Origin of the sequence: Candidatus Accumulibacter similis, assembly GCA_013347225.1 — a bacterium.
GTDB classification, from domain to species: Bacteria; Pseudomonadota; Gammaproteobacteria; order Burkholderiales; family Rhodocyclaceae; genus Accumulibacter; species Accumulibacter similis.
The window spans coordinates 3514165-3570189 of sequence record CP054595.1 but is presented as its reverse complement, the minus strand read 5'-3'; the positions used below and the strand labels follow the sequence as shown (position 1 = coordinate 3570189).

Below are 56025 nucleotides of genomic sequence, written 5' to 3'. Positions count from 1 at the left end.
CTGGTACGTGCTGCCGTTGCGCTACTGCTGCCTTTCGTTTCGCAGGCGTGGCAGGTCTATGTCCTGATCTTCGTACTGCAAGCGGCGTCGGCGGCCTTCACGCCCACCTTCCAGGCGACGATCCCCGACGTACTGCCCGATGAGAAGGAATACACCCAGGCGCTCTCGCTTTCGCGCTTGGCCTACGACCTGGAAAGCCTCGTGAGCCCGATGCTGGCGGCGGCGCTTCTAACGGTCGTCAGCTTTCACAACTTGTTCGCCGGCACAGTCGTCGGCTTTCTTGCGTCCGCCGCGCTTGTGGTTTCAGTCGTGCTGCCGAGCCCCAAGGCGAGCGAGCATCGCGGCATCTACGACCGCACGACGCGCGGCCTGCGCATCTACCTCGCGACTCCCCGGTTGCGGGGACTATGGGCCGTGCAGGCCGGCGTAGCAGCGGCCGGTGCCATGGTCTTCGTGAACACCGTGGTGCTGGTGCAGTCCGCTTGGAGCTTGAGCCAAACCCAGGTCGCATTGGCCTTGGCGACATTCGGTGCAGGGTCCATGGTGGCAGCGCTGGCCTTGCCCCGGGCACTGGAGCGCTTACCCGATCGGCCAGTGATGCTCGCAGGTTTAGCCGTGCTGGTGCTGGGCCTGGCCCTTGGGTCGATCGTTCAGGGAATGAATGGCCTGCTGCCGTTGTGGTTCGTGCTCGGCCTTGGATACTCCGCTGCTCAGACGCCTTCGGGTCGGTTGCTGCGCCGCTCTGCGCATCCAGAAGATAGACCGTCGGTGTACGCGGCGCAGTTCGCGCTATCACATGCCTGCTGGCTGGTGTTCTATCCATTGGCCGGGTGGCTTGGGGCAAGAGCGGGGCTTCCCTGGGCCTTCGCAGTGCACTGTGCGGCAGCGATCGTCGCGCTTGTACTGACCCTCAAGCTATGGCCGGCCGATGACCCGGAAGTGCTTGAGCATGAGCACCATGACCTACCGCCAGGTCACGCGCACGCGGATGGCACCGAGCCAAGGACCGCAGGACTGCGCCATACCCACCCCTATGTGGTGGACGACTTGCACCCACGCTGGCCGGGCTTAGAACGATGAACCACCTAGCTGATACATCTAAGAGTAGCGTCCTCGGGCTCATGACGCGGGAGCGCTGGATCGAGGTCGGGCGCATCGTGTTGACGGGAGCCGTCGCACTGCTCTATTGGCGGCAGCTTGTCCCGCTCTACGTCCTGTGGGCAGCGGTCGGCATCGGCCTTTACCCGCTAGTCAAGACCGGGCTGATTGATCTGTTCACCGAACGAAAAATCGGTACCGAAATCTTCGTCACGATTGCAACGCTCGTCGCGGTGTTCGGCGGCGAAACGGTTGCCGGCGCTGTGTTGATGGTCATCATCCTCATTGCCGAGTTCATCGCCGAGTTGAACACTGATCGCGCGCGGGCATCCATCAAGGAACTGATCGGCGCTGTGCCGCAGACGGCACTGGTCCGCGAGGATGGCACGGAGCGCACAGTGCCCATCACCGCGGTCAAGGCCGGGCAAGTCGTTCTCGTGCGTACCGGCGAGAAGATTCCGGTTGACGGCGTGGTGGTCGGCGGCAGCGCTGCAGTGAATCAGGCGCCGATCACTGGCGAAAGCGTGCCCCAGGACAAAACCGAGGGCACGCAAGTCTTCGCCGGAACAATCGTCGAATCCGGTGCGATCGACGTGCGCACGGATAGGGTCGGCGGCGACACGATCTTTTCCCGCATCATTGCCTTGGTCGAGAGCGCCGAGTCCGAAAGAGCACCAGTACAGAAGCTGGCGGACAAGGTGGCGAGCTGGCTGATCCCGGTCGTTCTGATCTTTCTGGTCGGCGTATTCCTCGTCACGCGCGATGTCTCGAAGGTGGTGACGCTGTTGATCTTCACATCGCCGGCAGAGCTTGGCTTGGCGACACCGCTCGTCATGATTGCCGCAATCGCCCGCGCCGCGCGGAGCGGCATTCTGATCAAGGGCGGCCTCTATCTGGAGCTGCTGGCGAAGGCCGACGCGGTGGTCTTTGATAAGACCGGCACGCTGACCGCGAATAAGCCGGAGGTCGTACAGGTTCAGTCCTTTGACCCGACCCTCAATGAGGACGATCTTCTGCGCCTTGCGGCTGCGGCAGACCGACGCTCTGCGCATCCGCTGGCCAAAGCTGTTTTCGAGGGTGCGACGCGCCGAAGCATTCAGGTACCGGAGCCACAGACTTTTGAACAGTTGCAGGCACGCGGCGTCAAGGCGACCGTCGACGGCAAGATCGTACTGGTGGGCAATCCGGCGCTGCTGCTTGAAGCCGGGGTGACGATCGACCAACCTGTCGCAGAGTCCGGCCGCACCCCGGTGCATGTGGCGGTAGACGGCAAGCTTGTCGGTGTCATCTTCATTGCGGACACGTTGAGGCAGGGAGCGCGTGCGGCGATTGCCTCGCTCAAGGAAAGCGGCGTCAAGCGTGTCGTCATGTTGACAGGAGACAACGCCGCAACGGCCAACGCGATCGCGGGCGAACTCGGAGTAGATGACGTTAAAGCCGACCTGATGCCGGAGGGCAAGGTCGTCGCGATCTCAGAACTTCAGAAGCAAGGGCTCAAGGTCGCCATGGTCGGCGATGGCGTCAACGACGCGCCCGCACTGGCGAGCGCAGATGTCGGCATCGCCATGGGCGGCGGCGGTGCCCAAGCAGCCCTTGAGGCCGCAGACATCGCGTTGATGACCGACGACCTGAGCAAGATCGTGGCTGCACGCAGCATTGCACGCCGCTCCTACCGCACCATCCAGGAGAACCTGTGGGTTGGTGTCGGTGTCGTGCATGTGCTGGGAATCACCGCCGCGTTGCTGGGATGGATCGGACCGATTCAGGCCGCCTTCATCCACCTCGGCCCTGACGTCCTGGTGTTCCTGAATTCCGTGAAGCTGTTGCGGGTGAAGATCGCTGGTACGTGACGATGACAATCCAGCAGCCTCCATCCCCGACAGCCACGGTGCACGCTACGCCAGCGAACGCTGTCGTGCGCACATTCGCATGGATGGCGCGACTGGTCCTGGTGTTGCTGCTGGTGGTCGATCAGGTAGGAGCACCGTTGCATGCGCATCACCATGACTTCGGTGTCGATGGTCTGGCCCTCGCCGACGTGCATGCGCACAACGCCGAGGTGCATGACGGGCACACCGTAGACGCTCGGCATATCGAGGATTGTTCGGGAATCGGCGGCGGCCATTCGGTCCTCGCACTTCGCGTTGAGGGCAGGACGTTCGTCGCTTCGTCCGAGAAGTCCGATGGCGACCAGCAGCATGCAGCCTTCGTTGCGCTGCTCATGGCAGTGGCAGCACCGTCGGTCGATATTCGCCGGCAGCCTGACGATTGGCCCCGCCAGGCGGCACCCCTGTACTCCACAGGCGTAGTCCGTCCACAGGTAAGAGCGCCCCCACTCCGCGCTTGACGTCAGTTCCCCATTGACCAGTCAAGGGCCTGCTCGCCGGTTGCGGCGGCGGGCTGGCATTTCCGCGGAGTATTTATGTCTTACCAATCTTCACTTTGGACGCGCACGCTCTGCGCTTCCGCAATCGCGTTCTCTCTCTCGTCGACGGCCTTGGCTGCCGACGAGTTCGCCGTTTCCACCGCGCAGATGCAGGCCCTGGGCGTACAGCTACAGCGCCTGGACAAGCCTGCATCCATTCCGGGCATGACCTATCCAGCCCGCGTCGTGCTGCCTCCCTCGCAGGAATACGTCGTCAGCGCGCCGCTGGCCGGCGTGGTCGATCAATTGCTGATCGGTCAGAACGAAGCCGTCAAGCCGGGGCAGGCCTTGCTCCGCTTGGCCAGCCCGGAATTGGGCGAGCAGCAGCTCAAGCTGATGGAAGCGGCCTCACGCAACCGCTTGGCGCAACGAACCCTGCAACGAGAGAAGCAACTGGCATCCGAAGGTATCGTGCCCGAGCGCCGGGCGCAGGACGCACAGAACGCCGCCGCCGAGGAGCAAGCCCGCGTGCGACAGGCTGAGGCCGCCTTGCGGCTGGCCGGATTGGATGCCGCATCCATACGCCGCGTTGCTGAAGGCAGCGCCATGCAGGATGCGCTAGTCATCCGGGCACGCGCCGGGGGCATCGTGACCGAGCTGAGCATCAAGCCCGGCCAGCGCGTAGCACCCTCCGATCCCTTGGTGCGGGTTGCCGACACCGGCAAGCTGTGGCTCGACATTCAATTGCCGGTGGAGCGTCAGTCGCAGGTGACGGCACGCGGCGGTCAAGTGGGCATCGTAGGTCGGGATGCGAGCGCCGTCACCGCAAGCCTGGGCAGCACGGTCAGCGACAACCAGACCATCGTGCTGCGCGCGCAGGTCACGCGCGGGGCGGCGTTGCTGCGGCCGGGCGAGTTCGTGCAGGCCCAAGTGGCCTTTGCCGGTGGCGGCGAAGGCTGGCCGGTGCCGGTCGCCGCCGTGGCGCGACAGGACGGCAAAGCCTATGTCTTTGTGCGCACCGACAAGGGCTTCGTGGCCACGCCGGTGGAGGTACTGGACAGCGCCGGCCAGGCCCTGCGCATAAAGGGCGCGCTGCGCCCCGGCCAGGAGATCGCCATCACGTCCGTGATCGGCCTGAAAGCAGCCTGGCTCGGCAAGGGCGGCGGCGAGAAGGGTGAATGACATGCTGACCCGTCTCGTTCAATTCGCGCTCGCGCAGCGCTTGTTCGTCCTGCTGGCCGGCGCCTTGTTGGCCGGTGCGGGCTGGTATGCCTTCCGCAACCTGCCGATCGATGCGTTTCCCGACGTAGCGAGCACGCAGGTCAAGATCATCATGAAGGCCCCGGGCATGACGCCCGAGGAGATCGAAACTCGCATCGCCGTACCGATCGAAGTCGAGATGCTGGGCATTCCCAACCAGCGCATCCTGCGCTCGATGTCCAAGTACGGCATCGTCGACATCACGGTCGATTTTGAGGACGCCACCGACATCTATTGGGCACGTCAGCAAGTGGCTGAACGGCTGTCCAACATCAGTGCCGATCTGCCTAGCGGCATCAGCGGTGGCATGGCGCCGATCACGACGCCGCTCGGCGAAATGTTCATGTTCACCGTCGAGTCCAAAGAGATGTCGCTGGAGGAGCGACGTAGCTTGCTCGACTGGGTGATCCGGCCCGCCCTGCGTTCGGTGCCGGGCGTGGCGGATGTCAATGCGCTGGGCGGCAAGGTGCGCACGTTCGAGATCGTTCCCGACCCAGTGAAGCTCGCCGCGGTGGGCCTGTCCACCACGCAGTTGCGGAAAGCCATCGAGGAAAACAACCGCAATGACGGCGCTGGCCGTCTGCGTGAAGGCGATGAAGTGCTGCTGGTGCGCAGCGAAGGCAGCATCAGGACCATGGAGGATCTGCGCGCCATCGTCGTCAAGGCCGAGGGCGGCGCGAGCGTGCGCGTTGCCGACGTTGCCCAGGTGCGCGAGGGCTATCTCACGCGCTACGGCGTGGTGACGCAAAGCGGTAAGGGCGAGGCCGTGGAAGGCCTGGTGCTCGGGTTGGCCGGCGCCAATGCACAGAAAGTTGTGCAAGGCGTGACGCAGAAGCTGGAAGAACTCAAGCCCACCTTGCCCAAGGGCGTCGAGATCAAGGTCTTCTACAACCGCGCCAATCTCGTGGAGACGGCCGTGGGCACCGTGTCTAAGGCGCTGCTGGAGGCGACCGTGCTGGTGCTGGTGCTGCTGGGGGCCTTCCTGGGCAACCTGCGGGCCGCGGTGACGGTGGCTGCGGTGCTGCCACTGTCAGCGCTGGCCACCTTCATCCTGATGCGCTGGTATGGCATGTCGGCCAACCTGATGAGCCTGGGTGGTCTGGCTATCGCGCTGGGCATGCTGGTGGACGGTGCGGTGGTGGTGGTCGAAAACATCGTCCAGCACCTGGCCCATGACGGCAAGGACAAGCTACCGCGCCAGCACGTGGTGTTCCGGGCGGTGCGCGAGGTGGCTGCCCCCGTGGCTGCCGGCATTCTGATCATCGCCGTCGTGTTCCTTCCCTTGATGACGCTGCAAGGTCTGGAAGGCAAGTTCTTCGTGCCCGTGGCGATGACGATCGTGTTCGCGCTCGCCAGTTCGCTCATCCTGTCGCTGACCGTCATTCCCGTGCTGTCGTCCTTCCTGTTCAAGAAGGTGCAGCACGACGATCCCTGGCTGCCGCGCCAGGCACTGCGGCTGTATTCGCCGATCCTGGACTTTGCCCTGCGCCGGCAGACGCTGGTCTTCATCGTGGCTGGCGTCATGCTGGCGCTCGCGGTGGGTGTCTACACCCTGGTGGGCAAGACCTTCATGCCGACCATGGACGAAGGCGACATCATCGTCGGCATCGAGAAGCTGCCCTCGGTGAGCCTGGAGCAGACGGCGGAACTCGACCTCAAGATTCATCAGGCGTTGATGAAGGGCGTGCCCGAGATCACCGGCGTCGTCGCGCGAGCCGGCGCCGACGAGATCGGCCTGGACCCCATGAGCCTGAACCAGACCGACACCTTCCTCGTGCTCAAGCCACGCAGCGAATGGCCCGCAGGCGGCAAGCCGGCGCTGGAAGACAAGATTCGCGGCGTGCTCGACCAGTTGCCGGGCGTGGTCTACAGCTTCACGCAGCCGATCGACATGCGCGTGTCCGAGATGATCATCGGCGTGCGCGGCGACGTGGCGATCAAGATCTTCGGGCCGGACTTGAAAACGCTCAATGACCTCGCCGCCCAGGTCGAAAAGCTGGTCAAGGAAGTGCCCGGCAACCAGGACGTCTACACCGTCGAGAACGATGGCGTGCAGTACCTGCGTGTGGTGGTCGATCGGCTGGCCGCAGGACGCTACGGTCTGTCGGTTGAGGAGGTGCAGGACGCCCTGCGTGTGCAGATCGAGGGTATGCGCGCCGGCACGGTGATCGACGGCAACCGGCGCATCCCGATCGTGGTACGCGGGCCGGACGGCGTGAAGGTGTCACCGGCAGAATTCGCGGCGCTCCACATCACCACGCCTGGCGGACAGAGCGTGGCGCTGGATCAGCTTGCCAGGCTGGAGCGCGAAAGCGGCCCAGTGAAGATCGACCGCGAGATGGGCAGCCGCTATGGCGTGGTGATCGCCAACGTCACCGGGCGCGATCTGGTGGGCTTCGTCGAAGAGGCCAAGGCCAAGATCGCGCAGTCGGTGCAGCTACCCACCGGCTACCGCATTGCCTGGGGTGGGCAGTTCGAGAACCAGCAGCGCGCGGCCGCGCGCTTGGCACTGGTGGTGCCGTTGTCGCTGGGCTTCATCTTCGTGATCCTGTTCTCCACCTTTGGCTCGGTGCGCCAAGCCCTGCTGGTGCTGAGCAATGTTCCCTTCGCGCTGGTGGGCGGCATCATGGGGCTGTGGTTGACGGGCGAGTACCTGTCCGTGCCGGCCTCGGTGGGTTTCATTGCCCTGCTGGGCATCGCCGTGCTCAACGGCGTGGTGCTGGTGAGTTACTTCAATCAGTTGCATGCCGAAGGCCTGCCGCTCGTCGAGTGCGTCACCCAGGGCGCGAGAAGGCGCTTGCGGCCGGTGCTGATGACCGCATCGATCACCGCTTTCGGGTTGATACCACTGTTGTTCGCCACCGGCCCAGGCTCGGAAATCCAGCGCCCGTTGGCCATCGTTGTCATCGGCGGACTGATCACGGCCACCGCCCTGACGCTGATCCTACTGCCCATCCTTTACCTGAGATTCGCACACGCCAAGCCGTCGGCGGCCCCGGAGGTGAGTCATGCCTAAGTCCTGCTTGACCTTGATTCTTGATCCGCAGATTGAGGAGAAGCTGCTCGACCTGCTGCTCGAAGTCGCAGGTGATGAACTCTTCGTCAGCACGCCGGCGTTCAGCCACGGCACAACCCACGGGCGGCTGTCGGAAGAGGAAAAAGTGATGGGGCGCAGCCACGCGGTCCGGGTGCAGATCCTGGTCACCGAGGAACGGCAGGAGCAACTCCTGCAACTGCTGCGAGAACGTTTTGCCGGCACCGGATTGCGTTACTGGGCAACACCGTTGTCGATCGATGGAGAGATTGCATGAAGTCTTGGATCATGATGACCTTGGGGTGGGCGCTGGTGCTGCCGCTGCAGGTGGTTGCGCAGCCCGCCACTCCGTCCGACCTACCTCCTGCCGAACTTGCACGTGCGGCCATCGAGCAGGAGCCTTCCGTGGTGAAAGCCCGGTATGCGCTGGAAGCAGCAGGCCATGCGGGGCGCAGGATCGCTGCATCACCCTACGAGTGGTCTGTAGGAGTCGACGGCCAGAGACGCCGCTACGACACAGGTGGCAATTCCAACGAATGGACCGCCAGGATCGAGCGGCCGATCCGAATTGGCGGCAAAGCCGAACTCGACCAAGGCCTGGGCGACGCTACCGAGCGGATAGCTCGTGTCGAGTTGGCGCAAGCGCGGCATGAAGCGGCGCGTGCATTGGCTGACTTGTGGATCGACTGGCTGGCAACTATCCAAGCGCGAGAACTGGCCAAAGAGCAACTCGGCTTCGCCGAATCGAGCGCGTCAGCAGTCGCCGGGCGCCGCAAGGCCGGCGATGCGTCGCTTCTGGATCTCAACGCTGCGCAAGCGGACGCAGCCGAAGCGCGCCGACAGTTCGATGCCGTGCAGGCACAGGAGGCCAAGGCGATCCTTCGCCTGCGCGCACGTTTTCCGTCCCTGGTGATGGAGCCGCGGTCCTTAAGCGAGCCCGTGGAACTAGACATGGAGGAGGTGCAGTGGCGCGAACGGGTCCTGGCCGAGAGCGAAACGCTGCGGATCATGCAGGAATCGCTGAAGCGGGCCGAACTGACGGCCGATCGGGCACGGGCCGATCGGATTCCTGATCCCACGGTTGGCATTTACACGGCCTCGGAGGCTCGTCGCAGTGAACGCATCGTCGGTGTCAGCGTGAGCATCCCGCTCGGAGGGACCTATCGCAGGGAGACCATGCAAGAGGCGCTCAAGCAGGTAGACGTGACGCGGGCTGAACTGGAGCGCCAGCGCAAGGAAGTCGACCTGGCGATTGCGGAAACCATCAACGATGCCCGCACTGCACTGCGGCGATGGAGGTTGGCCGAGCAGTCCGCACAGATGGCCCGCGAGAACGCCAGGCTCGGCCAGCGTGGCTATGCCCTCGGCGAGGGGGATCTGCAATCGCTGCTGCTGCTACGTCGGCAATCCGTTGATGCTGTCGGCGCATCGCTTTCATCCCGCATCGAAGCGTTGAAGGCGCGCAATCGACTGCTGGTCGATGCCCATTTGATTTGGGGGTTAGCCGATGAGTAAGGCTGCGCCGCTGCGCCGCGTGCCATCTTGAACGATCAAGCTGCTTTAAGTGGCTTGAAGTGGACCTGCCGGGAATTCAATCCCGGCCCTGAAACCGGAAGCGTGAAATGCAAGGTGGAACCGTAAGACCGTTCAGGAGCGCATTCATGTTGGTCCTTCGTGCTGCAAGCAGCGGCCTCATGACGGAGAGAACATGGACCTGCGTCACATCCGGGCCTTCATTGCAGTGGCCGAGGAGTTGCACTTCGGCCGCGCGGCGAAGCGCCTGCATATCGAGCAATCACCCCTATCCCGCACGATCCGCAAGCTGGAGGCCGACTTGGGAGTGACCCTGCTCCAGCGCACGCCGCGCGGTGCCAGCCTAACCTGGGCCGGGCGCGCCTTTCTGCAGGATGCCCGCCGCGTCATACTGGCCGTCGAGCACGCCGAAGCCAGAGCACGCGCGGCGGCCGAGGGGTATCAGGACACGCTGCGCATTGCGCTGGCGGGCGACATCGGACGGGTTCGACTGTCGACGTTGCTCGCACTGTGCCGACAGGAAGCTCCGCAAGTGAACATCCGGCTGTCAGAGGTGCCACTCGCTCAATTGGTGCATGGACTGAGCACGGACCTGTTCGATGCCGGCCTTGCGATGATCGATGACGTGGACGCTGGGATTGTTGCGGCACCGTTGTGGGAAGACCCGTTGGTGGTCGCTCTTCCTGCGCGACATCCGCTACTGGTCTTCAAGGAGGTGCCCCTGGAAGAAGTGGTGAGCTATCCGCTGGTGCTGTGCGATCCACAGGTTTGCGAAGGCTGCAGCCGACAGCGCGAACGGCTGTTCCGATCAGTCGAGGCTCGGCCGATAGTGGCTGAATATGTCACTACTCATGGCCTGATGTTGGCGCTGGTGGCCGCGGGCTACGGAATCGGCTTTTCGAGCGCTGCACACGTTGCTGATTGCCAGCATGCCGACGTGGTGGCTCGACCGCTGGCCGATCGGGTGGCATCTCTGACCACCTATCTGCTGCGGCTAGAAGGAGAGATGAGGGACGCACTGAGGCAATTCATCGACCGTGCTCAGCGTGCGGCGCCACCGTCAGGCGCCTGATAGACGGTCGGTTTAATGACCGCCTATCGGAGGGCGTGATTCTTTTTCGGTCTTACGTCTGACCCAAATTGCATCGCGGCAAGCGGCTGCGCACCTGCTCTTTGTGAACAGCCAAATATGCCAATCTGTTGCTGATGCGTGACTCACCATTCGCTGCCAGAAAAATCAGTGAGGTGACACGGAAGGCATGTGCACCTGCCGGCTGCAAATCGGCTCGGAGCAGTGACACATTGGCTCTTTACCCCTCGATGACTTCGGGCAAAAACTTTGTCGAAGGTTTCCGGGTAGAGCGCAGGCCACTCGTGCTCTGTTGATGCATGGAGGCGCACGACCTTTCAGGCTGTTTCTCCAGGTAACGGAGTATTTCCACGGGGCATTATGGCGGAGGACTACGGCGCGTCGCAAGGTGTGATCGACCAATTTTGATCGGCTGTATCACCGACGGGCAACATCCTCTCCAACGATGAAGGCCCCGCGCTTCATCCGGATTTCTTGGGCGATCGCCGCACCCATGGGGGCGCGCGTCTGCCGGAGTTCAATCCGACGATGGGAAGCGCGCGATATGCCGAAATCGAGCTGCCTTGCATTTGGCACCAAGACGTATTACCGACCGATCGAGGTGGCGATCCGTTGGGCGGGCCTCTTGCGTTTTGAGTTGCGGATCCTGGAAGCGCTAGGCTCGCGCGCTATTCCCGATATGAGCGACTTCCCGCGCTGGCCGATGCTGCGGCTGTTCGCGGAGCGCATCTTCGATGCGCTGGCGCACGATGAACTGCCCTTCGGCAAGGCTGGCATCGCACATGAATCGCAGCGACTGGCACTCGATGACCCTGACTTGATCGTGCGTCACGTCGATCTGAGGGCATGGATGTCGTACTACTACCCCGGCGAGCGGCCGCAGTTCCTGTTCGACGAGATCGAGCGCGAGCTGCATCCGGCGGTGAACCTGGCAACGCTGAACGTGCTGCTGGCCGATCGCGAAGCGTCCAAAGTGCAGCTCGCAGAACTCGTACAACTGCATGCGGCATTGCGGGCTCAGTATGAAGCGTTGGCGAAGGAGCACGCCGTCCGCATAGCCGAGAGCGGCGGCGAACGTGAGCTTGGACTGCGCAGCGAATCAACATATCTGAACATCATCGGCGGTCTGCTGACTTTGCTGTTAGGCAAGTCACCCGCGGGCAAGTCCTATTCATCCTTCCAGAACATGGACGCCGTGGTCAGTGCGTTGTTGGCCCACCATGAAGGACGGCCCGGCATCAGCGAGCGCACGCTGTGGAGCAAGCTCGCCCAGGCTCGCCGCCACTTGGAGGCATCGCGCTAACCCCACAGCGCACTTACTGCAATTGCAGTGGCGAGTTCTGCTGTTGCAGTGAATTCCGCGGCTGCGGCGTATGGAATGCAAGGCATTTTCTGAACAGCGCCATCGAGCGTCTAGGAGTGCCTACCATGTCTTCGCAGACCACCGCGCCGGCCTTGGCGCCTGAACACCGCATCATGCGCCGCGCCGAAGTCGAGGCCAAGACCGGATTCAAGCGCGCCCACATCTACAGCCTGATGAAGGAAGGCAAATTCCCCAAGGCCATGCGCCTGGGTGTGCGCGCGGTCGGCTGGGATTCTGTGGAAATCGAACAGTGGATCGCTGACCGCCGCAACGATCGCGCCTGACGCGGCTTCTCCCCTCATGCCATTGAACAAGGAGAAGCCCATGCAGGTGGTTTCGATCATTTCGACCAAGGGTGGCGTGGGCAAGACCACGACGGCCGCCAATCTAGGCGGCTTCGCCGCCGACGCCGGGCTGCGCGTGCTGCTGCTAGACCTAGACGTGCAGCCCACACTGTCGAGCTACTTCACACTGGCCGTTCGTGCACCCGCCGGCATCTACGAGATGCTGACGGTCAACGAGCACCGCGCCGAGCAACTGGTGTCCCATACCGCCATTGCGCGCCTGCATCTGGTGCTCTCCAATGACGACCGCGGCGAGCTGAACACGCTGCTGCTGCATGCGCCCGATGGCCGCTTGCGATTGCGCCATCTGCTGCCTGCGCTGGCGCCGAGCTACGACCTGGTGCTGATCGACACGCAGGGCGCGCGCAGTGTGCTCCTGGAGATGGCAGTGCTGGCCTCGGATATGGCGCTGTCGCCGGTCACGCCGGAAATCCTCGCAGCGCGCGAACTGCGCCGCGGCACCTTGCAGCTCATCGAGGACATCGCGCCGTACCGGCACCTCGGTATCGAGCCACCGCCATTGAATCTGCTCATCAACCGCGTGCATCCGGTGTCGTCGAACGCGCGGCTGATTCAACAGGCGCTGCGGCAGGTGTTCCAGGGCCAGGCCGGCGTGCGCGTCCTCGACACCGACGTGCCGGCGATTGAAGCCTATCCACGCGCCGCGACCAGAGGCTTGCCGGTGCATCGAGTGGAGTACCGACAGCCCACGGGCCGTAACGCCCCTGCGGCGCTGGCCACTATGCGCGCGCTGGCCGGCGAACTGTTCCCGCAGTGGCAGGACCGCTTCGCCCAAGTCAGCGGTCGCGCCGACGCGGCAGGCACAGCAGGGAGCGCGGGCGATGGCGAACGCGCATGAACTGGCGAGAGGCCGCAAACGCCTGCGCGCCCTCATCGAGTTCGCGCTAGGTGAAGGCTGGCACGTGGTGCGCACGCCCGGCGGACACCTCAAGTTCACGAAGTCGGGCTGCGCTTCGATCTACACCAGGTCAACCGCGAGCGATCACCGAGCCGGCCTCAACGCGCGCGCGCAGCTTCGACGCGCCGACCGGCAAGCTCGGGACGGCATTGCCGACGAGCCGATGCCTGGGGAGGACGGCCGTGGCTGACCTGACCCAGCAAGACATGGCCGCCAAACTGCTGGCCTCCGGCTTCGAGCGCACCAGCCCAACGGCTGCGGCCCTGACCGATCCCATCGCCGACACGCCGATGGTCGTGACGCTGGACCAGTTGCGCCCGTATGACCACGACCCGCGCGTGACGCGCAACCCAGCCTACGAGGACATCAAAGCTTCGATCCGCGAGCGCGGATTGGACGCACCGCCCGCGATCACACGCCGGCCCGGTGAGCCGCACTACATCATCCGCAACGGCGGTAATACCCGCCTGGCGATCCTGCGTGAGCTGTGGAGCGAAACCAAGGACGAACGCTTCTTCCGCATCCCCTGCCTGTTCCGCCCGTGGCCGCAGCGCGGCGAGGTGGTGATGCTCACCGGCCACCTGGCCGAGAACGAGCTGCGCGGCGGGCTGAGCTTCATCGAGCGGGCCTTGGGCGTGGAGAAGGCGCGCGAGTTCTACGAGCAGGAGAACGGCCAGGCGCTGTCGCAGAGCGAGCTGGCGCGACGCCTCACGGCCGATGGGTTTCCGCTGCCGCAGTCGCACATCAGCCGCATGCAGGACGCCGTGCACTACCTGCTGCCGGCGATCCCGAACCTGCTGTACGGCGGGCTCGGCCGCCACCAGGTCGAACGGCTCGCGGTGCTGCGCAAGGCCTGCGAGCGCACCTGGGAGCGGCGTGCGCTGAGCCGCAACCTGTCGGTGGACTTCGCCACGCTGTTCCAGGACGTGCTCGCGCAGTTCGACACGCAGCCCGACAACTTCTCGCCGCAGCGGGTGCAGGACGAGCTGGTCGGCCAGATGGCCGAGCTGCTGGAAGCGGACTACGACACGCTGGCTCTGGAGATCGACGACACGGAGAGCCGACAGCGTGCGCTGACCAGCGACCCGGCACCGCCAGCGGCGAGACCTGCACCATCAGCCGCATCGGCCGCACCTGCGCCCGAGCCGCAGCGGTCTTCGTCGCCGCCATCGTCGCCGGCTACCCCTTCGGTGCAGGCGTCGGAGTCCGGTTCGTCCGCGCCGACGGGCGCAGGCGCGACTGCATCGAGGGTTGACGCCGAAGGCGATCAGCGGGACGGCTGCCAGCGCGGTGAACGCCTACAGGGCCACATCGTGTCGCCGGCGCCGACCACCGAGCGCCTGCAATCCATCCAGCGCATGGTCGCCGACCAGATGGGCGACAAGCTGCCCGACTTCGAGGCCGACGCGCTGCGCGCCATTCCCGTGCAGGCGGGCGGGCTCTACCCCATCTCGGATGTCTGGTACATCGAGCCCGGCCTGGACGTACCGGATCGGCTGCGCGTACACATCGCGCAGTTCGCGCGCGAGGTCGCCGAGGAAGCCGGCGTGGCCGATCAGGTCGAGCCTAGCGACGGCGGCATCGGCTTCGCCTGCGTCGCGCCGCCGGCCGCGCGCGCCATGCCGCCATTCGCTCGCGCGGTGCTGACGCTGCTGCAGGCGCTGTGCGCCGCGCGTGCCGCAGCCGGGCTCGATCGCGCCCGGCTAGCCGATGACCTGGCGCCCTTGCTGTATGGCGGCGGTGCCTACCCGCGCCTGAGCGATGCCGGGCTGGTCAAACTGTTCCGGCTGCTGCGCCTGGCGCGTCGGCTTCTGGATCTGGAGACCGGCGCGGCCTCCAGCGACCCCGGCCGCGGCGCCTGAGCGGAGACCACGCATGTCCGCACCGCACCCGCTCAACCAGGCCGTGATCGCGCAGGCGCTGCACGACCTGCGCAACGGGCAACTGCGACGCTGCAAGGCCATGGGCTTCGGCGAGGAAGAACTGGATGCGCTCAAGCATCCCGAACTCGTGAGCATGCTGGTCAATGCCACCGTCTCGTGGTGCTCGGTGTCGGTCAACCGCGAGGTGCTCAAGCGATTGCTGAGCCAGGTGCACGACGTGGAGCGCGAGATCGCCACGGTCGACCGCATGCTGCGCCTGGGTGCCAGCACGGAGATGGTCAGCCGCTTCTACGGCCTGACGCACCAGGAGGTCGCCCTTCGCCGCGACATCCTCGGCCTGCCCAAGCGCAAGGGACGGCATCCGGTGCTGGACGAGGCGCAGGACACGGCCCTATGGAAGCGATGGAAGGCCGGCGTCACGGAGCGCAGCATCGCGCTGGACGACGAGATGGCGATGCTGGCGCTGACCATGGACCTGGCCGAGACCTTGACCTTGCCGATGTCGGTGATCTGGTCGGCGATACGCAACTGGATCGACCAGGGGCTGGTGTAGGCCATGGCGACCGGCGGCGCACCCCGGCGCGATGGCCCCGTGGCGCTGTCGGCGCTGTTCGACGAAGCGCTGCGGGAGCTGGTGCCACCGGCACCACCACCCCCACGCGGCACTGCCCCTACGTCGCCGGCCGCGCCGATCAGTGATGGCTTCCTCTACAGCGGCAACCGGCACGAGAGCGTGCCGCGCGCGCTGTTCCTCGACCGGCGCCTGACGCCGCTGGAGCGCAATGCCTGGCAGGTGTTCCGCCTGCAGCTTCAAAGCGATGGCGTGACGGCGTTCCCCACCTACGACCAGCTCCGGCCCTACCTTGCCTCGATGCCCTGCGCGGCGCAGGCCTCGCATGAGACCGTGGCGCGCGCCTTGACGCTGCTGCGGTTGACACGCTGGCTGAGCCTGGTGCGACGGCGCCGCGACCCGAAGACCGGGCGCATCCTCGGCAACCTCTACGTGCTGCACGACGAACCGCTGACGCCCTTCGAGGCGATGCAGCTCGACCCCGACTACCTGGGCCTGGTCAGCCAGGCGCTGACCCATGCCGCGAAGGCAGTGCAGATCGTCGGCATGAACACCCTGCGCGAGATCGCCGAAGACCCGATGCTCAATGGCCGCACGCTGCCCACACGCCTACAGGTGCTGACACAGCGCATGGCCCGCAACGAATGGGCCGATACGAGTTATCCACAAGAGCCTGTGGATCACGAATCCGAAGAAGGCCAGGCCGTCCTACTTCGGAATCTAAATGGCCCCTCTTCGGAATCCGAAGCAGGGCTGAAACCCGCGCTAGACGGCTCACTTCGGAATCCGAAGGAGGACCGTACTGTACGTATGGATCGTATAAATCAAGTAGGTACAGTACCGCGCGCGAAGGCGCTGCAGCACGTGCGCCTACCCGAGCGCCTGCTGCGCTTGAAGGACGAGCAGCAGAGCGGCGCGCTGGTGGCCTTGCAGCAGGTGGACGAGTTACTGCGGCAGGCGGTGCTGGACGAATGGGATGCCCGCTGCCGCAACAGCGCAGTGCGCAACCCGGCTGGCTACCTGTTCGGCATCATCCAGAAGGCAATCCGCGGCGAGTTCAAGGCCTGGGCCGGCGAAGGCGGCTCGCCAGGGTCGCCGCCTTTGCCGTCGTCGCCGCCGCCACGTCCAGCCGCACCCGCACCCTCTGCACCTCCACAGCCTGCTCCAAACGGCCCTGGCCGCGAGGCGGCGCGAGCCTACCTGGCGAAGCTGCGTTCGGCGCTCGGCGATTCCTGAGCAGCTATCCCCAGGGGATGGCTGGGACATCAAGCCTTCCGGCGGACGGCCGCTGGTTTGTCGCGCATCACGTCGTCGCGACCAGGTGCAGACCTATCCCCAGGGGATAGATGGAACACGCGGCCTTCCCAAGACGACAACCGGGGACGCACCGGCTGCGGTTTGTTGACTGACGCCCTTCCGGGCGATGCAGATGCTGGCGGCTCGTTCCCTTACAGCGAGTCGTCACCATGGCCAACGAATCCCAGCAGCCCCTGCAGTTGAATCTCGGATCGCTGCGCAGCGCGATGTCGCTGACGCTGCACACCCACCACGCTTCACGCATCTGGCATGGGCGAGCGCCCGCCGAGGGGCGCCCCGGGATCATCGGCCTCAACGGCTACATCAGCGTGATGAACAAGATGAAGCGCGGCGCCGAGCAGGACGATCCCTACTCGGATTTATGGATGCTGCGCGTCGAGGACAAGCTGACGCAGACCAAGGCGAGCTTGCAGGCGTTGCGCGAGCAGGTGGATCAGGCGCTGGCCGACGTGCCGCCCGCGCTGTCGCTCGGTGAAAACATGAACGTGCAGCCGGTGAAGCTGCCGCTGTTCGTCAATGCGCAGCTCGGCTTCATGGCGGTGTACCTGCTGGCCGACTACGACGACCTGGCGCGCAAGCTGATCCTCGCCCACCACACCGCGCTGATCGACCGCAGCACGTTGGAACGCTGGCTCAACGACGGCGCGCATGCGCTGCGCAGCCTGTTCTCGCTGGCACAGCAGTACCGCTACTCCGGCGCGACGCGCGACGACTTCGCCTCGAAGAACGCGGTGGCGCGGGCGGCGTTAGAGAAGTTCGGCGAGCTGCCGCAGGACGTGCTCGAAGGCACACGCCGTTCGCGCTTTGCGCCACCGATCGCGCGGCGGGCGGGCAAGCCTGGTGCAGCCGCTGATGCCGCCCCCGTGGCTGGCGCAGTCGACGTGACGGACAACGACCAGGACGGTGAAGGCACGAAGGCATGACCGCATCGTCTTCCACCGGCCAACCGGCGCGCTTCCTGCCGCTGGAGCAGGCAGACTTCCAGCGCCTGGAACACGCGGGCTACCTAAAAGGCCTTTTACAGCCTTTTAAAGGTAAGGGAAGTCTGGAGGCCTGGGCCAACCAGTGCACGGCGCTGCGCGACGGCTTGATCGGCCTGGCGCATCGGCGCGTGCTGCAACAGGCGCGGGCCTATCCCTTCTCGCTGCTCGACGTGCAACTGGCCCAGCAGACCACTGGCGCAGGCACGACCTTCCTGCGCTGGCGCAACCACGACCGTTCCTCGATGGGCGTGGCGCTGTGGGAATCGCTGCTCGACCGCCCGGCGACGCCGGCCTCGCTGATCGACGACCTGTACGCGATGGAGCTGCAGCGCATCGCGCTGAATATGCAGATCAGCCTCCTTCACACGCTGGGCCGTCAGGCCCAGGAGTGCGCCAGCAAGGCCGCGCAGGCCGAAGCGGCTTACCTGCGGCGTGTCCACGGGCATGCCGCGTCCGTTCCATCCACCAACCCCAAGGAGTCACCATGAGCACGCACTTCGTCGGCGAGGGCAACATCGGTTCTGCGCCGGACTACCGCGAATTCCCCAACGGCAACGACGAGCCGCGCCGGCTGCTGCGCCTGAACGTCTATTTCGACAACCCGATCCCGAAGAAGGACGGCGAGTACGAGGACCGCGGCGGCTTCTGGGCGCCGGTGGAACTGTGGCACCGCGACGCCGACCACTGGAAAGACCTGTACCAGAAAGGCATGCGCGTGCTGGTGGAAGGCCGCACGGTGAAGGACGAGTGGGAAGACGCTGACGACAACGAGCGCACGACGTTCAAGATCGAGGCCCGGCGCGTGGGCATCCTGCCGTACCGCATCGAGGCCGTGACGCTCAGCGCCAAGCCGGCCGGCGGGCAGTAGCTCGCCCATTGCCCGGCACCGCGCCGCCCGAGGGCGGCTGTAGCAACCGTCACACGCCCGCCATGCACCAGCTATCCCCAGGGGATAGCTCCATGGTGTTCCACCGAGTTCCAGCCGCCCTCCCGAAACGACGCTCCCGCTGCGCCAGCCGTTGCGGTCAACTCGTACTGCTGCGGCAACGCATCGCCCGCCGATCACAAAGCGGTGTCTGCGCCAATCGGCTTCCTTGCTGCCGTCGTCCGCTGGCCCGGCCAAGCTGGGGCCATCCGATCAACCGCACTTTTCGAGGAGGCTTCATGCGCGTGTACTTGTGCGAGAAGCCGTCCCAGGGCAAGGACATCGCCCGTGTGCTGGGCGCCGGCCAACGGGGCAAGGGCTACTACAGCGGTGCGGGTGTCATCGTGACCTGGTGCATCGGTCATCTTGTCGAGGCGGTTCCGCCCGAAGGCTACGGCGAGCAGTACAAGCGCTGGGCCATCGAGCAACTGCCCATTCTTCCCCAGCGCTGGCGTGTTGAGCCCAAGGCGGCGACCGCGGCGCAGTTCAAGGTCGTACAACAGCTCGTCGCCAAGGCTGGCGAGCTGGTGATCGCCACCGACGCCGACCGCGAGGGCGAAATGATCGCCCGCGAAATCATCGAGCTTTGCAGCTATCGCGGCCCGATCCAGCGGCTGTGGCTGTCGGCGCTCAACGATGCGTCCATTCGCAAGGCGCTGGGCGCGCTCAAGCCATCCGCCGAGACGCTGCCGCTGTACTTCTCCGCGCTCGCCCGATCGCGTGCCGACTGGCTGATCGGGATGAACCTTAGCCGCCTGTTCACGCTGCTCGGGCGCCAGGCCGGCTACAACGGCGTGCTGTCGGTCGGCCGCGTGCAGACGCCGACGCTCAAGCTGGTCGTGGACCGTGATCGCGAGATCGCACGGTTCGTCTCGGTGCCGTTCTGGGCCATCGAGGTAGCGCTCTCGCATGCGGGCCAGTCCTTCGTCGCAAGCTGGACGCCGCCGCAGGGCAGCACCGACGACGCCGGCCGCTGCCTACAGCAGCCCGCGGCGCAGCAGGCCGCCGAGCGCCTGCGCGCGACCGGCGCCGCCAAGGTGCTGTCGGTGGAGACCGAGCGCGTGCGCGAAGGCCCGCCGCTGCCGTTCGACCTCGGCACCTTGCAGGAAGTGTGTTCCAAGCAATTGGGCCTCGACGTGCAGGAAACGCTGGACATTGCCCAGGCGCTGTACGAGACGCACAAGGCGACGACGTATCCGCGCTCGGATTCCGGCTACCTGCCCGAGAGCATGCTGGCCGAGGTGCCGGCCGTCCTCGACAGCCTGGTCAAGACCGATCCCAGCCTGCGGCCGCTGATCGACCGCCTGGATCGCCAGCAGCGTTCGCGGGCCTGGAACGACGGCAAGGTCACGGCGCACCACGGCATCATTCCGACGCTGGAACCGGCCAACCTCTCGGCGATGAGCGAGAAGGAGCTGGCCGTCTACCGGCTGATCCGCGCCCACTACGTCGCGCAGTTCCTGCCGCACCACGAGTTCGACCGGACAGTGGCGCAGCTCACATGCGGCGGACAGTCGCTGCTCGCAGTCGGCAAGCAGATCGCGGTGGCCGGATGGCGCCAGGTACTGGCGGCGCCGGAGCCCGAGGACGGTGACGGCGAAGACGCGCAGCGCGGGCAGGTGCTGCCGGCGTTGTGTGCCGGAGCTTCTTGTCAGGTCGGCCAGGTCGAACTGAAGGCGTTGAAGACGCTGCCGCCCAAGCCCTACACCCAGGGCGAGCTGGTCAAAGCCATGAAGGGCGTCGCCAAGCTCGTGACCGACCCGCGCCTGAAACAGAAGCTCAAGGACACCACGGGCATCGGCACCGAGGCCACGCGCGCCAACATCATCAGCGGGCTGCTGGCCCGCGGCTATCTCCTGAAGAAGGGCCGTGCCATCCGCGCGTCGGATGCGGCTTTCACGCTGATCGACGCGGTGCCGGAGGCCATCGCCGATCCGGGCACGACGGCGGTGTGGGAGCAGGCGCTGGATATGATCGAGGCCGGCCAGATGACGCTGGACACCTTCATCGTCAAGCAATCGAGCTGGGTCACCCAGCTCGTGCAGCAGTACCGCGGCGCCTCGCTCGACCTCAAGCTGCCGCCCGCGCCGAGCTGCCCGCAGTGCGGCGCACCGATGCGCCAGCGCAGCGGCAAGAGCGGCGCGTTCTGGTCTTGCAGCCGCTACCCGGACTGCAAGGCCACGCAGCCGATCGAAGAAGCTGCGGCAAGCAAGCGCGGCGCATCCAGCCCGCGGCGCCGGCGCCCCAAGGCGAGCTGACGCCCACGTCTCCCTCTGCCACGCCGGCTGCTGCCGACGGCGGGGCAAACCTCCCGCACCCCGCGGGACTCCCCAGCGCGCGTCCCCTTCTGCAACGGTGTGCGCGTCCTGCACGAGCCGATCACGGCTTGCAGGACGAGAAGGTCATTGCTCCATCGAATCGCGTCTGTCGCGGTTCCGTTGATCGAGGTGCTTCCGTCCATCCGCGAGCGGTCTCCTGACGCCTTAGCCCGCAAGGCTGCGAGGTGCCAGGAGACCGCTTGCGGTCCACGGTATTCGGTGCCGGTGCCCGCCGGCGGAACAACGGGCTCCCTTTGTGTGTGGATACACGCCAGAGGATGCCGGCCCCAGCCACGAAACGGGTCGGGTGAGATTGCTGACGCAGCGAATGGCTTTGACGACGGCCTGGCCTGCTTGCAGCCCACAGGTGGATTGATTCCTCTCCAGCCGAAGTCCTTTGGGGCTTCGGCGCCTTTGTCGTGGGCAGACGGACGTGCATCGGCTCTTGCATCAGAGCTCGGGCCAAACCGGACGGCGTTCGGTTCCGTTTGATCGGCGACGGCGCGCTGCCGCGCTTCCATCCTTCCCGCATGTGTCGCTGACGGTCGTCAGCACCATGCCCTGGCAGCCCCGGTCTTCAAGGCTGCAACGCGGTTCGCCGCGTTGACCGATCCAGTCCGCTTCGCACCGACCACCGCGGACGCGCGTCGTCACGACGCCGGTGCTTTTGATGTTCAACCCTTCGGGAGGTATCCGCTCCCGACAGGGCGTGGTGCTCCCGGTCTTCAACCACCAGGAGAAACCCATGTCCCTTGCGTTCGCATCGGCGCCGCTGAGCGTCGAACAGGCCCGCGCCGAGTCCATCGGCTACCAGGCCCTGGCCTACGTCGGCAAGCGCCTGCCCCTGCAGGTGCTGTGCAGCGCGGCCGGCCACTACATCGGCACCGCCGATGCGGACGGCCCGGTCTCGCGCGAGTCGGTCAGCTACTTCCGCTCGCACCACGCCGCCGAGCACGCCCTGCAAACGGGCCGCTGGCAGCAGCGCCTCAACCCGTGATGTCCAACCACCAGGAGCCCATGTCATGAACCGTGCCCTGCCTCAAGAGGTACTTGATCAGATCGAGCTGGAACACCAGCACTTCACCGCCGCGCCCCAAGCCTTCTTCGAGGCGTGGAAACGCGGCGTCCATATCGCCGGGGCCGAATGGTTCGGCGACGGCACCCGCGAAGGCCTGCAGCGTGCCACCACCAAGTGGGATCTGCGGCCGAAGCTGCTGATGCTCAATGACGCCCTCGGTGTCCTGAGCAGCGGCCAGCGGATGTTCCTGTCCGCGATGGTGAGCTTCTACAACGCCCGCGAGGGCGGCGCGATGCTCAAGCGTTGCGGCTTCGAGGGTCTGTCCGATTTGGGCGGCCTCGACCTGGAGCGGCGCAAGGTCATTGCCGACCTGACGCTGAACTACAACGGCTGGTGAGCCGCACTGCGGTCTGCCGACGTTCCTCTTTTCTTCCTACCCCACGAGGGACATGCGTCCCTGCATGGGGGCATGTCCCTCCTTTTCTTGAAAGGAGCGATTCATGTCCCCTGGCATTTCCATCGATCTGCTCGTGACCGACGACGACATCGATGCGGTCATCCTTGAAGGCTGGCCGGCAGACATGCGCAAGCCGCGCACGGTGGTGTTCGACTACGCCGGCCACGGTGTCCCCGACGAGAACGTGCTGCGCATCGGCACCGGAGCGCCGAACGCCGGATTGACCGGCCGAGAGGTGTTCCCGGTCGAGTACGGACGCGACTGCCGCTACCCGTCGCCGGCCGAGATTCTTTCGGCACTCGATGCACGCAGGCCGGCCGAGAAACCCTCTGCGCTGAGCATCGCCCGCGACGTGCGCCAGAGCATCCTCGACCTGGATGCGCGGCTTGACCGCCTGGAGCAAGCACCGACCGGCGATGACTACAACCGCCTGTACCAGCTTGCGAATGGCGGCCTGACCGACCTGTTGAAGGCGCTGGGCGACCCGTCCTCGGCTGCCGCCGGCTGACCGGCTGCCACTTCATCCACCCGCTGGGGTTCAATCCCCAGCAGGGGATTGCCTCGGCCATCCTCTGCTGGAGAAATCCCATGTCCTACTCAAACAACAATCCCTTTGTCCGCGGTTACGACGGCCTGTCCGTCCAGCGGCTGCTCGCCGTCTCCTACGACGACGACTGCCCGCTGACATACTTGCCGCTGCACCCCTCGCAGTCGCATTTGCCGGACAGCCAGGTCGAGCGGCGTGCCTGCGTCTTCTCGGACGACTTCATGCTGATCACCGAGGACCAGGCGGTCCCCGACGAACTGCAGGCGATCTGCCCCAGCCACGGACTGGTCCGCAACGTCGTTTATGCCGTATTGGCCCAGGAAGAAGGCAAGCCGCTGCACGTGGGTGACACCTACTCCGAGGAAGCGGCCCGCGAAGTCGTGCGGCGCCTGCGCTATGAAACCGGCTTCTACAGCCGGTGCTGGGAGATCAGCAGCGCGCATCTCGACGCCGACGCGCATCGCTTCCTCGCCGAGCTGGCGGACATCGCCACGCCGACGCTGTTCCTGTTCGTCGCCTTCCGCATCCCGTACAGCCCGGCCATCGGGTTGAAGCTGATCGCCACGCCCTGGACCGACGAGAACCTGCGCGCGGTCGAAGGCATCACGGTCAAGCGGCTGATGCAGGAGCACCGCAAGAAGGGCATGCCTGAATCCCTGTTGCACGTGCTGCACCTGGCCGCGCTCGCCGACGTGCGCATGCTGGTATTCGATGCCGATGCGCCGGTGCTGGACGGACTGCCGATCTACGACGAGTAACGCCACCTTTCGAGCCCCCGCGCGGGGCTCGTTTCATTTGCGGACGAAGCCGGTGGCGGCGCAATGCCGATTTCCGCGCGACGCTGGCCTTGAGCGTGATGCACGCTGCTCGCATGTTCGCTGGCGTTGCCGGCAAGCATGCCCAGGCAGTTGAGACCTTCGAGGCTGCGGCGCGGTTCGCCGTGCTGGTTGTTTTTCCTTCCCGGGCGCATGTCGCGTCCATTCACCTCACCTCCAAGGGACATGCCTCCCTTGTGGGCGGAAGTTTCTTGGATTGCCACAAGGAGCTTCCCAATGGATACCCAAGCCATCCGCGCACAGATGCCGACGCTGGTTCGCGGCCACGTGCCCTCCAACGTCCGCAGCTTCAAGTTCAACATCTTCGATGGTCAGCCCAAGGTTTCGACGCTGGGCTTCCACATCGATCCCAAGCCCTTCGAGGGCAAGGTCATCGCCACCACCGACGAGGCCATCGTCGTCAAGACGGGGTGGGCCGAGTTCGCGGTGCTCGACAAGGCGCTCGTCACCAACGTGCCCGATGAAGGCGCCAAGGTGCAGGTCGAACCATATGCGCGACGCCGCTTCGACGGCCTGCGCGCGGACACGCCCGAGGAGAGCACCGAGTTCACCGCCGACGGCCAGCCCTACACGGTGAAGCGACTGATCCTGGGTTCGGCGCCGGCCAAGCTGCCGATCGCCGAGCCGCAGTGCCCCGAGTTGCAGGAGCTGGTCCACCAACTGGAGCAGTTGCCCGCGCCCGATGGTTTCCGGCGCATCACGCACCTGCTGGTGGATGCCGGCGCGCGGGACTTCACGGTGGTCGATCCGAGCCCCAGCAACATCATCGCCACGCCGCCGGCCATCGGCTTCACCGTCGCCTCGGCGAAGTTCCAGGGGCGCGTCACCGTGCTCTACGAACGCGGCTTAGACACCTACGCGGTGGAACTTCACCACGACGGCGAGTTGGTGGAGCGGGTCGATGAAGTGTTCTTCGACACCTTGGGCCAGGTGCTGGAGCGGCTGATCGACGACGGGAGCTGGCGCCTCATCCGCGTGCAGCGCCTGTCCGGTCGCAAGCCCGTCCAGCACTGAGCCCCTGCGTCCCCAAGCGGCTTCCCGTCCTCGCGGCGGGAAGCCTTCTTCCTTACCTCCGTTGGAGATCACTTCCATGACTGTTCGATTCAAAGGCACCCAGCTTCGGCCCGTGCTCGCCGAGGCAGCGGCCAACCAGTGCCGCGTCATCCTGGTCAAGGACCAGGGCGTGTATTTCATGGCCGAGCGTGGCGAGAGCCGGCCCGATGGGCGGCGCAAGACCATGGCCTACGCCGTGGGCTGCAACCCCGACGTCGATGCGTTCGACGACTGGTGGGAACTGGCGCGCGCCGAGTTCGGCGGCGACGACTTCGGCGAGTTCTTCGACCTTGCAGGAACGGGTGTTCGCCCACATCCTGCACAGCGAGGACGACCTCGAAGTGTCGGCCACGGCCACGCATCTGTCGATGCAGCCCATGCCCGCTGCGCCGGCCGGTCACTGATCGTCCTGCTTCCCAGCCCCCTCACAGGGGCTTCTCTTTATTTGGTGGCGCGGCTCAGGGCCGCATCTCACGCGCTCGTCTCCAGCCCGACTCGGGCCGCTCACGCCGGCACGGTACCAAGCCGGCGCATCATCGGCGTGGTGATCGTGGGCTGCCCGGTGGCGCGGAACCTCGATGACGGCTGGACGCTCGAAGTTACCCGGCTGTGCACCGATGGCACGGCCAACGCCTGCAGCAAGCTCTACGCGGGCCGCCTGCCGCGCGGCACGCGCGTTGGGCTACACGCGCCTCATCACCTACACGCTGCCGGCCGCGGGCGGCGCCAGCCTGCGGGTGGCCGGCTGGCGCCTGGTCGGACGGTGGCAACTGGAACCGAGCGCGCCGGCCGCGCCAGGACACCCCCGAGGCGCTGCGCGTGCCCAAGCTGGTGTGGGAGGCGCCGTAGCGGCGAGGCCTGGCGCTTGCTGCCAATGCGGACAGCCGCCGGTGCCGATTGCCGCTCGCGCGCGTGCCGGCGTAGCGCCACGCTTGGCCCATGTTCCGCTGACTTCGGTCAGCAGCATGCCCGGGCAGTCTCGATCTTCAAGACTGCGACGCGGTTCCGACCGCGTTGATCAACCAGTTCGCTCCGGCATCCCTGCGCGAACGGCCATCGGTTCTCCCGATGGTGATGCCACCCAAGCTGTTCCTTCAACCCATGCGGGGGTTCCACACCTTCCCCGCCTTGGGTCGGGTGTGTCTCCGCCTCTTTGTTCTCAGGAGATTCACCATGACCACTTCCACCGACAAGTCCTACTTCGACCTGCACATCACCGGACTCGGGTATCTCAATCGCATCCGCGAAGTGAAGCCCAAGAAAGGCGATGCGTTCCTGGCCTGCGACATCGCGGCGCTCAACGGCCCCAGCGATGACGTTGCCTACGTGCGTTTCGACACGCGCGTCTCGGGCTCCGAAGCGCAACACCTGGTGCGCCGCTGCATCCAAGCGGTCGATGCCGAAAAGAAAGTGATGATCGGCTTCCGCCTGGGCGACCTGTGGACCGACACCTTCACCTACTCCAAGGGCAAGCGTGCCGGCGAGCAGGGGGTGAGCCTCAAGGCCCGCCTGCTGTTCGTCAGTTGGATCAAGGTCGACGGCAAGCTCGTCTACAAGGCCGAGCCCAAGCCGACCGACGCCGACGACCGCGACACGCGCAACACGGATGTCCCCGCGACTTCCGCCGAGCCGCAAGCCGCTGCGTCCGAGCCTGCCAGGCACGCCGCCGAAGCTGCCGATGAAGCCACTGCCGATGCCCCCGCATTGGAAGTTGCCGAGTCGTTCTGATCCGCAAGGCCCCGCTCCCTGGGGCCTTGTCTTCTTCCCACTCGCGTGCGCATGCGCGCCGTCGCCATGACGGCCGTGTGCGTGATCGCAGCTTCGTCCGCAGGAGTTCTTCATGATCAACATTCCCGGCCAACTGGCCATCAAGACCATCCACGGCCGCAACGGCGACTTCAACGTCGGCCGCCTCGCGACCTCCATCGGCGAGTTCGTCGTGAAGAACGCCGAACTCGACCAGTACGCCGAAGGCAAGTACGAGGGCGATTTCGCCATCGCGGAGATTCGCCCGTCCACGTACACCGCCAACGGCCGCATGGTCATCGAGATCCGCGCCCTCTTGGGCGGGATGACCTTGTCCAACATCGATGCCCTGAGCCGCGACGACGCCCGCCGGCTGAGTCCGCAGGAAGTCGATCCAATCGACGAGGAAGCGCAGACCGCCACGCCGACGCCGACGACCGCCCCCAAGGCGGCCGGCCGGAAGAAGGCACGCAGTTCGCGCGACCCGCTGGTCGATACCACGCCGTTCGGCAGCGAACCGGCTGCTGCGTCTGCCGAAGCTTCGGCCCATGCCGAAGACGACGGCGACGCGGTGCTGTTCGGTGCGCTCTGGCCGCTGGGCGATGTCGTCAAGCTCGATGCCACCGTGGATCGGCGCGTGCTGCGTCAGCAGCGCGACCGCCTCGGCGACCTGGGCTACGAGTTCGCTCCGCTGTCCCAGGACTGGCATCTCGCCAGGGTCTGATCCGACCGCCGTACCTCGCCGCGTTCTGCGGCTTTCACCACCCGCCGGGGTTCCTTCCCCGGCGGGAGGACTCCGGCCCTTTCTCACAGGAGTCATTCCATGGGCTGGACATTCGTTCGTTTGACGCGCGATCAGTTGATCCGCGAGCTGACCGCAACAGAGGAAACCGAGCGGTCGCGCAATGAGGTCATCGACCACACGCTGGTCGGCAACGTGCTGTGGACGGTGGTGCGTGTCACCGCCAAGCAGGCCGGCGTCCTGGGTCTCGCACCCGGAGAGTCGGCCACCTTGATCGGCTGCCATCTGCTGGAAAGCGAAGGCCGCGAGTGGGGCTACAAGTCCCTGGTCGAGGCCGAGCACCCGTACTACTACTCGTGCCCGCTGCGCTATCTCGACATGGCGCCGCAGCGGTGCGCCACCTGGCGCGCACTGGTGCATGCCTTCCACCAGCAGCGACCGACCAGCGCGGGCGGCGATGCAGCCACCGAGTGAGGCGCACATGGACACCATCCTGTCGTCCTTGCCGCCCGAGCTGCTTCGCTTCGTCGAAGACCAGTTGGCCAACAACGAGGCTTCCGACGACGAGCTGCACGAGCACTTCATCGCCAACGGCCTGGGCGAAGATCAGGCGTGGCAGGCACTGACCTACCGCGCGCTGTACCTGCGCCACGTCTTCCTCGAAGGCTTCACGCCGATCCTCAAAGGTCACGAGGCGCTGTGCTTCGACCCGCACAGCCGCGGCTGGGAGCCGGTTCCGCCCCCATAGGCCGGCCCTTCCACGGCCCGCTTCTTCATTCCTTTCACCAGGCCCTGTTCAGCAGGGCTTTTCTTCGTCCCACGCAATCGCGCGCATCCGGCCTCGGCCGCTGGATGCCGATTGCTCCATTCCGCAAGGAGATCGTCATGCAACTCGCATCCCGCTTTGCCTCTCGTTCCCCGGTGCTGCGCGCCGACCATCCGCTGTCGGACGATCAGATTCGCACCGTGGCCCCGTCCATCTTCGCGGACACCCCGCACGAAAGCCGCTCCGAACGGTACAGCTACATCCCCACGGCGGCTGTGCTGACCGAACTGCGCAAGGAAGGCTTCCAGCCGTTCATGGTGTGCCAGACTCGCGTGCGACACGAGGATCGCCGCGACTACACCAAGCACATGCTGCGCCTTCGCCACGCCAGCCAGATCAACGGCGCCGAGGCGAACGAGATCATCCTGCTCAACTCGCACGACGGCAGCAGCAGCTACCAGATGCTCGCGGGCATGTTCAGATTCGCCTGCCACAACGGCCTGGTCTGCGGCGACACCTTTGCCGACGTGCGCGTGCCCCACAAGGGCAGCGTCACCGATCACGTGATCGAAGGCGCCTACGAGGTGCTGCACGGCTTCGAGCGCGTGCAGGATTCGCGCGACGCCATGCGGGTCATCACGCTGGACGACGGCGAGGCCGAGGTCTTCGCCAGATCGGCGCTGACCTTGAAGTACGACGATTCGGGCAAGGCCCTGCCCATCACGGAGACCCAGATCCTGCGGCCCCGTCGTCACGACGACAACCGCGCCGATCTGTGGTCGGTCTTCAACCGGGTCCAGGAGAACCTGGTCAAGGGCGGCCTGACCGGCCGTGCCGCCAGCGGGCGGCAGCAACGCACGCGACCCGTCCAGGGCATCGACCAGAACGTCCGGCTCAACCGGGCGCTGTGGCTGCTCGCGGATGGCCTGCGTCAGCTCAAAGCCTGACCCACAAGCGGATCGTGCCCATCGCGGCATGGTCCGCTTTTCTCTTGCTGGCGCTGTGCTGCCAGCGCACCACGTTCAATTTGGTTCGGTGCACCCCTAGTGCGGCAATTCGCTGCCGCCGCGAAAATTGAGGTCCGACTGCATACCTCCCTGGCTTTTCCTCACTGAGCCAAGCAGTCGTCTTTGCCGCCTCGGTGTTCCCGAGGCGGCTTTCTTTTGTGGCGGTCCTTCCGCCTTCCGCCATTGCAGGCGATGCGCCAAGGCAAACAGGGTTGCGCGCCGGGTCGGTTTTCCGCTCCTGCTGTCTGCGCAATTTGGCGCAGGCTATGGCCCATGTCCGTCGGCGCTGCCGACAACATGCCCAGGTAGCCCAGACCTTCAAGGCTACGGTGCGTTGCGACGCACGGTCTGATTCTTCGCCACGACGCTCACCGCGTTTTCTTCCATCCCCCTGGGGCAGTGACTGCCCTCGCGGGCGGTGCTGTCTCCGCTCACTTCGAGGGCATCACCATGCCTGCACCTTCTTCCTCCAAGACGCTCTATCGCATCGACGAATGCCCCGACCTGATGGCCGATGGCTGCGTCGGTGACGAGAACGGCAACCTGGTCTTCATCTCTGTCTGGGCGCGCGACACCGCCGTCCAGGAATTTCTGGCCCGCATCACCCTGGGCCGGGACGAACAGGGACTGGATCAGTTCCACGTCATCACCGAGCAGGGCGCGAGCATCCCGGTCTTCGTCGGCAACGCCGAGAACCTGGAAAAGCGCAGCGCGCGCGCCTATCGGCGCACGCTGTTCGGCTCGCTGACCAACATCTGGCTGTTCGATCGGCGCTGCGTCAAGCCCGACAAGGCCAACGCCAGCGCGCTGGCGCTCCTGCCTCGCGATTCCTCTCACCGGCTCGAACGGCTGTGGAAGCTGGTGCGGGATACCTGCCCGCTGCCGCTTCTCGATCCCTGGCGCGATGTCGTGCTGGACCTGCTGCAGGCGAAGTCGATGCTGACGCGCCTGCCGCTTGCCCTCGGGCCTCTGGAAGGCCATCGGCTCGCCATCGACGTGCCCGTGCTGACCCAGGTGCTGGGCGGCCTGATCCGCAGCGGGGCGCTCGTCGCCGACACGCCCGCCAGCCGCATCCTCTCGGCACGACCGCTCGAAGCGGTGGCTTGAGGTTCTCTCACCGGACATGCACGCCCCGCGTGTCCGCCCCCTTCAATTCATCTACTGCCAGGAGATTCCCATGGCCCTCATGTTCCCGCGGCTCGCCCGCAACTTCGTCAAGAACGGGTACTTCCCCACGGATGAACCCACGCTCGAAAGAGCACTCGCCGCACTGGCGCCCGCCGAATCATCGAACGGGCCGATGTGCATCCTCGATCCCTGCGCCGGCGAAGGCGTGGCGATCGCCGAAGCCGCACACGCCCTCGGGCGTGAGCAAGTCCAGGCCTTCGCCGTCGAGTACGACGCCGAGCGTGCACGCCATGCCCGGCAACTGGTCGATCGCTGCATCCACGGCGACCTGATGGACACGCTGATCAGCCGGCAGAGCTTCGGCCTGCTGTGGCTCAACCCGCCGTATGGCGACTTGTCCAAGGATGCCAACGGCAACGTCGGCTACCAGGGCCAGGGCCGCGCCCGGCTGGAAAAGCTGTTCTATCAGCGTGCGCTGCCGTTGCTGCAATACGGCGGCGTGCTGATCTACATCGTGCCGCACTACGTGCTCGATGCCGAGCTGGTCGGATGGCTGACCCGGCACTTCGCCGAACTGCGCATCTACCGCGCGGTGGACACGCAGTTCCGGCAGGTCGTGATCTTCGGTCGCCGGGTTCGCCAGCGCGACCAGGCATCGGATGCGGTCAAAGCCACGCGCGCGCTGCTGCTGCAGATAGGTCTTGGCGACGCCGAAGCGGAGGAACTGCCAGTCGAATGGCCGTTCCTGCCGTACACGGTGCCCGCCACCGCCGAGCCGGAGCACTTCTACCGCGTGACGATGGAGCCCGAGCAGTTCGCCGAGGAAGTCGGCCGGCTGCAAGGACTCTGGCCGACGCTCGACACGCACCTGGGTGCCGCGCAGCAGTCGCTGCGGCCTCCGGCGCGAGGGTTGTCGCATTGGCATCTCGCCTTGGCGCTCGCCGCGGGTGCGATCTCCGGCGTGGTGAAGTCCAAGACGGGCCGTGTGCTCGTCGTCAAGGGCGACACGCACAAGGAGAAGACCTTGCACACCGAGTACACCGAGCGCGACGACGGCACCGTGGCCGAAACGCGCATCCTGACCGACAGGTTCGTGCCGGTCATCCGCGCCTGGGACATGACACCGGGCTCGTTGACCTGCGGTGAGGTGCTGACCATCCGCTGATCGCTGTTCCCTGACGGTTCGCCGTCATTTCATCCACCACTCACCCACCCAACGGGGCCATGTCACCCCGCGGGGTGCCGTGGCCCTCTTTCATCCGAAGGAGAAACACCATGGCACTCGCAGTTCTCAACGTGGCGTCGCAAGCACGCTTTGCCCCCGGGCACCTGGTCATGACCTGCGGCATCGATGCGCTGGTCCAGCAAGGCCGGCTCAATCCGGCGCCGTACCTGTGCCGCCATCTCAGCGGCGATTGGGGCGACCTCGACGACAGCGACCGGCGGCAGAACGACGCCGCGCTGCGCTCCGGCGAGGATCGGCTGTTCTCGTCCTACCAGGTCGCGCCTGACCTGAAGCTTTGGATCATCACCGAATGGGATCGCAGCGTGACCACGCTGCTGCTGCCCAGCGAATACTGATCTTCATCCACCGCGGCCACGTGCCGTTCTTCTCTTCCCACACCGGGGCATGCCATCGCCCCGCAGGGGGAGGTGCATGCCCCATTTCATTGGAGCATCACCATGTCCCTCGATACCGAAGTTGTTCCCGCCGCCGATGGCACGTCCGTCCAGGGCGACCTGCTCGAAGCGGCTGCTTCTCCCTTGGCGATGAGCCTTCAGGACTTCGTTGCCGAATTCGGCGACGAGCTGCTGGATTCGCTCAACCGCGCCAACCCTCCCGTCTACACCGGCCAGGCCCGGCCGCATCGCCAGCTCGTGCTGGCAAGTCTCAAGCGCAAGCTGTTCGGCGCGCAAGCCGAGGTGGTGCATGCCGTCACCGAGCTGCTGGCCGACCGCGGCGAACGCGCCGCGATCGTCAATGGCGAGATGGGCTGCGGCAAGACCACCGTTGGCATCGCCACGGCGGCCGTGCTGCACGCCGAAGGCTATCGCCGCACGTTGGTCCTTTCGCCGCCGCACCTGGTCTACAAGTGGCGCCGAGAAATCCAGGAGACCGTGGCCGGAGCCAAGGTCTGGGTGCTCAATGGCCCGGACACCTTGGTCAAGCTCATCAAGCTGCGCGAGCAGTTGGGCGTGCCCGTGCGCGGCCAGGAGTTCTTCGTGCTCGGGCGTGTGCGGATGCGCATGGGTTTCCATTGGAAGCCCGTCTTCAACGTGCGGCGCACGCGGCACGGCGACGTGGGCGCATGCCCGGACTGCGGCCAGGTCATCACCAACCTCGACGGCGAGCCGATCAACCCGGTCGAACTCGAAGCCGAGGACTACCGCCGCCGGTGCAGCCATTGCGCCGCACCGCTGTGGACGCTGATGCGACCGCGGAGCTTGTCCGCAAGCGACCAGTCCACGGCGGTCTTCAAAGCCTTGCAGCGCATCCCGACCATCGGGGAAGTCACCGCGCAGAAGCTGATGAAGAAATTCGGCGACGGCTTCCTGGCCTCGATGCTGGGCGACAACATCCACGAGTTCATCAACCTCATGGATGCCAACGGCGAGCTGGTCTTCTCGGATCGTCAGGCGCACCGCATGGAGCGGGCGATGGCGAACATGGAGTTCGGCTTCGGCGAAGGCGGCTACCAGCCGTCCGAGTTCGTCAAACGCTACCTGCCGCAAGGCACGTTCGACCTGCTCATCGCCGACGAGGCGCACGAGTACAAGAACGGCGGCAGTGCCCAAGGCCAGGCCATGGGCGTGCTCGCAGCGAAGGCGCGCAAGACCTTGCTGCTCACCGGCACGCTGATGGGCGGCTATGGCGATGACCTGTTCCACCTGCTGTTCCGAGCCCTCCCAGGGCGAATGATCGAAGACGGCTACCGCCCGACCAAGAGCGGCAGCATGACTTCGGCCGCGATGGCGTTCATGCGCGATCACGGCATCCTCAAGGACATCTATTCCGAGAGCACGGGCGCGGCGCACAAGACCGCGAAGGGCACGAAGGTCAGTGTCAGAACGGTCAAGGCTCCCGGGTTCGGTCCCAAGGGCGTGCTGCGTTGCGTCCTGCCGTTCACAGTGTTCCTCAAGCTCAAGGACATCGGCGGCAATGTGCTGCCGTCCTACGACGAGGAGTTCCGCGAGGTGGCGATGGGCACGGCGCAAGCCACGGCCTATCGCGACCTGTCGAGCCGGCTGACCTCAGCGCTGAAGCAGGCGCTGGCGAAGCGCGACACGACGCTGCTCGGCGTGGTCCTCAACGTGCTGCTGGCCTGGCCGGATTGCTGCTTCCGGTCGGAGACGGTGGTGCATCCGCGCACGCGCCAGACCTTGGCTTTCGTTCCGGCTCAATTCAACGAGCTGGAGGTGATGCCCAAGGAGCGCGAGCTGATCGAGATCTGCAAGCAGGAGAAGGCTGCGGGTCGCAAGACGCTGGTCTATTCGGTCTACACCGGCACCCGCGACACCACGTCGCGCTTGAAGGTGCTGCTGGAGCAGGAAGGCTTCAAGGTGGCGGTGCTGCGCGCAAGCGTGGATGCCTCCCGCCGCGAGGACTGGATCGCCGAGCAGTTGGATCGCGGGATCGACGTGTTGGTCACGAATCCCGAGTTGGTCAAAACCGGCCTGGACCTGTTGGAGTTTCCGACGATCGTGTTCATGCAGTCGGGCTACAACGTCTACAGCCTGCAGCAGGCGGCCAGGCGCTCATGGCGCATCGGCCAGAAGCAGCCGGTTCGCGTGATCTACCTCGGCTACGCGGCTTCCTCGCAGATGACCTGCCTGGGGTTGATGGCCAAGAAGATCATGGTCTCGCAGAGCACGTCGGGAGACGTGCCCGAATCGGGACTGGATGTGCTGAACCAGGACGGTGATTCCGTCGAGGTGGCACTGGCCCGGCAACTCGTCGCGGCCTGATCCGCCAACCCACGCCGGCCGCCCTTCGGGGCGCCGGCTTTTTTTTCCTGCGCATCGAGGGCACGCCATGAAGTCGGGCGCATGCCAGTTCCCTTTGTTTGCTGCCCGAACGCTCTGCGGCGGCGATGGTGAGGGCTCCGTGTTCCAGGGAACTGCCCCATGCAACCACTCACCTGCGTCGCTCATCGCCTGGCCGTGCCTGTCATGCTGGCCGGCTGCGTGCTCATCGCCGGCTGCGCCGCGACGGGCGCGGCGAGCACCCCGGCTGCCCGCCAATCGCCTCCCGAGCCTGCGGTGTTTGCCAGGACCATCTCCCCGGAGCCCGAGCAAGGCCAGATCCCAGTGGCCCGCTACGGCCGCTACACGCTGGTCGAGATGGTGCCGGAACCCGCGCAGCGCGACCTGCTGCGACAGGTGATCGAGATTTCGATTCCGCCGACCTTCGACGCGAGCGTCGGCGATGCCCTGCGGCACGTGCTGCTGCGCACCGGCTACCGCCTTTGCGACGCGCCGGACGCTGCATCGCTGTTCACGTTGCCGCTGCCGGCGGCGCATCTGCGGCTCGGGCCGCTGCCGCTGCGCGAGGCCTTGCTGACGCTCGCCGGGCCGGCCTGGAAGTTGTCCGTCGATGACGCTGCGCGTGCGGTGTGCTTCACGCGCGTGACGAGCGCGCGTGCGCCGAGCGCAAACCCCATTCCTGCGGCTGCGGCGTCGAGTGCGCCGGCCGCTGAATCCGCCAACTCACAAGTGCCCCAGGAGGCCCAGCCATGACCATCCCGCAGCTTCCCGACGAGAACGCCGGCCGCGCGCGCTGGTTGAAGATCGCAGCGGCCGTCTGGCTGCTGCTCGTGAGCATCCTGGCCGTGGTCAACAGCGTGGGCCTGTCGCGCCTGACCGAGCAGAGCCAGGCCAGCGCCCAGGATGCGCACGTGCAGGCGCTCAATACGCGCGTCGCCGAACTCGAACAGCAAGCGGCGGCCTCGAAGAACCAGCCCAAGCCCGTCACCCAACCCGACTTCGAGGCCGCCCGCAAGACGCTGGACGAACGCCTGGCGCAGGTGGAGCAGGCCCAGGCGGGAGACGCCCATGCCGGTGACTTGCAAGCGCTGCAGGCGCGCGTGGGCGACATCGAAGCGCGCATGAAGAGAACCGCCGCGGCACCCCGGCGCACCGCCGAGCTGGCCAAGCCCAAGTTGCCCGAGCCTCCGTTCAACGTCGTGGGCGTGGAGCTGCGCGGCGGCGAGCGCTTCCTGTCGGTGACGGCACCCAAGGCCTCGTCGGTGCTGGACGTTTGGCTGCTGCGCGAAGGCGATGCCGTGGGCGCTTGGCATTTGCTGGCGATCGAGGCACGCGCCGCCGTGTTTCGCGTGGACGGCCAGGCCCAGCGCATCGCGCTGCCGTAGGAGCCGGATATGAAGCACGCTGCGATCTGCTTGGCCGCCTTCCTCGCTGTTGTCGCAGGCACGGCCTCGGCGCAGTCGGCGCCCGTCGCTTCCTCGCGCACCGTTCCGGCCCAGGTGCAGAACAGCAGCGACGCCGCGCTGGACGAGCGCCCGGCGCGCGATTGGGGCCTGCGCCCCGAAGAGTGGGCGCGCTACCGGCAACTGATGCAGGGGCCGCTGGGCATCTACTCCCCGAACCTCGATCCGCTGACGGCGCTGGGCATCGAGGCGCGCAGCGACGAGGAACGCAACCGCTATGCGGAACTGCAGGTGCAGGCGGAATCGAAGCGCGTGGGCAAGACGCTGGCGTACCAGCGGGCCTACGACGCGGCCTGGAAGCGGCTCTATCCGGGGCAGCAGCGCGTGAGCATGCCGGGCGCGAAGGCGCCGGGCGCCGGCAACCGGGGCTCGGGCCGGCTGGCTGTCTTCGTGAAAGCCGAGTGCCCGCCGTGCGACCAGCGCGTGCGCCAGTTGCAGGCGGCCGGCACCGCCTTCGACCTCTACATGGTCGGCAGCCGCCAGGAAGACGCCCGCATCCGCCAGTGGGCGACGCAGGCCGGCATCGATGCCGGCCGCGTGCGCTCGCGCACCATCACGCTCAACCATGACGCAGGGCGTTGGCTGTCGCTCGGCCTGCCTGGCGATCTGCCCGCCGTGGTGCGCGAGGTCAACGGCCAATGGCAGCGGCAATAACGGCAACGAGCTTGGCTCGCCGCGCCGGCCGCGCGGCACTGGCCCTGGTGCTCTGCGCCTGCACGGCCATCGCCTTCGGCCAGGAGGTGCCGCCACCCGCCTACCAGCTCGCCGCCCAGCAGGCGGGCGTGCCGTCGCCGGTGCTGTACGCGGTGGCGCTGCAGGAGAGCGGCGCACGGCTGCGCGGCCGTCTCATCCCCTGGCCGTGGACGCTCAACGTCGCCGGACGCGCCGAACGCTACGCCACACGGGCCGAGGCCTGCGCGGGCATCCGCCGGGCGCTCGCCCGCACGCCGGCCAACCGCATCGACGTCGGCCTCGGCCAGGTCAACCTCGGCTACCACGCGCACCGCTACGAGCATCCCTGCGATCTGCTCGACCCATACCGCAACCTCGCCATCGCCGTGGAAATCCTGCAGGAGCAGCACACGCCGGGCGAGGACTGGCTGGTTGCCATCGGCCGCTACCACCGGCCTGCGGGCGGAGCGCCAGCCGCCCGCTACCGCCGCAGCGTCCACCAGCACCTGACCCGCGTGCTCGGTCCGGGCGCTTCACTTCCTTCTGCCCGGAGCCCCATGCCATGAACCGCATCTTCCTTGCCGCGACTGCGGCGCTGCTGGCCGCCACCGCCGACGCGCAGGACCGCGCTCCCGCCACCAAGAACAGTTCCCCGCCGCTGATCGTGGTCGAGGACAAGGGTGGCGCCTCGGCGTTGCCGTACTACCGGGCCTTGAACCCGCAGGATGCGCAGCCCGGCCAGCCGGCCACGCCGCAACCGGCGCCGCGCATCGGCGGCCCGGCCGATGCCGAGGCGGCCATGCTGCCGGTGCGCTCGGTGCGTCTTTCACCGGGCGACGAGCCGCGCCGCGTGATCCGCGCGCCCGGCCTGACGCCGCTGTTCCTGGTCGGCGACGACGACCGTTCACGCGCCTGGCTCAAGCAACGGCGCGCGGACCTGCAGGCACTGCGCGCCGTGGGCCTGGTGGTCAACGTGGCGACGCCCGAAGCACTGGCCGCCTTGCGCCGCCTTGCGCCGAACTTGATGTTGTCGCCGGCCTCGGGCGACGAGCTGGCGCAGCGCCTGAGCATCCAGCACTACCCGGTGCTGATCACTGCGACCGGCATCGAGCCCTGATGTGACGTGAAGCGCACGCCATGGCCCAGTCCCAAGCCGTCGAAGTCTTGCTGCGGCCAGCGGTGGAGCTATACACCGTCGCGGTCTGTGCGGGCGCCGCGATTCTGTGCCTGGTGGCCCCGTGGTCGCTCGCGCTGAGCCCCTTGCTGGGCCTGGGCAGCGCGCTGGCCTTCCTCACCTTCGGCGCGCTGCGCTTCCACGACGCCTGGGCCATCCTGCGCTACCGGCGCAACATCCGGCGTCTGCCGCGCTACGTGATGACCAGCCGCGACATGCCGGTCAGCCAGCAGCGGCTCTTCGTCGGCCGGGGCTTTCGCTGGGACCAGCGTCACACGCACCGGCTGATGCAGACCTACCGGCCGGAGTTCCGCCGCTACGTCGAGCCGACCGTGACTTACCGGGCGGCGCGGCGCATGGAAGAGCGCCTGGAGTTCGCGCCGTACCCGCTCTCGAAACTGGCGAAGGCGCTGGCCTGGGACAGCCCGCTCAACCCGGCGCGTCCACTGCCACCGGTGGGCGGTATGCCTCGCCTGCACGGCATCGAGCCGCACGAGGTCGACGTGACGCTTCCGCTGGCCGAGCGTGTCGGTCATTCGCTCGTGCTCGGCACCACGCGCGTCGGCAAGACCCGCCTGGCCGAGCTGTTCATCACGCAGGACATCCGGCGCAAGGTCAATGGGCAGCACGAGGTCGTGATCGTCTTCGACCCCAAAGGCGACGCGGACCTCTTGAAGCGCATGTACGTGGAGGCCAAGCGCGCCGGGCGCGAAGGCGAGTTCTATGTCTTCCACCTCGGATGGCCGGATATCAGCGCCCGCTACAACGCGGTGGGGCGCTTCGGGCGCATCTCGGAAGTCGCCACGCGCATCGCGGGTCAGCTCTCCGGTGAAGGCAACAGCGCGGCGTTCCGCGAGTTCGCCTGGCGCTTCGTCAACATCATCGCGCGGGCCTTGGTGGAGTTGGGGCAGCGGCCCGACTACCTGCTGATCCAGCGACACGTCATCAACATCGATGCGCTGTTCATCGAGTACGCGCAGCACTACTTCGCCAAGAACGAGCCGAAGGCCTGGGAGGTCGTCGTCCAGCTCGAAGCCAAGCTGAACGACAAGAACATCCCTCGCAACATGATCGGGCGCGAGAAGCGCGTCATCGCGCTGGAGCAGTACCTGTCGCAGGTGCGCATCTACGACCCGGTGCTCGACGGCCTGCGCAGCGCGGTGCGCTACGACAGGACGTACTTCGACAAGATCGTTGCGTCGCTGTTGCCGCTGCTGGAGAAGCTGACCACGGGAAAGATCGCGCAGTTGCTCGCGCCGAACTACTCGGACCTGAGCGACCCGCGGCCGATCTTCGACTGGATGCAGATCATCAGGAAGCGGGCCATTGTCTATGTCGGGCTCGACGCGCTGTCCGATGCCGAGGTGGCGGCGGCTGTCGGCAACTCGATGTTCAGCGATCTCGTATCGGTGGCCGGCCACATCTACAAGTTCGGCATCGACGACGGCCTGCCGAGTGCCGCGACGGGCGTGAAGGTGCCGATCAACGTGCACGCCGACGAGTTCAACGAACTCATGGGCGACGAGTTCATCCCGATGGTCAACAAGGGCGGCGGTGCAGGCGTGCAGGTCACGGCCTACACGCAGACCCTCTCGGACATCGAGGCGCGCATCGGCAATCGTGCGAAGGCGAGCCAGGTGGTGGGCAACTTCAACAACCTGTTCATGCTGCGCGTGCGCGAGACCGCCACGGCCGAGTTGCTGACGCGGCAACTGCCCAAGGTCGAGGTCTACACGACGACGGTGATGAGCGGCGCCACCGACAGCTCCGATCCGACCGGCAACACTGCGTTCACGTCCAACACGCAGGACCGCATCAGCAGCAACAGCGTGCCGCTGATCGAACCGGCGCACGTCGTCGGCCTGCCCAAGGGGCAGTGCTTCGCGCTGATCGAGGGGGGCCACCTGTGGAAGGTGCGCATGCCCTTGCCAGCGCCCGACCCCGACGAGACCATGCCCAAGGATCTGCAGGAACTGGCCGGCTACATGCGGCAGCACTACGTCGAGGCCGGTGACTGGTGGGATAACAAGGGTCTCCCTGGCTTGCAAGACCAGGCGCTGCCCGACGATCTGCTGGCGGACTTCAAGCAGATGGCGAGCATGGACGAAGGGACCATGGCATGAGCGACCCTGCCGTCGCCGTCCAACGCCAGCAGGTTCGCCAGCAGGGCCTGATCGCGGGGCTGGTGACGCTGCCGTTTCGGCTGTTCGGTGTGTTGATCGGCTCGCTCCTGCTGTGCATCGTGATCGAGTGTCTCGGCATGCACTTCCTCTGGCCCGAGCAGGGCTGGCGTCATGCCCAGGGCATGCTGAACTATGAGGTATCGCAGGTCTCGGAACATTTCACGCAAAGCGTGCTGGTGCAGGAGCCGGGGCGCAGTGCGCGCCAGCTCATCGAGTGGGCCTACCAAGGGCTGTTCGTGAAGACCGGGCTGTTGGACTGGATACGCGACGCCGCGGCGCAATCACGCGCCGGTGCGCACAGCCAGGTGCGGGACTTCCGCTACTACATCGCGCAGCTCTACGTGCACGTCGAGAGCTACCTGATCGCCTCGGCCTACACCGTGCTGGTGTTCCTCGTGCGGCTCCTGGTGCTGATCCTGACCTTGCCGCTGTTCCTGATGGCCGCGTTCACCGGCCTGGTCGACGGCCTGGTGCGCCGTGACGTGCGCGGCTTCGGCGCCGGGCGCGAATCGGGATTTGTCTACCACCGGGCCAGGGCCAGCCTGATGCCGCTGGCGGTGCTGCCCTGGGTCACCTACCTCGCGCTGCCGGTCAGCGTGCATCCGCTGCTGATCCTGCTGCCCAGCGCGGCGCTGCTCGGCGTGGCCGTGTGTATCGCGTCGGCGACCTTCAAGAAGTACCTGTAGCCGCATCGGCCTTCGCCGCGGAAAGCGGTGGTTGGCCGGTTCCGATTGATTGCGGCGCCGGAAGACTGGCCGTTTGAGCATCGAGCCATCCGCATCCCTCGGAGAACGGCTCGATGGAAACCACTCGCAATCCCGCGCAGGTTCGGCGCTTTGCCGTCGCGATGCGCCTTGCCGCGCTTGTGCTTGCCGCTGCCGGATTGCAGCCCGCCATCGCCGCCGACGCCTCCGACGACGCCGCGGAACGCGAGATGCTCGCCGCAGTGACGCGCCAGCTCGAACTGCTGGACCGCTTCGCCGAGCACGCCGCTGCCACCGCGCCGCAGGGGCGTACTCGCTACCACTTCGACTACGCGCGGCTGCGTGCCGACCTGGAGCGCGTGCGCGCCGGCGTGCGCGACTACCTCGTTCCGCAACGCGCCCAGCCGCGTGATCCCGTGCCGCTGGCCGGCGACTACACGCGCAGCAACGCGACCCCCGACAAGGAGGCGCCGTCACCATGACGCCTTCCTCCGACCAGGTTGCCGCCTTCACGGCCAACGGAGGCTTTGCGCCCGGGGCCGTCTCCGCCGTCGTGCTCGGTTTCGTCTTCGCCGTCCTGCTGCTGTGGGGCGTGTGGGCGATGCGCACCGCCTATGTCGGCTGGGCCGAGCACCACCTGACCCAACGCCAGTTCCTCGGCGTCATCGTGCGCTTCGTCGCGATGTACCTGGTGCTGGGTTTTTTCCTCCTGTCCTGACCCCATGAAAGGTGTATCGCCATGAACGCTTCCCCGACTCTTCACCGTCTCGCTGCACGGCCTGCGCGCATCGCTGCGCTGCTCATCCCGCTGGGCATTGCCGCCATGCCGTCGCAGTCGTTCGCCGCTCTTCCCACGCTGGAAGATCCGTCGCGCGGCACCGGCAGCGGCATCATGCAGACGCTGCAGAACTATGGCTACGACATCGTGCTGCTGATTGCGCTGCTCGTCGTGGCCTCGATGTTCGTGGGCGTCTGCTACCACGCTTACACCCGCTACGCCGAGATTCACACCGGCCGCGCGACGTGGGGCCAGTTCGGGCTGACCGTGGCAGTGGGCGCGATCTTGTTGGTTGTCGGTATCTGGTTGCTGACCAAGGCCACCGGCGTCCTGTAAGGACCGGCAACGATGGCCGGCGCCCTGGAGAGCCCGTCGCGCGATGGGCTCGTGACCTTCTTGCCGCATCGCCTCAACCGCCATCCGGTGGTCGTGCGCGGGCTCACGGCCGACGAGCTGTGGGTCTGCGCCGGCCTGTCCGGTGCGGCCGGCCTCGTGGCCGGCGTGCCGCTGGCCTGGCTCACGCACAGCATCGCGATGGTGCCCACGCTGATCGTCGCCGGCATCGGTATCGGCGTCTTCGTGGGCGGTGGCCTGCTGCGGCGGTGGAAGCGCGGCCGGCCCGACACCTGGCTGTACCGCCAGCTCCAGTGGCGCCTCGTGCTGCGCTACCCCGCGCTGGCAGCGCATGCGGGCGGGGGCCAGCTCATCACCCGTTCGGGCTGGTGGTCCACGCGGCGCCTGCGGCCCAACCCGTCCCTGCGTCGAGGTACAGCATGAGCCGATTCAAGAACGAGGTCGCACACCTGCAGGCGCACGTGAAAACCTTGCGTCTGGCCGGCGCCGCGCTGTTCGTCATGGCGTTGCTGCTCGGCTTCGGATGGTGGAGCGCACCCAAGAGCCTCACCATCCACGTGCCGCCCGACCTGCGCTCGGGCAGCACCCGTAAGTGGTGGGACGTGCCGCCGGAGAGCGTCTACGCCTTCACCTTCTACATCTGGCAGCAGGCCCAACGCTGGCCGACCAACGGCGAGCAGGACTACCCGCGCAACCTGCATGCGCTGTCGGCCTACTTCACGCCGAGCTGCCGCGCCTTCCTGCAGCAGGACTTCGAGTTTCGGCGCAGCAACGGCGAACTGCGCCAGCGCGTGCGCGGCATCTACGAGATTCCCGGCCGTGGTTACGGCGACGACCCGGCCGCGCGCGTGCAAACCGTGTCGACCAACAACTGGGTCGTCACGCTGGACGTGAGCGCGGACGAGTACCTGGGCGCCGAGCAGGTCAAGCGCGCGCTCGTGCGCTATGCACTCAAGGTCGTGCGCATGGACGTGGACCCCGAGCGCAACCCGTTCGGCCTGGCGCTGGACTGCCATGCGCGCGCGCCGGAACGCATCGAAACCCCGCCGCCCCCGGCACCGCCCGGCAGGGCCGCGAGCGCCGGCTCCAACTTGCAGGGAGACACCCCATGAAGCCCTTCGTGATGCGCCCGTTCGCTGCGGCCCTGGCCGGCCTGCTGCTGTGCCTGGCCCTCGTGCCTGCGGCCCATGCCATCGAAATCCTGCGCTGGGAGCGGCTGCCGCTCGCGGTGCCGCTGGTGGTCGGCCAGGAGCGCGTGGTGTTCATCGAGCGCAACGTCCGCATCGGCGTGCCGGCAGGCGTCGGCGAGCAGTTGCGCGTGCAGAGCGCCGGTGGGGCGATCTACCTGCGCGCCAATGCGCCGATCGCGCCCACGCGACTGCAACTGCAGGACGTGGAGTCGGGCGCGCTGATCCTGCTGGACATCGCGGCCGAGCCGGCGAAGGCGGGCCAGCCTGCGCTCGAACCAGTTCGCATCGTCGAGAGCGATGTACCGACCACCCGCTACGGCGAGCCGGCCAAGCCGGCTGCGACGACGGACGACGATGCGCAGCGCACAGCAGTCACTGCGAAGCGCGCCACGCCGGTGGCCGTCGTGCTCACGCGCTATGCGGCGCAGAACCTCTATGCGCCGCTGCGCACCGTGGAACCCGTCCCCGGCATCGGCCGCGTCAACCTGCGGCGCACTCTGGAGCTTTCGACCTTGCTGCCCACGCTGCCGGTGCGTGCGCAGGCGCTGGCCGCATGGCGGCTCGAAGACCAGTGGGTGACGGCCGTGAAGCTCACCAACACCTCCGGTCGCTGGCTCGACCTGGACCCACGCGCATTGCAGGGCGACTTCCTCGCCGCGACCTTCCAGCACCCGAACCTGGCGCCGGCCGGACGCGCCGCCGACATGACGGTGGTCTACCTCGTTACCCGTGGCCACGGCCTGGCCGAGTCGCTGCTGCCCAAGCTCTCACCGATCGACGCGACGGTGAACCTGCCGCCGGCAGCGGCGGCCGGCCAGGCCGAAGGAGGTGCCCGCCATGAAAAGTAACCCCCTCCTCAAATGGCTGCTGATCCCGATGGCGCTGGTGCTGCTGTTCGTCGGCATCAAGCTGTTCTCCGGTGATCGTGGCGCCAAGCCCGCGCCCGCCAGCGCCGCCAACTCGCTCACGCCCGAGGAGATGAAGGCGCTGGGCATCGAGGGCGACACGCCGCGCGATACCGTCGCGACGCTGGTGGCCCAGGTCAAGCAGTTGCGCAACGAGCTGCAGACGGCGCTCAACGACAACAAGAACCAGAAGACCGAGAACGAGCGCATGCGCGCGCGGGAAAGCGCGATCGACCAACGCATCCAGTCCGCGCTGGACGGCGAGCGTGGCCGCCTACAGCAGGACCGCGAGCAACTCTCCAGCGACCGCCAGCAGACCCAGGGCCTGCTGCAAGACCTGCAGCGGCGCCTGGATGGCCTCTCCGGCAAAGGCGGCCAGGCCGACCTTCCGGTGGGCCTCGGTCTGGAAGAAGGCGACGGCAAGGGCTTCGGCGGCACCCAGGGGGGTGCCGCGCGCAGCGCCAATGGCACGCGCTGGGTGGAGCCCGACGACGCGAAGCCCTCGGCGAAGAACGGCGGCAGCGGTGGCCTGAACTTCCCGACGAGCTTCGGGCCGGCGCAGAAGACGCTCTCCGACACGGCCGACAGCGTGGCAAGCACCGTGGCGGACGCCGGCAGCCGCACCGTGGGCGCGTCGGCCAAGCCGGTCTACACGGTGCCGTCGAACTCGACGCTGATGGGCTCGATCGCGATGACCGCGCTGATCGGCCGCGTGCCGATCGACGGCACGGTCAATGACCCGTATCCGTTCAAGGTGCTGATTGGGCCGGACAACCTGACCGCCAACGGCATCGACATTCCCGACGTGGCCGGTGCGGTGGTCAGCGGCACGGCCTCCGGCGATTGGACGCTTTCCTGCGTGCGCGGCCAGATTCGCTCGGTGACGTTCGTCTTCAACGACGGGACGGTGCGCACCATGCCGGAGGACGGCAACCGGAACCAGAACGGCAGCGGGTCGGGCAGCAGCGCCAACAGCACCACGCACGGCGGCCTGGGCTGGATCAGCGACCCCTACGGCATTCCTTGCGTCAGCGGTGAACGGCGCAGCAACGCGCAGCAGTACCTGGGCTCGCAGGCCCTCATCACGGCGGCTGGGGCCGGCGCGGCGTCACTGATCAAGTCGGACAACGGCAGCGTGGCCGTGGTCGCCAACAACAACGGCTCGCTCGGCACGGTGGGTATCAGCGGCAACGAGGCGATGGGCCGCATCTTGGCCGGTGGCGTGCGCGACATGGCTGATTGGGTCAACAAGCTCTACGGCCAGGCCTTCGCCGCGGTCTACGTGCGCCCCGGCGCCAAGGTCGCCGTGCACCTGGAGCAGCCGCTCAACATCGACTACGACGCTAAGGGGCGTCGGGTCAATCACCGCATCGGAGGCAAGCATGCGTCGGATTTGGATTGAATCGGTCGCGGTCCTGTGCGCGGTCGGAGTGCTGGGCGGCTGCGCCACTAGCAAGGACAAGCTGCTACCGCACGGCGATTACACGATGCTCGATGTGTGGACCCAGGAGACGGGCGGCAGCGCCGGTGGCGGACAAGCTGCCCGGCAACTGCTCGACGCGCGCCAGGACCTGCGCCGGGCGCTGAGCGAGGCCGATACGCAGGCAGCGCCTGCCGCCGCTGCCGCCTACACGCGCACCGCGGCCAACGAGATCTACCGCCAGTTCCACCGACTGCCGAACCCGGACCTGGTGATGTACGTGTTCCCGCACCTGGCCGGCAGCGATCCGGTGCCCGTGCCCGGCTACACCACCGTCTTTCCCTTGTACCAGCGGGTGCAGTACGCCATGCCTGGCGAGCGCCTGGAGGACTACTGATGGCCTGGACCTTGCCCTGGCCGCGCAAGGCCCTCGCATTGGCTGGCTCTGACCCGCAGGGCGAGGATGCCTGGTCGCGGCACGTGACGACGCTCGCAGCGCACGGCATCCCGGAGCCAGGCAAAGCAGCAGCCGACCGGCCGCGTCGTCCGGCCACCGAGGCGGATATGCAGGCCCTCTATGGCGTGTCACCGTCCTTCGCCGATCTGCTCCCGTGGGTGGAGTATCTGCCGGGTTCCAAGAGCATGCTGCTGGAAGACGGCCAGTCGGTCGCGGGCTTCTTCGAGCTGGCGCCGGTGGGCACCGAGGGCCGCGAGATGGCCTGGCTGTGGCAGGCACGCGATGCGTTGGAGAACGCGCTGCAGGACTCTTTCGACGAACTCGACGAGAACCCCTGGGTGGTGCAGCTCTATGCCCAGGACGAATCGACCTGGGACAACTACCTGCGCGGGCTGGCGGACTATGTGAGGCCGCGCGCCCAGGGCAGTGCCTTCACGGACTTCTACCTGCGGTTCTTCGGGCATCACCTGCGCGCCATCTCCAAGCCCGGCGGGCTGTTCGAGGACACGACGGTGACGCGCCTGCCGTGGCGCGGCCAGGTCCGGCGTGTGCGCATGGTGGTCTACCGGCGCGCGAACGCGGCGACCGCATCGCGGCGCGGCCAGTCGCCCGAGCAGGCGCTGACGACGATCTGCGACCGGCTCGCCGGGGGTCTCGCCAATGCGGGCGTGAAGTCCCGCCGCATGGCGGCGGCCGACATCCACGACTGGCTGCTGCGCTGGTTCAACCCACACCCGACGCCGCTCGGCCCCAGCGCCGACGACCGCGAGCGCTTCTATGCGCTCACGCGCTATCCCGAGGAAGCCGAAGACGGCGAAATCGAGCTGGAGATGGAGCTTGCAAGTGGCGACTTCGCGCAGCGCCTGTTCTTCGGCCAGCCGCGCTCGGACGTGGCGAACGGCACCTGGCTCTTCGACGGCATGCCGCACCGGGTCATCGTGATGGACCGGCTGCGCATGCCGCCCGCCACCGGCCATGTCACCGGCGAGACTCGCAAGGGCGGCGATGCGGTCAATGCGCTGTTCGACCAGATGCCCGAGGACACGGTGATGTGCCTGACGGTCGTCGCGACGCCGCAGGACGTGCTCGAAGCGCACCTGAACCACCTGAGCAAGAAGTCGGTCGGCGAGACGCTCGCCTCGGAGCAGACGCGCCGCGACGTGCAAGAAGCGCGTGGTCTGATCGGTAGCGCGCACAAGCTCTACCGCGGTGCGCTGGCCTTCTACCTGCGCGGGCGCGACCTCGCGCAGCTCGACGCCCGCGGCCTGCAACTGGTCAACGTGATGCTCAACGCGGGCCTGCAGCCCGTGCGCGAGGAGGACGAGGTGGCGCCGCTCAACAGCTACCTGCGCTCGCTTCCCTGCGTGTTCGATCCAGCCTCCGACAAGCGCCAGTGGTACACGCAACTGATGTTCGCGCAGCATGCCGCGAACCTCGCGCCGGTGTGGGGCCGTAGCCAGGGCACGGGGCATCCGGGCATCACGTTCTTCAACCGTGGCGGCGGGCCGATCACCTTCGATCCGCTGAACCGACTCGACCGGCAGATGAACGCGCATCTCTTCCTGTTCGGCCCCACCGGCTCGGGCAAGAGCGCGACGCTCAACAACATCCTCAACCAGGTCACGGCGATCTACCGGCCGCGCCTGTTCATCGTGGAGGCCGGCAACAGCTTCGGCTTGTTCGGCGACTTCGCCACGCGGCTGGGCCTCAAGGTGCATCGCGTGAAGCTCGCGCCCGGCGCAGGCGTCAGCCTCGCGCCATTTGCGGATGCGCACCGGCTGGTCGATACGCCGAGCCAGGTGCAGACGCTGGATGCCGATGCGCTGGACGAGGACCAGGAGCCCGCAGCGCAGGCGGCAAGCCGCAGTGAGGAAGTGGACGAGCAGCGCGACGTGCTCGGCGAACTGGAGATCACCGCGCGGCTGATGATCACCGGCGGCGAGGACAAGGAAGAAGCGCGCATGACGCGTGCCGACCGCAGCCTGATCCGCCAGTGCATCCTCGACGCCGCCCAGCGTTGCGTGGCCGAACGGCGCACGGCGCTGACGCGGGACGTGCGCGATGCGCTGCGCGAGCGCGCCCGCGACACGTCGCTGCCCGAGGGGCGACGCGCGCGGCTGCTGGAGATGGCGGACGCGATGGATATGTTCTGCCAGGGCGTGGACGGCGAGATGTTCGACCGGCCCGGCACGCCGTGGCCCGAGGCCGACATCACCATCGTGGACCTCGCCGCCTTCGCGCGCGAGGGCTACAACGCGCAGCTTTCCATCGCCTACATCTCGCTGATCAACACGGTCAACAACATCGCCGAGCGCGATCAATTCCTGGGCCGCCCGATCATCAACGTGACGGACGAAGGCCACATCATCACGAAGAATCCGCTGCTCGCGCCCTACGTCGTGAAGATCACGAAGATGTGGCGCAAGCTCGGCGCCTGGTACTGGCTGGCGACGCAGAACATCGACGACCTGCCCAAGGCCGCCGAGCCCATGTTGAACATGATCGAGTGGTGGATCTGCCTGTCGATGCCACCGGACGAGGTGGAGAAGATCGCGCGCTTCCGCGAGCTGAATCCGGCACAGAAGGCGCTGATGCTGTCGGCCCGCAAAGAGGCGGGCAAGTTCACCGAGGGCGTGATCCTCTCCAAGAGCATGGAAGTGCTGTTCCGCGCGGTGCCGCCCAGCCTCTACCTGGCACTGGCTCAGACCGAGCCGGAAGAGAAGGCGGAACGCTTTCAGTTGATGCAGCAGTACGGCATCGGCGAGCTGGATGCCGCTTTCAGGATCGCCGAGAAGATCGATCGCGCCCGCGGCATCGCGTCGCTGGCGCTCGATGCGCTGGCGTGAGGGAGAACACCATGCAGGTCGCTCGCTTCATTCCATCCCGCTCCGTCGCATTGGTCGCTGTGCTGCTCGTCGTCGCGCTGATCGCGGCGGCCTGGCTCGGCACGCAGCCGCAGGCGCCGATCGCCAAAGACGCTTCGACGTCGGCCGAGTTCAACCCGACGCCCACGCCGGCGCCCACATCCACGGCCGGCCCGCCTTGGCGCTATGGCCGCGACGATGCACGCTTTACGGTGGTGGAGTACGCCGACCTCGAATGTCCGTTCTGCCGGGCGTACTTCGCAGTGCTCAAGCAGTGGATCGATGCTCACCCCGAGGTGAACTGGCAGTGGCACCACCTGCCGCTGACGACGCACGAGCCGGCCGCGACTGCCAACGCGCGCCTGGTCGAATGCGTCGGCGAGGCTGGCGGCCGAGCCGCGTTCTGGCAAGCAGTCGAATGGGTCTACGCGCACACGCGCGGCGACGGCCAGGGCCTCCCCGAGGATCTAGGTTATCCCGGCATCACGCAGGCCGCCCAGCAGTGCCTCGACAGCGACCACCCCGACGCGCTGATTCGCGCGCAGTCGGCGAGCGCGGCGCAGGAGGGCATCAAGGTCACGCCCACGCTGCGCCTGCAGGACCGCCAGTCCGGCAAGACGCTGGTGCTGCATGGCCCGGTCGAAGGCGATGCGCTGTTGTCGGCCATCGACCTGCTGGCAGCCGGCGGCACCACCGAGACCGCATCGAAGGAAATGCCTGCCGAGTCTCTCGGCGACATGCCCAGGTAGCCCCCGATCTTCAAGGGCTACGACGCGGCCCTGGCCGCGCTGATCATCCCGTTCGCCTTGCATCCCTCGACGCGAACAGCCGTCGCGCTGCGGTGGTGGATGCCCGTTCTTCCTTCGCTTGTTGTTCATCCCACGCGGGTCGCCCACGCCCGCAGGGGCTGCATGCGCTCCCGCAACTCTTCTTTGGAGACTGCCATGCAACCCAAGACCCATGTTGTCGACGGCGTGACCTTCGTGGCCACGCCTTACCGCGCCGGAACCCTCATCCGCGAGGATGTGTTCTGGCGTCAATTCACGGTCACCTGCCAGGGCTACGTCGGGTATCCCGAAGACGATCCGATCTACGGCACCTACTGGATGCCCTCCGTCCTCGAACTCGGCCAACGCGGCCTGATCGAGGACGCGATGGCGCTGGCCCTTGCCTGCGTGTCCGAAGACGAGTTCGACTTGAACTCGGACACCGACGCCGTGGGCTTCCGGCCGGAACTGATCCTCGTGCGCGATTCCCTAGATCGCCTCGTCCTCACCGGGCAGGTGTGGGGCGCGGGCATCCGCTGGTCCGAACCCATCACGTCGAACGAGGAAGCGGCCGCCGTTGCCAATCAGGTCGATGACCTGAGTGGCGAAGCTTCCTACGAAGCCGGCTGGGACAACTACAGCACGGCCGAAGGCCTGCGCCTGCGTGCCCGCGTACTCGCCGGCCGGCTGGTCGATCCGTTTTGGCAGGCCCATGCCCGCCGAGCCATTCAGGCTGTAGTGGCTGCGGTTGCCTGATCCCCACGGGAGCTTCGGCTCCCGTTCTTCTTCCTTGCACTGGTTGCGAAAGCGGGGGGTACGCGGTGCGCATTCCTTGTCGCAGCGGACATGCCTTCGGCGTTCGACTAGAGGCCTTGCTCTCATCCCCAGGACGCCCGCCATGACGGCTCCCTTGTTCAGTTCCATTCCGCGATTGCGGATCACGCGCATCGCGTGCGCGGGAGGCCTGCTGCTGTGTCTGCTCGGCCAGACCGCATCGGCCGCCGACGTGCTGGTCGTGACCGACAGCCGGCATCCGCTGCAGTCCGCTGGCGGCGCCCGCGTGATCGAGCTGGACCTGCCCGAGCGCATCGAGGCCGAGCTGGCGGCCGGTCTGCCAAACGACCCCAGCCGCGCGGCCGCGCTCGTGCAGCAGCGCCTGCGCGATGGCGGCCAGGCCTTGCAACGACGCATCGGCAGCGCCTACCAGGGTGTCGCCGATGCCTGGGGCCTGGGCATCGTCAAGGTGCCCGCCGTGGTGGCCGATCGCCGCTACGTGGTTTACGGCGACCCCGACGTGACACGCGCCTTGGCTCGCATCGAAGCCCATCGGAGGACGCAGCCATGAATCGTCTGTTGTCGGCGCACTCACGCCGGGCACGCCTCGCCATCGCTTCGGTGTTGTTGAGCGCCGCCGCTTCGAGCTTCGCGCTGAACACGGCGACAATCGTGTCTTCGACTCTATCGCCCGATTGCCTGGAATACCGCGTCGTCGGCATCTGCTACTGGCTGTTCTGCACGTGGACGGGCTGCACCGTGCGCACATCGGTGAAGGTGCGGCATTACGTGCCGGACGCGGTGGTGTCGAGCTATTCGAATACCGGAGAGAACCCGTGGGTCGAAGTGCGTGCGATGAGCACGCCCAACTCCACGGCGCAGGCGGGTGGCGATGGCACAACCAATCACGACAACGAAAACAACCTCGCCAAGTTCAAGAATGCCGATGTGATCGGCCATCCCGGCGGCTCGGTACTCAGCCAGTTCGCGAGCGCCTCCGGCTACGCCTGTCAAGGAGCCGGCACGGCTTTCATGCCGTATCTGCTGAGCACCCTGGACACGCTGGCCTGGCGCTACAACGTGCCGGAGATGGTGTATCCCGAGGCGCTCATCCCCGGCATGCGCGAGATCGGCGGACGCACCACGCTGAACCTGTGGGGGAACGTCTATCCCCGCGGCGGCTTCCTGCATCAGACTGACGACTACAAGAGCGGCGCCATCGTCGCGCAGCGCGCGGGCGACGTCGTGACCCGGCGCATGCAGCCGCACGTCTATCAGCCGTTGCTCGCGAGTTCGAGCGACGGCTACTGGCCGGCCGGCGCGCTGGTGGAAAGCGACGCCTCCACCGGCAAATGGCAGGAGCTGACGCCGACCCTCTCCAATTCCTGCGCGGTCTTCCCGCACTCCAACACGCGCGTGCAAGCCCAACAGGGCGACTACGCCTGGGCGCTGTGGCGGCCCTACGCCTGCTGTGAGCGCCGCGGCCAGGTCTTCCTCGGCAGCGTCGATTTCCTCTGAGGTGTGCCCATGAAAACGTCTCTCTCCCGTCTCGCGCAATGCGCCAAGCTGTACATGCTCAGCATCGCACTCGCCTGCGCCTTCACGGCAGCGGTAGGCGTCGCGTGGGCGCAGACCCGCATCGACCCAAGCGGAGTGAGCGTGAACGGTAACGTCATCGGCGACGATGTGCTCTACAGCATCGGTGGCGGCCGGGCCGTGTCCATGAGCGGTGCCGGGAACATGCAAAGCATCGGCGTGGGAATCGGCTGGAACAGCAACCTGATCTGCGGAAACATGAGCATCACGACCACGCTGCAGAACCAGCTCAACGGCATCACCAACGGCTTCCAGTCGATCATGAGCACCGTGATCCAGAACGCCACCAGTGCCGTGGCATCCCTGCCAGCGTTGATCATCCAGCGCGCCGATCCGGGTCTCTACAACCTGCTCACCAACGGCGTTCTGCAGGCACGCCTGGACTTCGACCGCTCGAAGATGACCTGCCGGGCCATCGCCAATCGGATGGCGGACATGGCGGGTGGTCAGGCCGGCTGGGATCAGCTCGCCGAGGGCATGGCGTTGCGCGATGCGGTCAGCGGAAACGATGCCGTATCTGCCATCGAACAGGCTGAGTCGAACAGGGGCAACAACGGCGTGCCCTGGGTTGGCGGTAACAACGCGGGCGGTTCGGGGCAGGACTCGATCAAGGTGGTGGGCGACGTGACCCGCGCGGGCTACAACCTGCTCAATGGCCGCAGCGTCACGGACACTTCGTCGATCCCACGCGCTTCCTGCGGCAACCGGTTGACCTGCCAGACCTGGACATCGCCCGATGCCGCCGCGGCCTTTGCGACCCGTGTGCTGGGCGAGCGCGAGCAGCGCACCTGCGAAAGCTGCACGAAGACGCAGACCACGCCCGGCGTGGGGCTGACGCCGGTGATCCAGGAGGAGTACGAGACCAAGCTGCAAGCGCTACAGGATCTGGTGACGCGTGCGAAGCCGACGACGGTGGCCAATCTGGAAGCGGCCGGCAGCAACTCGCTGCCGATCACCCGCGGCGTGATCGAGGCCCTGCGCGACGAGCCCGATCAGGACCTGTTGGGCAAGCGCCTGGCCTCGGAGGCGGCGCTGTCCAGCGTGCTGGAGAAGGCCTTGCTGTTGCAGCGCACGCTGCTGACCGGCAAGCAGGAGCCCAACGTCGCCGCCAACGAGCTGGCCGCTAAGGCGGTCGACCAGGAAAACGGCACGCTGGAGCAGGAGATCAACAACCTCAAGACCGAACTCGAACTGCGGCGCGAGCTGGCCGGGAACTCCGCGATGGCAATCATTCAACGGCACAGCACGAGGGCCGGCGGATCGCGCGGTATCTTCGAGGGTGACACGACCCGCGACCGGCTCAAGGAAGTGCAGAAGCCGAGGGGCACGCCATGACCGTCAGGAGCTGGCTGCGGCCAGCGTGGCTGTTCAACCGCCGCGTCGGCATGGCATTGCTGTGGGCGCTGTTGATCGCGGGCGTTGCCGTGGTCGTGAACGTCGTCGGCATTGGCATCGTCGGCAGCATCGACGACTGGGAGCACTGGCTGCGCGCGCACTCGACGCACTTCCTTATCTGGCGGCTGCTTGTCTATACGGCGACGGCCTATGGCTGGTGGTGGATGCGCCGCCGCTTGCTCGAGCGCGAGCCCTCGGCCGAGTCTCATCAACGCCTGCGGCGCGTCGAGATCGCGGCCGTCGTCACCATCGCGTTGCTCGAGGCCAGTCAACTGCTGCGCGCAAGCTGAGCCACGGAGAACGTCATGACCCTCTACACGGCGGACTATCTGGAGTATTACCTGACCCTGGTTGGGTGGATCGTCAACAACGGCATCTGGAACATCCTGGTGGCCAGCGGCATGTTCGCGCTGCCGTTCGTTGCCATCGTGATCCATGAGTGGCTGCGGGCGCGGGCGGAAGGCGCGGACGAGGGCAACAAGGGCGTGCTGTCCTCGATGCGCATCGAGAACCGCGTTTGGGTGGCGATCGTTGTCATCATGTTCGCCGGCATTCCCTTCATTCCGGTCGACCTGAGCACGATCAAATTCGACACTACGCGCTCTGCACAGTGCCAGGTCAGCGTTCCGCAACCTGCCGACACGGGCTGGTCCAACGTCTACACCGCGCTCAACAATCAGAGCGCGCTGGTGCCGGTGTGGTGGTTCTTCATGCACGCCATTTCGAAGGCCGTCACCGGAGCTGCGGTGGCAGCCATCCCCTGCGGAACCGATCTGCGTCAGATCCGCATGGACGTGGACGCCACACGCATCAACGACCCGGTGCTCGCGCAGGAGGTCGCGGACTTCGTGCACGACTGCTACGGCCCGTCGCGCGCCAAGCTGTTCATGGACCGCCCGACGCTCTCCGACGATCAGATGAACGACGTGACCTGGATCGGTTCGAGCTACTTCCAGGGCACGGCGGGGTTCTACGACACTTACCACTCCAGCACGCCGCGCACGGCCTGGCCCTACGATGCAACACGCGATGCGGGGCTGGCTCAGGTGGATAGCGGCGGCGGCTATCCCACCTGCCAGCAGTGGTGGTCGGATGGCAGCAACGGCCTGCGTGCCCGGCTGCTGGCTCAGGTCGATCCCGATCTGTTATCGCGCATCGGCCATTGGGCCGGCTTTCTGTCGCAGAACGAGGTGAACGACTCGGTGATTCGCGCCGTGGTCTCGCCGCAGCAACAGAAGATGAACCAGGGCGCCGTCTATACCGACTACGGCGGTCAGATCGATAAGACGCTGCCCAACGTCGTGGCGCGGGGGGCCGGCGATCTTGGGATGACGGTCGGTTCGCTGGGATTCTTTCCGGCCATGGATGTGGTTCGCCAGGCGCTGCCTATGGTGCTGTCGCTGCTCAAGATGGCACTCGTCATCTGCATCCCGCTAGTGCTGCTCTTCGGAACCTACGAGTTGAAGGCCTTGGTCGCGGTGAGCTGCGTGGAGTTCGCGCTGTTCTTCGTGGACTTCTGGTTCCAGCTCGCGCGCTGGCTCGACAGCACGATTCTCGATGCGCTCTATGGCTGGGGATTCGGCGCAAACCGGCCACATAGCAACTTCGACCCGCTGATCGGGCTGAACAACGCCTTTGGCGACATGCTGCTGAACTTTGTCATGGCGACGATGTTCATCGTGCTGCCGGGGTTTTGGGTGGCTGCACTAGGGTGGGTTGGTGTACGGGCTGGCAATGTGCTGAACGGCCTCACCGTCGCGACCGGTGACGCCAAGTCGGCCGGAGGAAGCGGTTCACGCCTTGCGATTTCTGCAGCCAAGGGTTCAGGAAAGTAGCTGCAACTCTGGATAGCCGCTATTGCTGGTCGGGGTCGCCCATATCGTGGCGCCACTCGTTCTTGTCATACAAGCCAAAGCCACCATGCCCCTCGCGCCATTCCGGCTTGTCCTTGCCCTCCGGGTCCCACGCTGCTGGGCCGCGCATGTTCCAAGCAACTAACGCCAGTAGAGCAAGCGACACCGCCAGCCAGAACGCCACGTAGGCCAATACGCCGAATACAACAAGCTTAATGACCAGCAGTGCGGCCGAAGCCGCCCCAAGGGACCATCCTTGCGTCACGAGCCCTTCTTGCGCCTTCCGATCCAAACGCATGAGCTTCTGCAACATTCGACCCAGCGCCCGGCCGGCACGCTCCGCGAGGCCGGTGTGTGCAATGGTTTTCATGACTGTAATCTTCTCCTATCAAGAGAGGCGATCGGCATGGTGGTGTCCAGGCTTTCTGTCCTTCGACGTGCAAGTTTCTTCAAAGTCGCACATTCGGCCAAATTGTCCTCACCAATCAACCTGACCACCCAATCGAATTGATGCGGTCTAACTTGCATTCTTGCAACTTGTAGCGACTGAAGCGTTGCGTTGGCTAACACTTCATGTCCCAGCAATGCCTGCACAGCCCCATAGGCAAATATGTCTATAGTTGTGACAAGCTTCATTGCCTCAAAACGTTCGCCGGCGATCCTTGTTGCCTTCTTCTCGTCAATTGCAGCAGAGAATCTGTTGCTGTATGCAAACGCGAGAGTTGCCGCCTCGCCGTCACCCAGAGAGTCCGACGTATGGCCAGAGACCATGTCAAAAAAGTACTCAAGAGACGGGCCGGCAAGCTCTTCCACTCGCAAGACCCGTGAATCGATCAATTCGGCCAGATATTTGGACTCTGAGCGGCCGTTTGCTGCACCTTGATCAATCTCGCGCACGACATTGCCGGTTACGACAAGGTCAGCCTTCAGCGCTTGCAGAATTGCGCCCGCATTTGCCGTCGCCAGTAAATTGATGATGACGCTGGCGTCCAGGACAATCACCTTATCCTGATTAGTGAGGCAGCTTGAAAAGGTCATCAGTTTCGTCCTCTTCGGCCTCATCGAGCAATTCGCGGACCTTTTCACGATCAAGCTTCAGCATTTCCGACATCTGCCCCTCGCTGATCAGATCCTTCTTCCAGGCCTCGATCGCTAACAGAAACAGTCGTGATGATTGTGCTTCCTCTCC

General features: G+C 66.2%; 59 protein-coding genes and 1 pseudogene (2 of these 60 cut by a window edge). 57 read left to right on the top strand and 3 right to left on the bottom strand.

What is annotated here, in order from left to right:
• From HT579_15605 to HT579_15325, 57 genes and pseudogenes are all read left to right on the top strand, one after another.
• A protein-coding gene (locus HT579_15605; protein QKS30224.1) for an MFS transporter crosses the window boundary here: on the top strand, window positions 1-1080 show its 3' portion. The gene continues 246 nt to the left of window position 1, outside the view; 1080 of the gene's 1326 nt are visible here — the last part of the coding sequence; its start codon lies off the left edge, out of view; its stop codon occupies window positions 1078-1080.
• A complete protein-coding gene (gene cadA, locus HT579_15600; protein ID QKS30223.1) occupies window positions 1077-2948 on the top strand; it encodes a cadmium-translocating P-type ATPase in 1872 nt (623 codons plus the stop codon). The genes HT579_15605 and cadA overlap by 4 nt, the downstream gene beginning before the upstream one ends.
• Window positions 2949-3013: 65 nt before the next feature.
• Window positions 3014-3445, top strand: coding sequence for a hypothetical protein (locus tag HT579_15595; GenBank protein QKS30222.1), 432 nt, complete (start codon window positions 3014-3016; stop codon window positions 3443-3445).
• 75 nt (window positions 3446-3520) lie between these two features.
• The gene (locus HT579_15590) at window positions 3521-4645 is read left to right on the top strand and encodes an efflux RND transporter periplasmic adaptor subunit (protein ID QKS30221.1); all 1125 of its coding nucleotides are present in this window, start codon (window positions 3521-3523) and stop codon (window positions 4643-4645) included.
• A 1-nt stretch (window position 4646) separates the two neighbouring features.
• Complete coding sequence (locus HT579_15585; GenBank protein QKS30220.1) at window positions 4647-7739, top strand: efflux RND transporter permease subunit; 3093 nt, start codon at window positions 4647-4649, stop codon at window positions 7737-7739.
• On the top strand, window positions 7732-8034 hold the full coding sequence (locus tag HT579_15580) for a DUF3240 family protein (GenBank protein ID QKS30219.1): 303 nt from the start codon (window positions 7732-7734) through the stop codon (window positions 8032-8034). Before HT579_15585 ends, HT579_15580 begins: the two co-directional genes overlap by 8 nt.
• Window positions 8031-9272, top strand: a complete 1242-nt coding sequence (locus tag HT579_15575) for a TolC family protein (protein QKS30218.1) — start codon at window positions 8031-8033, stop codon at window positions 9270-9272. Before HT579_15580 ends, HT579_15575 begins: the two co-directional genes overlap by 4 nt.
• A 193-nt stretch (window positions 9273-9465) precedes the next feature.
• A complete protein-coding gene (locus HT579_15570) occupies window positions 9466-10362 on the top strand; it encodes a LysR family transcriptional regulator (GenBank protein ID QKS30217.1) in 897 nt (298 codons plus the stop codon).
• 562 nt (window positions 10363-10924) lie between these two features.
• Window positions 10925-11683 carry an ATP-binding protein gene (locus tag HT579_15565; GenBank protein QKS31664.1) on the top strand — a complete coding sequence of 253 codons (759 nt, stop codon included), beginning with the start codon at window positions 10925-10927 and terminating at the stop codon, window positions 11681-11683.
• 125 nt (window positions 11684-11808) lie between these two features.
• On the top strand, window positions 11809-12027 hold the full coding sequence (locus HT579_15560; protein ID QKS30216.1) for an AlpA family phage regulatory protein: 219 nt from the start codon (window positions 11809-11811) through the stop codon (window positions 12025-12027).
• A 40-nt stretch (window positions 12028-12067) separates the two neighbouring features.
• A complete protein-coding gene (locus HT579_15555) occupies window positions 12068-12946 on the top strand; it encodes a ParA family protein (GenBank protein ID QKS30215.1) in 879 nt (292 codons plus the stop codon).
• Window positions 12930-13196: a hypothetical protein gene (locus tag HT579_15550; GenBank protein QKS30214.1), complete on the top strand. Its 267-nt coding sequence runs from the start codon at window positions 12930-12932 to the stop codon at window positions 13194-13196. The genes HT579_15555 and HT579_15550 overlap by 17 nt, the downstream gene beginning before the upstream one ends.
• Window positions 13189-14868: a ParB family protein gene (locus tag HT579_15545; GenBank protein ID QKS30213.1), complete on the top strand. Its 1680-nt coding sequence runs from the start codon at window positions 13189-13191 to the stop codon at window positions 14866-14868. Before HT579_15550 ends, HT579_15545 begins: the two co-directional genes overlap by 8 nt.
• Window positions 14869-14881: 13 nt before the next feature.
• Window positions 14882-15442, top strand: a complete 561-nt coding sequence (locus HT579_15540; GenBank protein QKS30212.1) for a DUF2857 domain-containing protein — start codon at window positions 14882-14884, stop codon at window positions 15440-15442.
• A 3-nt stretch (window positions 15443-15445) separates the two neighbouring features.
• The gene (locus HT579_15535) at window positions 15446-16696 is read left to right on the top strand and encodes a hypothetical protein (GenBank protein QKS30211.1); all 1251 of its coding nucleotides are present in this window, start codon (window positions 15446-15448) and stop codon (window positions 16694-16696) included.
• Between the two features lie 230 nt (window positions 16697-16926).
• Window positions 16927-17700 (top strand): TIGR03761 family integrating conjugative element protein, encoded by a 774-nt coding sequence (locus HT579_15530; protein ID QKS30210.1) that lies wholly within the window; start codon window positions 16927-16929, stop codon window positions 17698-17700.
• Window positions 17697-18248: a DUF3158 family protein gene (locus HT579_15525; protein ID QKS30209.1), complete on the top strand. Its 552-nt coding sequence runs from the start codon at window positions 17697-17699 to the stop codon at window positions 18246-18248. Before HT579_15530 ends, HT579_15525 begins: the two co-directional genes overlap by 4 nt.
• Window positions 18245-18628, top strand: coding sequence for a single-stranded DNA-binding protein (locus tag HT579_15520; GenBank protein QKS30208.1), 384 nt, complete (start codon window positions 18245-18247; stop codon window positions 18626-18628). Before HT579_15525 ends, HT579_15520 begins: the two co-directional genes overlap by 4 nt.
• A 296-nt stretch (window positions 18629-18924) precedes the next feature.
• A complete protein-coding gene (locus HT579_15515; protein QKS30207.1) occupies window positions 18925-20943 on the top strand; it encodes a DNA topoisomerase III in 2019 nt (672 codons plus the stop codon).
• 805 nt (window positions 20944-21748) lie between these two features.
• Window positions 21749-22000: a hypothetical protein gene (locus HT579_15510; protein ID QKS30206.1), complete on the top strand. Its 252-nt coding sequence runs from the start codon at window positions 21749-21751 to the stop codon at window positions 21998-22000.
• Between the two features lie 25 nt (window positions 22001-22025).
• Window positions 22026-22418, top strand: a complete 393-nt coding sequence (locus HT579_15505; GenBank protein ID QKS30205.1) for a hypothetical protein — start codon at window positions 22026-22028, stop codon at window positions 22416-22418.
• A gap of 103 nt (window positions 22419-22521) precedes the next feature.
• The gene (locus tag HT579_15500; GenBank protein ID QKS30204.1) at window positions 22522-22986 is read left to right on the top strand and encodes a hypothetical protein; all 465 of its coding nucleotides are present in this window, start codon (window positions 22522-22524) and stop codon (window positions 22984-22986) included.
• Window positions 22987-23066: 80 nt separating this feature from the next.
• Complete coding sequence (locus tag HT579_15495) at window positions 23067-23783, top strand: ABC transporter substrate-binding protein (protein QKS30203.1); 717 nt, start codon at window positions 23067-23069, stop codon at window positions 23781-23783.
• Window positions 23784-24077: 294 nt separating this feature from the next.
• The gene (locus HT579_15490; protein ID QKS31663.1) at window positions 24078-24875 is read left to right on the top strand and encodes a GTPase; all 798 of its coding nucleotides are present in this window, start codon (window positions 24078-24080) and stop codon (window positions 24873-24875) included.
• Window positions 24876-24951: 76 nt separating this feature from the next.
• Window positions 24952-25318: pseudogene (locus HT579_15485) on the top strand (DUF3085 domain-containing protein).
• A gap of 769 nt (window positions 25319-26087) precedes the next feature.
• Entirely contained in the window at window positions 26088-26642 is a 555-nt protein-coding gene (locus HT579_15480) for a DUF3577 domain-containing protein (protein QKS31662.1), read from the top strand.
• 112 nt (window positions 26643-26754) lie between these two features.
• On the top strand, window positions 26755-27384 hold the full coding sequence (locus tag HT579_15475; GenBank protein ID QKS30202.1) for a DUF3275 family protein: 630 nt from the start codon (window positions 26755-26757) through the stop codon (window positions 27382-27384).
• Between the two features lie 99 nt (window positions 27385-27483).
• A complete protein-coding gene (locus tag HT579_15470) occupies window positions 27484-27876 on the top strand; it encodes a hypothetical protein (GenBank protein ID QKS30201.1) in 393 nt (130 codons plus the stop codon).
• Between the two features lie 7 nt (window positions 27877-27883).
• Window positions 27884-28150, top strand: a complete 267-nt coding sequence (locus HT579_15465) for a hypothetical protein (protein ID QKS30200.1) — start codon at window positions 27884-27886, stop codon at window positions 28148-28150.
• A 137-nt stretch (window positions 28151-28287) separates the two neighbouring features.
• A complete protein-coding gene (locus HT579_15460; GenBank protein QKS30199.1) occupies window positions 28288-29115 on the top strand; it encodes a DUF945 domain-containing protein in 828 nt (275 codons plus the stop codon).
• A gap of 510 nt (window positions 29116-29625) precedes the next feature.
• Entirely contained in the window at window positions 29626-30282 is a 657-nt protein-coding gene (locus tag HT579_15455; GenBank protein QKS30198.1) for a hypothetical protein, read from the top strand.
• Window positions 30283-30352: 70 nt separating this feature from the next.
• A complete protein-coding gene (locus tag HT579_15450; protein ID QKS30197.1) occupies window positions 30353-31468 on the top strand; it encodes an SAM-dependent methyltransferase in 1116 nt (371 codons plus the stop codon).
• Window positions 31469-31578: 110 nt separating this feature from the next.
• Window positions 31579-31884, top strand: a complete 306-nt coding sequence (locus tag HT579_15445) for a hypothetical protein (GenBank protein QKS30196.1) — start codon at window positions 31579-31581, stop codon at window positions 31882-31884.
• Window positions 31885-31986: 102 nt separating this feature from the next.
• Entirely contained in the window at window positions 31987-34269 is a 2283-nt protein-coding gene (locus HT579_15440; protein ID QKS30195.1) for a DEAD/DEAH box helicase, read from the top strand.
• 159 nt (window positions 34270-34428) lie between these two features.
• A complete protein-coding gene (locus HT579_15435; protein QKS30194.1) occupies window positions 34429-35040 on the top strand; it encodes a pilus assembly protein PilL in 612 nt (203 codons plus the stop codon).
• The gene (locus tag HT579_15430) at window positions 35037-35672 is read left to right on the top strand and encodes a hypothetical protein (GenBank protein QKS30193.1); all 636 of its coding nucleotides are present in this window, start codon (window positions 35037-35039) and stop codon (window positions 35670-35672) included. The genes HT579_15435 and HT579_15430 overlap by 4 nt, the downstream gene beginning before the upstream one ends.
• A 9-nt stretch (window positions 35673-35681) precedes the next feature.
• Window positions 35682-36404, top strand: a complete 723-nt coding sequence (locus HT579_15425) for a TIGR03759 family integrating conjugative element protein (protein ID QKS30192.1) — start codon at window positions 35682-35684, stop codon at window positions 36402-36404.
• Complete coding sequence (locus HT579_15420; GenBank protein QKS30191.1) at window positions 36389-36988, top strand: transglycosylase SLT domain-containing protein; 600 nt, start codon at window positions 36389-36391, stop codon at window positions 36986-36988. Before HT579_15425 ends, HT579_15420 begins: the two co-directional genes overlap by 16 nt.
• Window positions 36985-37539, top strand: coding sequence for an integrating conjugative element protein (locus tag HT579_15415; GenBank protein ID QKS30190.1), 555 nt, complete (start codon window positions 36985-36987; stop codon window positions 37537-37539). Before HT579_15420 ends, HT579_15415 begins: the two co-directional genes overlap by 4 nt.
• 20 nt (window positions 37540-37559) lie before the next feature.
• On the top strand, window positions 37560-39719 hold the full coding sequence (traD, locus tag HT579_15410; GenBank protein QKS30189.1) for a type IV conjugative transfer system coupling protein TraD: 2160 nt from the start codon (window positions 37560-37562) through the stop codon (window positions 39717-39719).
• Window positions 39716-40465: a TIGR03747 family integrating conjugative element membrane protein gene (locus tag HT579_15405; protein QKS30188.1), complete on the top strand. Its 750-nt coding sequence runs from the start codon at window positions 39716-39718 to the stop codon at window positions 40463-40465. Before traD ends, HT579_15405 begins: the two co-directional genes overlap by 4 nt.
• Window positions 40466-40578: 113 nt before the next feature.
• Complete coding sequence (locus HT579_15400) at window positions 40579-40965, top strand: conjugal transfer protein (protein ID QKS30187.1); 387 nt, start codon at window positions 40579-40581, stop codon at window positions 40963-40965.
• A complete protein-coding gene (locus HT579_15395; GenBank protein QKS30186.1) occupies window positions 40962-41201 on the top strand; it encodes a TIGR03758 family integrating conjugative element protein in 240 nt (79 codons plus the stop codon). Before HT579_15400 ends, HT579_15395 begins: the two co-directional genes overlap by 4 nt.
• Before the next feature lie 21 nt (window positions 41202-41222).
• A complete protein-coding gene (locus HT579_15390; protein QKS30185.1) occupies window positions 41223-41597 on the top strand; it encodes a TIGR03745 family integrating conjugative element membrane protein in 375 nt (124 codons plus the stop codon).
• A gap of 12 nt (window positions 41598-41609) precedes the next feature.
• The gene (locus tag HT579_15385) at window positions 41610-42038 is read left to right on the top strand and encodes a TIGR03750 family conjugal transfer protein (GenBank protein ID QKS30184.1); all 429 of its coding nucleotides are present in this window, start codon (window positions 41610-41612) and stop codon (window positions 42036-42038) included.
• Window positions 42035-42727, top strand: coding sequence for a TIGR03746 family integrating conjugative element protein (locus HT579_15380; protein ID QKS30183.1), 693 nt, complete (start codon window positions 42035-42037; stop codon window positions 42725-42727). Before HT579_15385 ends, HT579_15380 begins: the two co-directional genes overlap by 4 nt.
• Before the next feature lie 11 nt (window positions 42728-42738).
• Window positions 42739-43653 (top strand): TIGR03749 family integrating conjugative element protein, encoded by a 915-nt coding sequence (locus tag HT579_15375; protein ID QKS31661.1) that lies wholly within the window; start codon window positions 42739-42741, stop codon window positions 43651-43653.
• Complete coding sequence (locus HT579_15370; GenBank protein ID QKS30182.1) at window positions 43643-45112, top strand: TIGR03752 family integrating conjugative element protein; 1470 nt, start codon at window positions 43643-43645, stop codon at window positions 45110-45112. Before HT579_15375 ends, HT579_15370 begins: the two co-directional genes overlap by 11 nt.
• On the top strand, window positions 45093-45527 hold the full coding sequence (locus HT579_15365) for a TIGR03751 family conjugal transfer lipoprotein (GenBank protein QKS30181.1): 435 nt from the start codon (window positions 45093-45095) through the stop codon (window positions 45525-45527). The genes HT579_15370 and HT579_15365 overlap by 20 nt, the downstream gene beginning before the upstream one ends.
• Window positions 45527-48433, top strand: coding sequence for a conjugative transfer ATPase (locus HT579_15360; GenBank protein ID QKS30180.1), 2907 nt, complete (start codon window positions 45527-45529; stop codon window positions 48431-48433). Before HT579_15365 ends, HT579_15360 begins: the two co-directional genes overlap by 1 nt.
• Window positions 48434-48444: 11 nt before the next feature.
• Complete coding sequence (locus HT579_15355) at window positions 48445-49200, top strand: thioredoxin domain-containing protein (protein QKS30179.1); 756 nt, start codon at window positions 48445-48447, stop codon at window positions 49198-49200.
• Window positions 49201-49395: 195 nt separating this feature from the next.
• Window positions 49396-49974 (top strand): hypothetical protein, encoded by a 579-nt coding sequence (locus tag HT579_15350; GenBank protein QKS30178.1) that lies wholly within the window; start codon window positions 49396-49398, stop codon window positions 49972-49974.
• 142 nt (window positions 49975-50116) lie between these two features.
• Window positions 50117-50563, top strand: coding sequence for a TIGR03757 family integrating conjugative element protein (locus HT579_15345; protein ID QKS30177.1), 447 nt, complete (start codon window positions 50117-50119; stop codon window positions 50561-50563).
• A complete protein-coding gene (locus HT579_15340; protein ID QKS30176.1) occupies window positions 50560-51510 on the top strand; it encodes a TIGR03756 family integrating conjugative element protein in 951 nt (316 codons plus the stop codon). The genes HT579_15345 and HT579_15340 overlap by 4 nt, the downstream gene beginning before the upstream one ends.
• Before the next feature lie 9 nt (window positions 51511-51519).
• Window positions 51520-52923 (top strand): integrating conjugative element protein, encoded by a 1404-nt coding sequence (locus HT579_15335; GenBank protein QKS31660.1) that lies wholly within the window; start codon window positions 51520-51522, stop codon window positions 52921-52923.
• On the top strand, window positions 52920-53273 hold the full coding sequence (locus HT579_15330) for a hypothetical protein (protein QKS30175.1): 354 nt from the start codon (window positions 52920-52922) through the stop codon (window positions 53271-53273). The genes HT579_15335 and HT579_15330 overlap by 4 nt, the downstream gene beginning before the upstream one ends.
• A gap of 15 nt (window positions 53274-53288) precedes the next feature.
• Entirely contained in the window at window positions 53289-54818 is a 1530-nt protein-coding gene (locus HT579_15325; GenBank protein QKS30174.1) for a conjugal transfer protein TraG N-terminal domain-containing protein, read from the top strand.
• A gap of 19 nt (window positions 54819-54837) precedes the next feature.
• Here HT579_15325 and HT579_15320 read toward each other — a convergent pair whose 3' ends face one another.
• The 3 genes in view from HT579_15320 to HT579_15310 are tightly spaced (each overlapping or abutting the next) and all read right to left on the bottom strand, a layout consistent with a single transcriptional unit that may run on beyond the window.
• Window positions 54838-55206 carry a DUF3742 family protein gene (locus tag HT579_15320; protein QKS30173.1) on the bottom strand — a complete coding sequence of 123 codons (369 nt, stop codon included), beginning with the start codon at window positions 55204-55206 and terminating at the stop codon, window positions 54838-54840.
• A complete protein-coding gene (locus tag HT579_15315) occupies window positions 55203-55874 on the bottom strand; it encodes a hypothetical protein (protein QKS30172.1) in 672 nt (223 codons plus the stop codon). The genes HT579_15320 and HT579_15315 overlap by 4 nt, the downstream gene beginning before the upstream one ends.
• Window positions 55849-56025, bottom strand: partial view of an ImmA/IrrE family metallo-endopeptidase gene (locus HT579_15310; protein ID QKS30171.1) — the 3' end only. 993 nt of this gene lie beyond the right edge of the window; 177 of the gene's 1170 nt are visible here — the last part of the coding sequence; its start codon lies off the right edge, out of view; the stop codon is at window positions 55849-55851. The genes HT579_15315 and HT579_15310 overlap by 26 nt, the downstream gene beginning before the upstream one ends.

Bases quoted from the DNA above. Each gene is read 5' to 3' on its own strand.
- HT579_15580 (QKS30219.1), top strand. From the start codon at position 7,732: ATGCCTAAGTCCTGCTTGACCTTGATTCTTGATCCGCAGATTGAGGAG.
- HT579_15470 (QKS30201.1), top strand. From the start codon at position 27,484: ATGGGCTGGACATTCGTTCGTTTGACGCGCGATCAGTTGATCCGCGAG.
- HT579_15335 (QKS31660.1), top strand. From the start codon at position 51,520: ATGAAAACGTCTCTCTCCCGTCTCGCGCAATGCGCCAAGCTGTACATG.
- HT579_15365 (QKS30181.1), top strand. From the start codon at position 45,093: ATGCGTCGGATTTGGATTGAATCGGTCGCGGTCCTGTGCGCGGTCGGA.
- HT579_15400 (QKS30187.1), top strand. From the start codon at position 40,579: ATGGAAACCACTCGCAATCCCGCGCAGGTTCGGCGCTTTGCCGTCGCG.
- HT579_15385 (QKS30184.1), top strand. From the start codon at position 41,610: ATGGCCGGCGCCCTGGAGAGCCCGTCGCGCGATGGGCTCGTGACCTTC.
- HT579_15530 (QKS30210.1), top strand. From the start codon at position 16,927: ATGGCCAACGAATCCCAGCAGCCCCTGCAGTTGAATCTCGGATCGCTG.
- HT579_15520 (QKS30208.1), top strand. From the start codon at position 18,245: ATGAGCACGCACTTCGTCGGCGAGGGCAACATCGGTTCTGCGCCGGAC.
- HT579_15350 (QKS30178.1), top strand. From the start codon at position 49,396: ATGCAACCCAAGACCCATGTTGTCGACGGCGTGACCTTCGTGGCCACG.
- cadA (QKS30223.1), top strand. From the start codon at position 1,077: ATGAACCACCTAGCTGATACATCTAAGAGTAGCGTCCTCGGGCTCATG.
- HT579_15500 (QKS30204.1), top strand. From the start codon at position 22,522: ATGTCCCCTGGCATTTCCATCGATCTGCTCGTGACCGACGACGACATC.
- HT579_15550 (QKS30214.1), top strand. From the start codon at position 12,930: ATGGCGAACGCGCATGAACTGGCGAGAGGCCGCAAACGCCTGCGCGCC.
- HT579_15375 (QKS31661.1), top strand. From the start codon at position 42,739: ATGCGCCCGTTCGCTGCGGCCCTGGCCGGCCTGCTGCTGTGCCTGGCC.
- HT579_15340 (QKS30176.1), top strand. From the start codon at position 50,560: ATGAATCGTCTGTTGTCGGCGCACTCACGCCGGGCACGCCTCGCCATC.
- HT579_15590 (QKS30221.1), top strand. From the start codon at position 3,521: ATGTCTTACCAATCTTCACTTTGGACGCGCACGCTCTGCGCTTCCGCA.
- HT579_15390 (QKS30185.1), top strand. From the start codon at position 41,223: ATGAACGCTTCCCCGACTCTTCACCGTCTCGCTGCACGGCCTGCGCGC.
- HT579_15360 (QKS30180.1), top strand. From the start codon at position 45,527: ATGGCCTGGACCTTGCCCTGGCCGCGCAAGGCCCTCGCATTGGCTGGC.
- HT579_15370 (QKS30182.1), top strand. From the start codon at position 43,643: ATGAAAAGTAACCCCCTCCTCAAATGGCTGCTGATCCCGATGGCGCTG.
- HT579_15415 (QKS30190.1), top strand. From the start codon at position 36,985: ATGAACCGCATCTTCCTTGCCGCGACTGCGGCGCTGCTGGCCGCCACC.
- HT579_15355 (QKS30179.1), top strand. From the start codon at position 48,445: ATGCAGGTCGCTCGCTTCATTCCATCCCGCTCCGTCGCATTGGTCGCT.
- HT579_15465 (QKS30200.1), top strand. From the start codon at position 27,884: ATGGACACCATCCTGTCGTCCTTGCCGCCCGAGCTGCTTCGCTTCGTC.
- HT579_15475 (QKS30202.1), top strand. From the start codon at position 26,755: ATGATCAACATTCCCGGCCAACTGGCCATCAAGACCATCCACGGCCGC.
- HT579_15480 (QKS31662.1), top strand. From the start codon at position 26,088: ATGACCACTTCCACCGACAAGTCCTACTTCGACCTGCACATCACCGGA.
- HT579_15395 (QKS30186.1), top strand. From the start codon at position 40,962: ATGACGCCTTCCTCCGACCAGGTTGCCGCCTTCACGGCCAACGGAGGC.
- HT579_15325 (QKS30174.1), top strand. From the start codon at position 53,289: ATGACCCTCTACACGGCGGACTATCTGGAGTATTACCTGACCCTGGTT.
- HT579_15570 (QKS30217.1), top strand. From the start codon at position 9,466: ATGGACCTGCGTCACATCCGGGCCTTCATTGCAGTGGCCGAGGAGTTG.
- HT579_15585 (QKS30220.1), top strand. From the start codon at position 4,647: ATGCTGACCCGTCTCGTTCAATTCGCGCTCGCGCAGCGCTTGTTCGTC.
- HT579_15460 (QKS30199.1), top strand. From the start codon at position 28,288: ATGCAACTCGCATCCCGCTTTGCCTCTCGTTCCCCGGTGCTGCGCGCC.
- HT579_15440 (QKS30195.1), top strand. From the start codon at position 31,987: ATGTCCCTCGATACCGAAGTTGTTCCCGCCGCCGATGGCACGTCCGTC.
- HT579_15525 (QKS30209.1), top strand. From the start codon at position 17,697: ATGACCGCATCGTCTTCCACCGGCCAACCGGCGCGCTTCCTGCCGCTG.
- HT579_15535 (QKS30211.1), top strand. From the start codon at position 15,446: ATGGCGACCGGCGGCGCACCCCGGCGCGATGGCCCCGTGGCGCTGTCG.
- HT579_15565 (QKS31664.1), top strand. From the start codon at position 10,925: ATGCCGAAATCGAGCTGCCTTGCATTTGGCACCAAGACGTATTACCGA.
- HT579_15515 (QKS30207.1), top strand. From the start codon at position 18,925: ATGCGCGTGTACTTGTGCGAGAAGCCGTCCCAGGGCAAGGACATCGCC.
- traD (QKS30189.1), top strand. From the start codon at position 37,560: ATGGCCCAGTCCCAAGCCGTCGAAGTCTTGCTGCGGCCAGCGGTGGAG.
- HT579_15490 (QKS31663.1), top strand. From the start codon at position 24,078: ATGGATACCCAAGCCATCCGCGCACAGATGCCGACGCTGGTTCGCGGC.
- HT579_15555 (QKS30215.1), top strand. From the start codon at position 12,068: ATGCAGGTGGTTTCGATCATTTCGACCAAGGGTGGCGTGGGCAAGACC.
- HT579_15315 (QKS30172.1), bottom strand. From the start codon at position 55,874: ATGACCTTTTCAAGCTGCCTCACTAATCAGGATAAGGTGATTGTCCTG.
- HT579_15495 (QKS30203.1), top strand. From the start codon at position 23,067: ATGTCCTACTCAAACAACAATCCCTTTGTCCGCGGTTACGACGGCCTG.
- HT579_15405 (QKS30188.1), top strand. From the start codon at position 39,716: ATGAGCGACCCTGCCGTCGCCGTCCAACGCCAGCAGGTTCGCCAGCAG.
- HT579_15455 (QKS30198.1), top strand. From the start codon at position 29,626: ATGCCTGCACCTTCTTCCTCCAAGACGCTCTATCGCATCGACGAATGC.
- HT579_15510 (QKS30206.1), top strand. From the start codon at position 21,749: ATGTCCCTTGCGTTCGCATCGGCGCCGCTGAGCGTCGAACAGGCCCGC.
- HT579_15345 (QKS30177.1), top strand. From the start codon at position 50,117: ATGACGGCTCCCTTGTTCAGTTCCATTCCGCGATTGCGGATCACGCGC.
- HT579_15330 (QKS30175.1), top strand. From the start codon at position 52,920: ATGACCGTCAGGAGCTGGCTGCGGCCAGCGTGGCTGTTCAACCGCCGC.
- HT579_15450 (QKS30197.1), top strand. From the start codon at position 30,353: ATGGCCCTCATGTTCCCGCGGCTCGCCCGCAACTTCGTCAAGAACGGG.
- HT579_15540 (QKS30212.1), top strand. From the start codon at position 14,882: ATGTCCGCACCGCACCCGCTCAACCAGGCCGTGATCGCGCAGGCGCTG.
- HT579_15560 (QKS30216.1), top strand. From the start codon at position 11,809: ATGTCTTCGCAGACCACCGCGCCGGCCTTGGCGCCTGAACACCGCATC.
- HT579_15380 (QKS30183.1), top strand. From the start codon at position 42,035: ATGAGCCGATTCAAGAACGAGGTCGCACACCTGCAGGCGCACGTGAAA.
- HT579_15445 (QKS30196.1), top strand. From the start codon at position 31,579: ATGGCACTCGCAGTTCTCAACGTGGCGTCGCAAGCACGCTTTGCCCCC.
- HT579_15430 (QKS30193.1), top strand. From the start codon at position 35,037: ATGACCATCCCGCAGCTTCCCGACGAGAACGCCGGCCGCGCGCGCTGG.
- HT579_15435 (QKS30194.1), top strand. From the start codon at position 34,429: ATGCAACCACTCACCTGCGTCGCTCATCGCCTGGCCGTGCCTGTCATG.
- HT579_15505 (QKS30205.1), top strand. From the start codon at position 22,026: ATGAACCGTGCCCTGCCTCAAGAGGTACTTGATCAGATCGAGCTGGAA.
- HT579_15575 (QKS30218.1), top strand. From the start codon at position 8,031: ATGAAGTCTTGGATCATGATGACCTTGGGGTGGGCGCTGGTGCTGCCG.
- HT579_15425 (QKS30192.1), top strand. From the start codon at position 35,682: ATGAAGCACGCTGCGATCTGCTTGGCCGCCTTCCTCGCTGTTGTCGCA.
- HT579_15420 (QKS30191.1), top strand. From the start codon at position 36,389: ATGGCAGCGGCAATAACGGCAACGAGCTTGGCTCGCCGCGCCGGCCGC.
- HT579_15320 (QKS30173.1), bottom strand. From the start codon at position 55,206: ATGAAAACCATTGCACACACCGGCCTCGCGGAGCGTGCCGGCCGGGCG.